Annotated in this window: 53 protein-coding genes and 1 pseudogene (1 of these 54 running past the window's edge); 15 read left to right on the top strand and 39 right to left on the bottom strand. The window is 30.7% G+C overall.

Annotated features, from left to right (window positions below; all coding sequences use genetic code 11):
- The 3 genes and pseudogenes from ITB9_RS01860 to ITB9_RS01850 form a co-directional block, all read left to right on the top strand.
- Positions 1-1,564, top strand: a pseudogene (locus tag ITB9_RS01860) (DNA polymerase III subunit gamma/tau); it begins 163 nt to the left of the window's first position.
- A 3-nt stretch (positions 1,565-1,567) separates the two neighbouring features.
- A complete protein-coding gene (locus ITB9_RS01855; RefSeq protein WP_054850902.1) occupies positions 1,568-2,101 on the top strand; it encodes a hypothetical protein in 534 nt (177 codons plus the stop codon).
- A gap of 19 nt (positions 2,102-2,120) precedes the next feature.
- Positions 2,121-2,702 carry a tRNA-(ms[2]io[6]A)-hydroxylase gene (locus tag ITB9_RS01850; protein ID WP_054850901.1) on the top strand — a complete coding sequence of 194 codons (582 nt, stop codon included), beginning with the start codon at positions 2,121-2,123 and terminating at the stop codon, positions 2,700-2,702.
- A 67-nt stretch (positions 2,703-2,769) separates the two neighbouring features.
- Here the strand turns inward: ITB9_RS01850 and ITB9_RS01845 are convergent, their stop codons facing one another.
- The 4 genes from ITB9_RS01845 to ITB9_RS01830 all read right to left on the bottom strand — a co-directional run bounded on the left by ITB9_RS01845 (position 2,770) and on the right by ITB9_RS01830 (position 6,896).
- Positions 2,770-3,306: a porin family protein gene (locus ITB9_RS01845; protein WP_054850900.1), complete on the bottom strand. Its 537-nt coding sequence runs from the start codon at positions 3,304-3,306 to the stop codon at positions 2,770-2,772.
- Between the two features lie 95 nt (positions 3,307-3,401).
- Positions 3,402-4,313, bottom strand: coding sequence for a Ppx/GppA phosphatase family protein (locus tag ITB9_RS01840; RefSeq protein WP_028607489.1), 912 nt, complete (start codon positions 4,311-4,313; stop codon positions 3,402-3,404).
- A complete protein-coding gene (ppk1, locus tag ITB9_RS01835; RefSeq protein ID WP_054850899.1) occupies positions 4,306-6,366 on the bottom strand; it encodes a polyphosphate kinase 1 in 2,061 nt (686 codons plus the stop codon). The genes ITB9_RS01840 and ppk1 overlap by 8 nt, the downstream gene beginning before the upstream one ends.
- A gap of 41 nt (positions 6,367-6,407) precedes the next feature.
- Positions 6,408-6,896: a histidine phosphatase family protein gene (locus tag ITB9_RS01830; RefSeq protein ID WP_054850898.1), complete on the bottom strand. Its 489-nt coding sequence runs from the start codon at positions 6,894-6,896 to the stop codon at positions 6,408-6,410.
- Positions 6,897-7,242: 346 nt separating this feature from the next.
- On the opposite strand from ITB9_RS01830, the gene ITB9_RS01825 reads away from it, so the two are divergent.
- Genes ITB9_RS01825 through ITB9_RS01815 form a run of 3 tightly spaced genes read left to right on the top strand, consistent with a single transcriptional unit; the run spans position 7,243 to position 16,403 of the window.
- Positions 7,243-13,497, top strand: a complete 6,255-nt coding sequence (locus tag ITB9_RS01825) for a gliding motility-associated C-terminal domain-containing protein (protein WP_187294242.1) — start codon at positions 7,243-7,245, stop codon at positions 13,495-13,497.
- Positions 13,498-13,505: 8 nt separating this feature from the next.
- The gene (locus tag ITB9_RS01820; protein ID WP_054850896.1) at positions 13,506-14,453 is read left to right on the top strand and encodes a type IX secretion system membrane protein PorP/SprF; all 948 of its coding nucleotides are present in this window, start codon (positions 13,506-13,508) and stop codon (positions 14,451-14,453) included.
- 3 nt (positions 14,454-14,456) lie between these two features.
- A complete protein-coding gene (locus ITB9_RS01815; RefSeq protein WP_054850895.1) occupies positions 14,457-16,403 on the top strand; it encodes an OmpA family protein in 1,947 nt (648 codons plus the stop codon).
- An 87-nt stretch (positions 16,404-16,490) separates the two neighbouring features.
- Here the strand turns inward: ITB9_RS01815 and ITB9_RS01810 are convergent, their stop codons facing one another.
- A complete protein-coding gene (locus tag ITB9_RS01810) occupies positions 16,491-16,982 on the bottom strand; it encodes a CAP domain-containing protein (RefSeq protein ID WP_054850894.1) in 492 nt (163 codons plus the stop codon).
- Between the two features lie 158 nt (positions 16,983-17,140).
- Entirely contained in the window at positions 17,141-17,788 is a 648-nt protein-coding gene (gene pdxH, locus ITB9_RS01805) for a pyridoxamine 5'-phosphate oxidase (RefSeq protein ID WP_054850893.1), read from the bottom strand.
- 44 nt (positions 17,789-17,832) lie between these two features.
- Here pdxH and ITB9_RS01800 point away from each other — a divergent pair, with 44 nt between their 5' ends.
- Positions 17,833-18,141 (top strand): DUF3784 domain-containing protein, encoded by a 309-nt coding sequence (locus ITB9_RS01800; RefSeq protein ID WP_054850892.1) that lies wholly within the window; start codon positions 17,833-17,835, stop codon positions 18,139-18,141.
- Here the strand turns inward: ITB9_RS01800 and ITB9_RS01795 are convergent.
- The 6 genes from ITB9_RS01795 to rpsA all read right to left on the bottom strand — a co-directional run bounded on the left by ITB9_RS01795 (position 18,138) and on the right by rpsA (position 23,497).
- Entirely contained in the window at positions 18,138-19,043 is a 906-nt protein-coding gene (locus tag ITB9_RS01795; protein ID WP_054850891.1) for a ribonuclease Z, read from the bottom strand. The two genes, ITB9_RS01800 and ITB9_RS01795, sit on opposite strands and share 4 nt — an antisense overlap.
- Positions 19,044-19,046: 3 nt before the next feature.
- Complete coding sequence (locus tag ITB9_RS01790) at positions 19,047-19,379, bottom strand: hypothetical protein (protein WP_028290772.1); 333 nt, start codon at positions 19,377-19,379, stop codon at positions 19,047-19,049.
- Between the two features lie 2 nt (positions 19,380-19,381).
- Positions 19,382-20,311 (bottom strand): aspartate carbamoyltransferase catalytic subunit, encoded by a 930-nt coding sequence (locus tag ITB9_RS01785; RefSeq protein ID WP_054850890.1) that lies wholly within the window; start codon positions 20,309-20,311, stop codon positions 19,382-19,384.
- Between the two features lie 60 nt (positions 20,312-20,371).
- Positions 20,372-20,911 (bottom strand): bifunctional pyr operon transcriptional regulator/uracil phosphoribosyltransferase PyrR, encoded by a 540-nt coding sequence (pyrR, locus tag ITB9_RS01780; RefSeq protein WP_028290774.1) that lies wholly within the window; start codon positions 20,909-20,911, stop codon positions 20,372-20,374.
- 150 nt (positions 20,912-21,061) lie between these two features.
- Complete coding sequence (locus tag ITB9_RS01775; RefSeq protein ID WP_054850889.1) at positions 21,062-21,364, bottom strand: T9SS type A sorting domain-containing protein; 303 nt, start codon at positions 21,362-21,364, stop codon at positions 21,062-21,064.
- Positions 21,365-21,658: 294 nt separating this feature from the next.
- Complete coding sequence (rpsA, locus tag ITB9_RS01770; RefSeq protein WP_028290776.1) at positions 21,659-23,497, bottom strand: 30S ribosomal protein S1; 1,839 nt, start codon at positions 23,495-23,497, stop codon at positions 21,659-21,661.
- A gap of 342 nt (positions 23,498-23,839) precedes the next feature.
- On the opposite strand from rpsA, the gene ITB9_RS01765 reads away from it, so the two are divergent.
- The gene (locus ITB9_RS01765) at positions 23,840-24,220 is read left to right on the top strand and encodes a LysM peptidoglycan-binding domain-containing protein (RefSeq protein ID WP_028290777.1); all 381 of its coding nucleotides are present in this window, start codon (positions 23,840-23,842) and stop codon (positions 24,218-24,220) included.
- Between the two features lie 70 nt (positions 24,221-24,290).
- Here ITB9_RS01765 and cmk read toward each other — a convergent pair whose 3' ends face one another.
- From cmk to dnaK, 4 genes are all read right to left on the bottom strand, one after another.
- Complete coding sequence (cmk, locus tag ITB9_RS01760) at positions 24,291-24,986, bottom strand: (d)CMP kinase (protein WP_054850888.1); 696 nt, start codon at positions 24,984-24,986, stop codon at positions 24,291-24,293.
- Between the two features lie 69 nt (positions 24,987-25,055).
- Positions 25,056-25,496 (bottom strand): hypothetical protein, encoded by a 441-nt coding sequence (locus tag ITB9_RS01755; RefSeq protein WP_054850887.1) that lies wholly within the window; start codon positions 25,494-25,496, stop codon positions 25,056-25,058.
- A gap of 9 nt (positions 25,497-25,505) precedes the next feature.
- Positions 25,506-26,453 carry a nitronate monooxygenase family protein gene (locus tag ITB9_RS01750; RefSeq protein ID WP_054850886.1) on the bottom strand — a complete coding sequence of 316 codons (948 nt, stop codon included), beginning with the start codon at positions 26,451-26,453 and terminating at the stop codon, positions 25,506-25,508.
- Between the two features lie 147 nt (positions 26,454-26,600).
- The gene (dnaK, locus tag ITB9_RS01745; protein WP_028290782.1) at positions 26,601-28,505 is read right to left on the bottom strand and encodes a molecular chaperone DnaK; all 1,905 of its coding nucleotides are present in this window, start codon (positions 28,503-28,505) and stop codon (positions 26,601-26,603) included.
- A 180-nt stretch (positions 28,506-28,685) separates the two neighbouring features.
- On the opposite strand from dnaK, the gene ITB9_RS01740 reads away from it, so the two are divergent.
- A complete protein-coding gene (locus ITB9_RS01740; RefSeq protein WP_054850885.1) occupies positions 28,686-30,107 on the top strand; it encodes an L-serine ammonia-lyase in 1,422 nt (473 codons plus the stop codon).
- Here ITB9_RS01740 and ITB9_RS01735 read toward each other — a convergent pair.
- Positions 30,104-30,391, bottom strand: coding sequence for a hypothetical protein (locus ITB9_RS01735; RefSeq protein ID WP_371440195.1), 288 nt, complete (start codon positions 30,389-30,391; stop codon positions 30,104-30,106). The two genes, ITB9_RS01740 and ITB9_RS01735, sit on opposite strands and share 4 nt — an antisense overlap.
- Before the next feature lie 280 nt (positions 30,392-30,671).
- On the opposite strand from ITB9_RS01735, the gene panB reads away from it, so the two are divergent.
- The 3 genes from panB (at position 30,672) to ITB9_RS01720 (ending at position 33,721) form a co-directional block, all read left to right on the top strand.
- Positions 30,672-31,490, top strand: a complete 819-nt coding sequence (panB, locus tag ITB9_RS01730; RefSeq protein ID WP_028290785.1) for a 3-methyl-2-oxobutanoate hydroxymethyltransferase — start codon at positions 30,672-30,674, stop codon at positions 31,488-31,490.
- 22 nt (positions 31,491-31,512) lie between these two features.
- Positions 31,513-32,208: an RluA family pseudouridine synthase gene (locus tag ITB9_RS01725; protein WP_028606149.1), complete on the top strand. Its 696-nt coding sequence runs from the start codon at positions 31,513-31,515 to the stop codon at positions 32,206-32,208.
- A gap of 142 nt (positions 32,209-32,350) precedes the next feature.
- A complete protein-coding gene (locus ITB9_RS01720) occupies positions 32,351-33,721 on the top strand; it encodes an aldehyde dehydrogenase (RefSeq protein WP_054850883.1) in 1,371 nt (456 codons plus the stop codon).
- Positions 33,722-33,734: 13 nt separating this feature from the next.
- On the opposite strand, the gene ITB9_RS01715 is transcribed toward ITB9_RS01720, so the two are convergent.
- The 8 genes from ITB9_RS01715 to ITB9_RS15755 all read right to left on the bottom strand — a co-directional run bounded on the left by ITB9_RS01715 (position 33,735) and on the right by ITB9_RS15755 (position 40,869).
- Positions 33,735-34,556, bottom strand: a complete 822-nt coding sequence (locus ITB9_RS01715) for a sensor histidine kinase (protein WP_054850882.1) — start codon at positions 34,554-34,556, stop codon at positions 33,735-33,737.
- Positions 34,557-34,726: 170 nt separating this feature from the next.
- Complete coding sequence (locus tag ITB9_RS01710; RefSeq protein ID WP_028606152.1) at positions 34,727-35,434, bottom strand: hypothetical protein; 708 nt, start codon at positions 35,432-35,434, stop codon at positions 34,727-34,729.
- A gap of 9 nt (positions 35,435-35,443) precedes the next feature.
- Positions 35,444-35,806 carry a hypothetical protein gene (locus ITB9_RS01705; protein ID WP_028290790.1) on the bottom strand — a complete coding sequence of 121 codons (363 nt, stop codon included), beginning with the start codon at positions 35,804-35,806 and terminating at the stop codon, positions 35,444-35,446.
- Positions 35,807-36,053: 247 nt separating this feature from the next.
- Positions 36,054-36,770 carry a hypothetical protein gene (locus ITB9_RS01700; RefSeq protein ID WP_054850881.1) on the bottom strand — a complete coding sequence of 239 codons (717 nt, stop codon included), beginning with the start codon at positions 36,768-36,770 and terminating at the stop codon, positions 36,054-36,056.
- Positions 36,771-36,775: 5 nt separating this feature from the next.
- The gene (locus tag ITB9_RS01695; protein WP_054850880.1) at positions 36,776-37,135 is read right to left on the bottom strand and encodes a hypothetical protein; all 360 of its coding nucleotides are present in this window, start codon (positions 37,133-37,135) and stop codon (positions 36,776-36,778) included.
- Between the two features lie 75 nt (positions 37,136-37,210).
- Positions 37,211-38,746, bottom strand: coding sequence for a YifB family Mg chelatase-like AAA ATPase (locus ITB9_RS01690; protein WP_054850879.1), 1,536 nt, complete (start codon positions 38,744-38,746; stop codon positions 37,211-37,213).
- Between the two features lie 47 nt (positions 38,747-38,793).
- Positions 38,794-40,671, bottom strand: a complete 1,878-nt coding sequence (locus tag ITB9_RS01685; RefSeq protein ID WP_054850878.1) for a CocE/NonD family hydrolase — start codon at positions 40,669-40,671, stop codon at positions 38,794-38,796.
- Between the two features lie 63 nt (positions 40,672-40,734).
- The gene (locus ITB9_RS15755; protein ID WP_371440194.1) at positions 40,735-40,869 is read right to left on the bottom strand and encodes a hypothetical protein; all 135 of its coding nucleotides are present in this window, start codon (positions 40,867-40,869) and stop codon (positions 40,735-40,737) included.
- Between the two features lie 119 nt (positions 40,870-40,988).
- Between ITB9_RS15755 and ITB9_RS01680 the strand changes: the two genes are divergently transcribed.
- Positions 40,989-41,474: a hypothetical protein gene (locus tag ITB9_RS01680; protein ID WP_054850877.1), complete on the top strand. Its 486-nt coding sequence runs from the start codon at positions 40,989-40,991 to the stop codon at positions 41,472-41,474.
- Here the strand turns inward: ITB9_RS01680 and ITB9_RS15525 are convergent.
- The 6 genes from ITB9_RS15525 to ITB9_RS01655 all read right to left on the bottom strand — a co-directional run bounded on the left by ITB9_RS15525 (position 41,464) and on the right by ITB9_RS01655 (position 49,426).
- Positions 41,464-41,628 carry a hypothetical protein gene (locus tag ITB9_RS15525; protein ID WP_187294240.1) on the bottom strand — a complete coding sequence of 55 codons (165 nt, stop codon included), beginning with the start codon at positions 41,626-41,628 and terminating at the stop codon, positions 41,464-41,466. The genes ITB9_RS01680 and ITB9_RS15525 overlap by 11 nt on opposite strands.
- Before the next feature lie 101 nt (positions 41,629-41,729).
- On the bottom strand, positions 41,730-42,689 hold the full coding sequence (locus tag ITB9_RS01675) for a YheT family hydrolase (protein ID WP_054850876.1): 960 nt from the start codon (positions 42,687-42,689) through the stop codon (positions 41,730-41,732).
- A gap of 27 nt (positions 42,690-42,716) precedes the next feature.
- Positions 42,717-44,342, bottom strand: a complete 1,626-nt coding sequence (gene ade / locus ITB9_RS01670; protein WP_054850875.1) for an adenine deaminase — start codon at positions 44,340-44,342, stop codon at positions 42,717-42,719.
- 50 nt (positions 44,343-44,392) lie between these two features.
- Complete coding sequence (locus ITB9_RS01665; protein ID WP_082395998.1) at positions 44,393-46,774, bottom strand: thioredoxin family protein; 2,382 nt, start codon at positions 46,772-46,774, stop codon at positions 44,393-44,395.
- Entirely contained in the window at positions 46,775-48,100 is a 1,326-nt protein-coding gene (gene tilS, locus ITB9_RS01660; protein WP_054850874.1) for a tRNA lysidine(34) synthetase TilS, read from the bottom strand.
- 18 nt (positions 48,101-48,118) lie between these two features.
- Positions 48,119-49,426: an anthranilate synthase component I family protein gene (locus ITB9_RS01655; protein ID WP_054850873.1), complete on the bottom strand. Its 1,308-nt coding sequence runs from the start codon at positions 49,424-49,426 to the stop codon at positions 48,119-48,121.
- Between the two features lie 79 nt (positions 49,427-49,505).
- Between ITB9_RS01655 and ITB9_RS01650 the strand changes: the two genes are divergently transcribed.
- Positions 49,506-50,396, top strand: a complete 891-nt coding sequence (locus ITB9_RS01650) for an aldose 1-epimerase family protein (protein ID WP_054850872.1) — start codon at positions 49,506-49,508, stop codon at positions 50,394-50,396.
- Positions 50,397-50,438: 42 nt separating this feature from the next.
- Positions 50,439-51,791 (top strand): DEAD/DEAH box helicase, encoded by a 1,353-nt coding sequence (locus tag ITB9_RS01645; protein ID WP_054850871.1) that lies wholly within the window; start codon positions 50,439-50,441, stop codon positions 51,789-51,791.
- A gap of 53 nt (positions 51,792-51,844) precedes the next feature.
- Here the strand turns inward: ITB9_RS01645 and ITB9_RS01640 are convergent, their stop codons facing one another.
- The 8 genes from ITB9_RS01640 to tssD all read right to left on the bottom strand — a co-directional run bounded on the left by ITB9_RS01640 (position 51,845) and on the right by tssD (position 57,564).
- Positions 51,845-52,420: a hypothetical protein gene (locus ITB9_RS01640; RefSeq protein ID WP_028290805.1), complete on the bottom strand. Its 576-nt coding sequence runs from the start codon at positions 52,418-52,420 to the stop codon at positions 51,845-51,847.
- 140 nt (positions 52,421-52,560) lie between these two features.
- Complete coding sequence (locus tag ITB9_RS01635) at positions 52,561-52,884, bottom strand: hypothetical protein (protein ID WP_054850870.1); 324 nt, start codon at positions 52,882-52,884, stop codon at positions 52,561-52,563.
- A 256-nt stretch (positions 52,885-53,140) separates the two neighbouring features.
- A complete protein-coding gene (locus ITB9_RS01630) occupies positions 53,141-53,938 on the bottom strand; it encodes a hypothetical protein (RefSeq protein ID WP_054850869.1) in 798 nt (265 codons plus the stop codon).
- On the bottom strand, positions 53,922-54,104 hold the full coding sequence (locus ITB9_RS15410; protein WP_148638323.1) for a hypothetical protein: 183 nt from the start codon (positions 54,102-54,104) through the stop codon (positions 53,922-53,924). The genes ITB9_RS01630 and ITB9_RS15410 overlap by 17 nt, the downstream gene beginning before the upstream one ends.
- 339 nt (positions 54,105-54,443) lie before the next feature.
- On the bottom strand, positions 54,444-54,719 hold the full coding sequence (locus ITB9_RS01620; RefSeq protein WP_148638321.1) for a hypothetical protein: 276 nt from the start codon (positions 54,717-54,719) through the stop codon (positions 54,444-54,446).
- Between the two features lie 249 nt (positions 54,720-54,968).
- Positions 54,969-55,358 (bottom strand): hypothetical protein, encoded by a 390-nt coding sequence (locus ITB9_RS01615; RefSeq protein WP_148638319.1) that lies wholly within the window; start codon positions 55,356-55,358, stop codon positions 54,969-54,971.
- A gap of 169 nt (positions 55,359-55,527) precedes the next feature.
- On the bottom strand, positions 55,528-56,874 hold the full coding sequence (locus ITB9_RS01610; protein ID WP_028606167.1) for a hypothetical protein: 1,347 nt from the start codon (positions 56,872-56,874) through the stop codon (positions 55,528-55,530).
- Between the two features lie 3 nt (positions 56,875-56,877).
- The gene (tssD, locus tag ITB9_RS01605) at positions 56,878-57,564 is read right to left on the bottom strand and encodes a type VI secretion system tube protein TssD (protein ID WP_054850865.1); all 687 of its coding nucleotides are present in this window, start codon (positions 57,562-57,564) and stop codon (positions 56,878-56,880) included.
- Positions 57,565-57,671: the final 107 nt, after the last annotated feature.

Genomic DNA, 57,671 nt, shown 5'->3' with positions numbered 1-57,671 from the left:
GTGCACGCATTTTAGCTAAGATGATAAACAGTGATGGTACTGAGTCTGAAGACGAGGATTTTGCATTTAATATTTTTGAACTGGATGCTGCCTCAAACAACTCGGTTGATGATATCAGAAATCTAACAGACCAAGTTCGTATTCCGCCTCAAGTTGGTAAATACAAAGTCTATATTATTGACGAGGTACACATGTTATCTCAATCCGCTTTTAATGCTTTTTTAAAGACTTTAGAAGAACCACCAAAACACTGTATTTTTATTTTAGCAACCACAGAAAAACACAAGATAATACCAACTATATTATCACGTTGCCAAATTTTTGATTTTAAACGAATAACTGTTAAAGACGCTAAAAATTATTTAAAATATATTGCTACAGAACAAGGTATAAATGCAGAAGACGATGCTTTACATATTATTGCTCAGAAAGCAGATGGAGCAATGCGTGATGCATTATCCATATTTGATCGTGTCGTTAGTTTTTCTGGTAAAGAACTAACAAGACAGTCTGTTACTGAAAATTTAAATGTTTTAGACTACGAAACTTACTTTGAAAGCACTGACAATATCCTAGAAAATAAAATACCTGAATTATTAATTCAGTTTAATAAAACCTTATCAAAGGGATTTGATGGTCATCATTATATTGCAGGTTTAGCGTCTCATTTTAGAGACTTATTAGTTTGTAAAAACCCAGTAACTATAGAGTTACTTGAAGTTGGTGAAGACACTAAAGCTAAATATTTAGAACAATCTCAAAAAGCAAGTCAAGACTTTTTAATTAAAGGAATTAACTTGGCTAATGAGTGTGATTTGAAATATAAAAGCAGTAAAAATCAGCGACTCCTAGTTGAACTTACCTTAATGCAATTAGCCTCTATCACTTTTGATGGAGAAAAAAAAATAGCAGTCGGTTCATAATTCCGCCTTCATATTTCAAAAAAATAGGAATAACTCCTGTTAAGGTTACTAAACCAAAAGTTGAAGCCACAGTAAGTAACACAAATACAACTGCAAAAGTTTCTGCGGAAGCAGTAAAACCTACTACTCCATCTAAACCAAAAATTGTTTTAGAAAATGGTATTGCAACTAATAAAAAAAGAACATCTGGCTTATCACTAAAAAGTATAAGAGCAAAAAAAGAACACCAAATTAAACAATTAGAAGTTGTTGTTGATGAAGAAAACTTACCAAGAGAACCTTTTCATCAAGATGACTTAACTGAAGTTTGGAATACTTTTGTGTCAAAAATTGAAAAAGAAGGGAAATTTAATTTAGCATCTATATTATCTATTGACAAACCAACACTGGCAGCAGATGGTATATCAATTCAGTTGACTTTTCCTAATTCCACTAACAAGGTAGAGGTTGAACGACAATCTTTTGACCTAATGACTTATTTACGTAAACATCTTAAAAACTATGATATAGTTTTAGATATTACTGTTGATGAACAGTTAGAGACAAAATATGCTTACACACCTGTTGAAAAATATGAAAAGCTTAAAGAAAAAAACCCTAACTTAGAATTACTAAGAAAAACTTTTGATTTAGACGTTTAGATTATGATTAAGTACTCCATTTTAATTATTACAATAATAATTACACTATTTAGTTGTGATGGTCGGTATCATACAAAAAAACAACCTTTAGATAGAGTTGCTGCTAAAGAATTAATACTGTCTTTTACAGAAAATGTAAAGTACTTTCCTGAAGAATATACTGAGTTTACTAATGACACCATTTTAAGCAATGGTTATACTGTCAAAATAAAAAACTATTCTGACATGGAAAACAATGTGTTACAAACATTTAAAACGTCAACTACTACTAATAAACATTATTTTAGGGAAGTAATAACAGAAGTTGAAGTTTATAAAAATAATAAGCAAATTTTTAAACATGTATTAGATGATGCTTTTTTATCGCTATCTAATACTGATTATGTACTTAACCAAGTCTATATTGACGAAATAAAATCCTTAAACACTAATACGTTACATCTTGTAGCATCAGCATGTATACCAAGAACAGTCAATTGTCCTGTTTATAATATTGCTATTGATCCTGAAGGTGAGTATTTAATTACAAAAATATAAATATCTAAAAACAATAACTATGCTTGGACTTAAACTACCAACAGATCCACGTTGGGTGAATATAGTAGAAAAAAATATTGAAGATATTTTGACAGACCATGCTTACTGTGAGCAAAAAGCAACAAGTACAGCAATATCATTAATTGTAAGTTTTCCTGAATATACAGATCTGGTTCAAGAAATGGTTGCTTTGGTTAAAGAAGAAATTAGCCACTTTAAAATGGTACATGATTTAATCTTAAAAAACGGTTGGGTTTTAGGTCGTGATCGTAAGGATGATTATGTGATACAACTCTTAAAGTTTTTTCCTAAAGGAGGAAGCAGAACGACTCAATTAGTACACAGACTATTGTATGCTGCTTTAATTGAAGCAAGGAGCTGTGAACGCTTTAGATTGTTATCTGAACAGTTAGAAGATAAATCTTTAGCTGAATTTTACAGAAAACTAATGGTTAGTGAAGCTAACCATTATACTATGTTTTTAGGGTTTGCAAGACAATATGGTGACCGAAAAGAAGTGGATCAAAAATGGAATGATTTACTTGACTACGAAGCTGACATAATGAAAAACCTAAGTAAAAACGAAACGATACATGGTTAATTAAACCTGACAAACAAAAGAAGCCAACTATAAGTTATAGTTGGCTTTTTTTGTTTGATTATTAAGATTAAAACTTTAACCCAATACCAATTTGCATGTTAGTATTTTTAGCTTCTAAATCAACATCATTGTCATCAAAAACGTTGGTTAAACCGTAAGAATATCTAAAGTCAATAAAAATTTCGTCAGTAATTAAATATTCTAAACCACCTAAAGCAGAAAATCCAAAGTTTTTAAATCCATCTTCGTAAGAATGTCCTTTTAAACTAGCTTGTGGTCCTACACCTATAGATAAACTCTGATCTATTTTAAATTTAAAAAATAAAGGCATTTGAATGTAGTTAATTCTCAAATTTTGCTCTTTAGCACCTTCTGCAGAAAACTGAATTTCTGGAGCAAAAGAAAAGGTTTTAGATATACTATATTCACCAAAAAAACCAATAAAAAAACCATTTCTGTGTGCATTTTCAATACCAGCTGGTACTTCTGGATCAAAGTCTAAATTAGAGATTGTATATCCAGCTCTAACACCATATAAAGCATCTTGTGAAAAGCCATAAAAAGAGGCTAGCATGAATGTAAAAAGTAGAATAGTTTTTTTCATATGAAATAAGTTAAATTGGTTAGTTTTTTGAAATAGTTATAAGTGTAAATATAATTTTTTTTGACAAAAACTAGCTATTAAATAGATAAAGTGTATTATTTTAACTTTGTATGACTTGAAACTGTGTCATTATACATACTTTTAATTATTCCGTCTGATAAACCAATTTTTGGGACAAAAATATCTTTTGCTCCACACCATTTCATTGCTGATAAGTATATACGTGTTGCAGGAATAATAACATCTGCTCTATCTTGATTTAAATCCAATGTAGAGATACGCTCTTCGTATGAGTACGTTTGAAGCATGTTATAGTATGAAGTCAAGTAAAAATATGATAACGGTTTACCCATTGCTTTACCTGAAACTTTAAATATTTTATTAATGTTTCCTCCAGAACCAATAACTTGAATTTTGTCGTGTTTAGAGGTTTTTGCTTTTATCCATTGCTCTAATTCTAACCAAGCATCCTTTTTAACCATGTCGTTTAATAGACGAACGGTACCTATTTTAAAAGATTTGGACGCTGTTTTTATCCCTTTATCTATTACAGAAAATTCTGTACTTCCTCCACCAACATCAACATATAAATATATTTTATTAGGATCTATATAAGATTGTAAATCTGTAGCTGCTATAATTGCTGCTTCTTCCTCTCCTTCAATAATATCTATTTGTAGTCCTGTTTTTTTCTTAATTAACTTAGCTAAATCTTTACCATTATTAGCCTCACGCATTGCAGATGTCGCACAAGCTTTATATTTTACAACACCATGTGTTTGCATTAATAATTTAAAAGCTTGCATAGTATCCAACATACGCATGATGTTGTTTTCTGATATTTCTTCTTTTACAAAAACATCTGCACCAAGTCTAACAGGAACCCTAACTAACGAGCTTTTTTTAAATCGTGTAGGTTTATCTTTTTCTTCTACAATATTTGATATTAACAAGCGTACTGCATTTGAACCTATATCTATTGCTGCAAATTTTTGAATTTTAAGCATCTAATTTATTTTTTAAGTAATTATAAGCTTCAAATTGAGACCTAAGTTTAGGTGCTTCATTTTTTTTGTAAATGTTATTTTGTGCTTTATTTAAAATTCTAGCTTTAACATTATCATTCCAACAAATATGAAACGTATGAATTAATTCTTCTTTAATTTCTTGATCATATATTGGACAGCTTACTTCTACCCTATTTTCTATATTTCTTGTCATCCAATCTGCAGATGAGATATACACTTTTGGATCGTCGTTATTACAAAATACATATAATCTTGTGTGTTCTAAAAACTTATCGACTATACTGATAACTTCAATATTTTCGCTGATACCTTTAACTCCTGGAACTAAACAACAAATACCTCTAACAATCATTTGTATTTTTACTCCTGCTTGACTTGCTTCATATAGTTTATCTACCATTTGATAGCTAGATATACTATTCATTTTAAGTTTTATGTATGCAGGTTTTCCATCTTTTACATTACTAATTTCTTTATCTATTAATTGAAAAAGCTTGTTTTTAGTATAATGAGGTGATGTTATAATGTGTTTAAAACGGTGTACTTTATAATTTACTTCAAAAAAGTTAAAGACTTTATTAACGTCTTTTAGTATTTTTTGATTTGCTGTAAATAAAGTATAATCTGTGTAAATTTTTGCGGTAGATTCGTTGAAGTTTCCTGTGCTAATAAAACCATAACGTTTCATTTTTTTACCTTCTTCTCTTTCAATCATACACATTTTACTGTGTACTTTTAATCCTTGCACTCCAAAAATTAGCTGTATGCCTTCACGCTGCATTTGTTCCGCGTAAGCGATATTTGCTTCTTCATCAAAACGCGCTTGTATCTCCATAGAAACAATAACTTTTTTTCCGTTTTTGGCTGCATTTATTAATGAACTAGCAACATGAGATATTTGTGCTAACCTATATATTGTAATTTTTATGGTTTTAACTTTAGGATCTAAAGCTGCCTCACGTAAAAATTTTACAATGTAAGTAAACGTGTGATAAGGTGCGTATTGCAAATAGTCTTTTTGTGCTATAGCTTCAAAAATACTACCTTCTAGACTTAATCCTTTTATAGGCAGTGGAACAATCTTATCGTACAACAAATCTGTACGTCCCAAACTAGGGAAACCCATATAATCTCTACGGTTATGATACCTTCCTCCAGGAATTATACTATCTGTATTATCAATTCCCATTTTGTCCATTAAAAAGGCAAGCGTTGATTTATCTATAGTCTTATCATAGACAAATCGTACTGGTTCTCCTTCTTGTCTATCTTTTACACTATCACTAATTTTTTCCATGAAACTTTTAGTCAAATCACTGTCTAAATCTAACTCGGCATCACGAGTGATTTTTATCATATGAGCAGTAATTTTAGTGTAATCAAAAATATTAAAGATATCGTCTAAAAATAGCCTTAACAAATCGTCTAACATGATAATATTATCTGTGTCACCATCTTTTGGTAAGACAATAAAACGATCCATATTTTTTGATATTTCTATCAAAGCATATTGGTTATCTTGGCCTTCCATGTGCATATTTACCGCAAGATAAGCTGCACTATCTTTAAGATTAGGAAGTTTGATTTCAGAATTTAATACTATGGTTACAAGTGCAGGACTAACTTTATCAAGAAAATATTTTCTAAGGTATTCTTTTTGTTTTTTTGTTACTTTATTTTCTCTTAGAATGAAAATATTTTCGGCTTCTAATTTTTTTTGAATGTCATTTAAAATCTTTAGACTTTCGGTTTGATGCTTGATAACAATGTTGGTAATAATCTCTAATAATTCTGAAGCTTTTATACCTCCTAATTGACTTTTACCTGCTTTACCTGCATAATCTATACGTTTAACAGTAGCATATCTAACTTTGAAAAATTCGTCTAAATTATTAGAAAATATCCCTAAAAAACGAAGTCTCTCTATTAACGGAACAGTCTCATCTGCAGCTTCTTGCAAAACACGATGATTAAACTGTAACCAACTTAACTCTCTATTTATGTACTTTTTGTCTAAAATATGATCAGTCATTTATTTGCAAATTTTACTACAAATATATCTAAATAGATTGGCTATTTTAAATGTTTTGGGAATACAATTTTAGTTGTTTTTCCGTTTTTTATGTCTTTCCATGAAGATTGTTTAAATTCTATCTCTACAAATCCTGATGTTGTTACATTATCAATGCTTATATCTCCTAAAGAATTACATAAATTGGTTAGTGCATAATTATGACCAAATAGCATTAATGTATTAATTGAATTGTCACAAGATTTTAAAACACTTAAAACAGACTCTCCTGAAAAGTCATAAAGTTCGTTTTTGTACTCAATTTTTATAGAATTGAGCTTTAAGTTATCGACGAACAACATTGCGGTTAATTTTGTCCGATTAGCTGGACTAGAAAAAATAGCCTCTGGCTTTAAAATTTTAGTTTTTAAATGTTTACACATTAATACAACATCATTTACACCTCTTTTTTTTAAAGGTCGTTCCTTATCTGAAACATCATATTTCCATGAGGATTTAGCATGCCTAATAAATTGTATCTTTTTATTCATAATAGTCGTTTAAAATCATATTTCATCGATAATGTTTTTTAAAAATACATTTTAACGTATTTTTGGGTGCTATAACATATTTATTTGATTCAGAGCAATTTTCATACTTCTTTTGCTGTGCTATTAATTGATTTCATCCCTAAAATCTAAAAAATAACAATAAACTACAATTAACACCTGTGATGGTTCTCCCTTATGTTGTAAAATTTTTTAGCAATTAAATTTAAAATATATTTTAACGCAGTAATATTTATATTATGAGGGTAATTAACAAGTCTCTTGCTGGTATATACAAAATAAATGAATTTTGTTTTTAATGCTTAAAATTTATAATAAAATAAAAGTTTTGGAAAAAATTAAAATAAATTTTATTGAGCAATTACTATTTATAGTAATCCTTTTGGTTGGCTTATCTGTTAAAGCTCAAGTCAAAAAACAATTTACACCACGTTATAACTCTACTTTAACAGGTGACGTAACAATTATTGCTAATAATATGCTGTCTAGGACAGCTACTGGAAATTACAATGGTAATGGAGATAACCATACTTTTACCAATAACGTTTATGTTGATATAGACAACGATAATACAACCTTTAATTCCAGTAGTGCAAACCTATCTAATCCAAGACCAAATGATCCATGTCTTCAAATTGAAAAAGTACTATTGTATTGGGCTGCTGCAGACAGAGGTACTGATACACCTAATGGAACCCAAACTGACAACCAACCAAACTGGAATTACAATGATGTAAAATTAATGTTACCTGGCCAAACTAGTTATACAACTATAACAGCTGATGATGTCATTTATAGAGGTCGAGATGAAAATCCACTTATTAACAATGACCCATACGTTTGCGTTAAAGATATTACAAACAGTGTAAACAATTTAAGCAATCCATTTGGTAAATTTCAAGTAGCTAATGTTGAGGCTAAAACCGGCTTTTTAATTTCTCATGAAAACACAAACACTGGTACCTCTGGAGGTTGGCAAATTATAATGGTTTATAAAAGTGAAAATCTAAAAACTAGAAACATTACACTTTTTGATGGTTATGCAAACGTAACAAGTTCTCAAAACAACTTTAATATTGATGTCTCTGGTTTTCAAACAGTACCAAACGGAAGCGTTAAAGCAGATATTGTAATTGGTGCTTTAGAAGGAGACAGATCTTTATCTGGTGACAGATTACAAATACGAAATACATTTAATAACTTTGTAGACATTGATGCTCCACAAAGAAACACTTTCAATTTCTTTAATAGTAGAATAACTGTAGGTAATAATAACTTTACAGATAGAAATCCAGCAAGTTTAAATACATTAGGGTTTGATGCTTCTGTATTTTCTTTGAGTAATAATGGAAATAATATACTTGACAATAATCAAACTTCCGCAACTTTTAGATTAACCTCTAATCAAGAAACTTATGGTCTTTTTGCTTTAGGTTTTTCAGTTGAAGTTTATGAGCCTATCATACAAACCATTTTTACTGCATCGCCAATTAATATTACTCCTGGTAACACTCCTCAAACAGTTAATTATTCAGCAAATATATCTAATATAGGAAATGATAACGCTAATAATGTTTCTTTATCAACAGTTATTCCACTAGGTTCAGAATTAACATTACCCATTACTGGTTTAACTTCTGGCATAACTTATAATTATGACAATAACTCAAGAGTCTTAACCTTTATTATAGATAATGGTTTACTAGACACAAGTGAAAGTTTAGATTTACAGTATCAAACAACAATTAACGATCAATGTTATTATTTAACAAATAACTGTTCTGATATTCTTGAATCCAATCTAGTCGCTTATTACAGTGGAGAATTAAATATTAAAGATTTTGTCAGTAATAGTTCCAATGATGTAGATGAATGCAATATTGGAAACAACTTAAATACAATTGTTACTGTAAATGCGCCTGCAGAAGCCACATGGATTACAAATACAAATGATCTTGACAGAACAATTGAATGTAATGATACAAATGCATTAAATTTAGCTCAGGCTTTATTTCCTCAAGCATCATGTTCAGGCCTTACTGTAATTAAAACTTCTGGTCCATTCGTATCAAGTTCAAATTGTCCAACCATTGGTACTTATACAAATACATGGAATTTTACAGATTCTTGTGGTCGTACAATTTCAAATTATGTACAAACAATTACCATTGAAGACACTACTCCTCCTAATTTTGATAGTACGCTACCAAATGACATAACTGTAACTAGTGAAAATATACCAAACGTTCCTACTGTAACAGCTACAGATAACTGTGGAGAGGCAGTTGTATCGTTTTCTGAAATTGAAACTGGTAATATTTGTGATGGTAGTTATACTATAACTAGAACATGGATAGCAACAGATGAGTGTAACTTAACTGTAAGTCATACACAAACAATAACAGTGACCCAACCTATATTATCAGCTAGTATAGTATCTATCACTGATGTATTATGTAATAGTGAAGCTACTGGTAGTATTGATATCTCTGTAACTGGTGGTACTGCGCCTTATTCTTATATCTGGAATGATACTAATAATACAACTACTCAAGACTTAAATAATGTTATTGCTGGTGCTTATAATGTAACCATTACTGATGCTAATGGATGTACAACAACTATAAGTGATACCATTTCTGAACCTGCTACTCCACTTAGTTTAAATATTACTAAAATTGATGCTACATCTGCTCAAGGTTGTAATGATGGACAAGCTACTGCTATTGTATCTGGTGGAACTGCTGGATATACTTACCTATGGAGTGCTTCTGCTAATAACCAAACAACTGCTACTGCTAATAACTTATCAGAAGGAACTCACTCTGTTACCATTACTGATGCTAATGGATGCCAAATCACGCAAAGTATTGTTATACTATGTGTTAATACTTGTGATGCTGAAATTAATATTGATACGATAACCAATGTACTTTGTACTAATGAAAGTACTGGTGCTGCTACTGTATCGGCTAGCTCTGATGCTAATCCTAATGCGACATTTACTTTTACTTGGTCAAATGGTCAAGTGAATGCTGGTGTAACCTCTAGTACTTTAGATAATCAATCGGCTGGTGTATATTCTGTTAGTGTGACCATTGATGGAACGGTTTGTCAAGCGGTTGAAGAAACTATATCTATTACAGAACCTAGTAATGTGCTTGATGTAACTGCTGTTACAACTGATGAATCTGGTCCTGCTACTGGTGACGGTACTGCAACTGCTACTGCTACAGGTGGTGTACAACCTTACCAATACACTTGGTCGCCTAATGGTCAAAATACTAATCAAATTACTGGACTTAGTGCTGGAAACTATACTGTAACGGTTACTGACGCTAATGGATGTACTGATACCGTTACTGTAACCGTTAATCCTGGGTCTTGTAATAACCTATCTGTGACTGGTACTTCTACTCCTGCGGTATGTTTTGGTCAAAGTAATGGAACTATTAATGCTACTGTAACTGGTGGCTCTGGTGACTTTACTTATGCTTGGGATACTATTACTAATACAACAACTTCGGTTAGTAACTTACCTGCTGGTGATTACACAATTACTGTTACCGATAAAATAACACTGTGTACTGCCAATACAACTATTACTATTAATGAACCTAATCAACTAAGTTCGGCTATTGCGGTTTCAAACATACTTTGTAAAGGTGAGCAAACTGGTGCTTTAGATTTAGCGGTTAATGGTGGAAATGGAAACTATACTTTCCTGTGGGATGATGCTAATGCTTCTACTACAGAAGACTTAATTAATGTACCTGCTGGTACCTATACCGTTATTATTACTGATGATAAAGGCTGTACCACTACTGACTCTGCTACTATATTAGAACCTGATACTAACGTTAACGCAACTATTGAGTCGCAAACTAATGTAGATTGTTTTAATGGTGATAATGGACAAGTAACTATTGTTGGTAATGGTGGAATTAGTCCTTACTCTTACTCTATTGATGCTGGAAGTACATACCAAAACAATGGAACGTTTAGTAATCTAACGCAAGGTAATTATACTATTACCGTCTTAGATGCTAATGGATGTACTTTTGATCAAAACGTTATTATCACTCAACCGGATGCGGTGTTATCAGCTAGTATTAACTCACAAACAAACACAATATGTGGCTCTTCTAACGGATCTGCAACTATATTTGTAGAAGGAGGTACTGAACCATATGAGTATTTATGGAATGATAATTTAGCGCAAAATACAGCTACAGCAACTAACCTAGAAGCAAATACTTATAACGTAACAATAACAGATGCTAACAATTGTAGCATTACTTTACCTGTTACGATAACTAATTCATGTATTAACATCGTTAAAACAGGTGTATATAATGATGAAAATCAAGACAATTGTTCTAATACAAATGAAACTATAACCTATACATTTACTGTCACTAACACCGGTAATACTCCTTTAGAGAACATTATTATTTCTGATCCATTATTCGAAAATTCTAATCCGAATACAACTATTACTTTAGTTTCAGGTGATATAAATTCAAATAATATTTTAGAACAAGATGAAACTTGGGTCTATTCTGCAAATTATCCAATAAATCAAACTCAAATCGATTCAGGTCAAGTAGAAAACCAAGCAACAGTTTCAGCAACAAATACTGATAACATTACTGTATCTGACATATCAGGAACTACAGTAGATACTGATAATACAACAGTAATTACACTTTGTACTTCTTCAGGAATCAATGTTGTTAAAACTGCTGCTATTGCTAATGGTGATACATGTTTAGCAGTTGATAGTCAAGTTACTTATACTTTTACCGTTACCAATACTGGTTCTGTATCTATTGATACTATTACTATCAACGATACATTACTTGGTGGTGATATTACTGCAGATGTTACTCTTACTGGTGATACTAATAATGATAACATCTTACAGCCTACTGAAACTTGGACTTATACTGCTCCTGATTATACAGTTACTCAAGCAGATGTTGATGCTGGGACTATTACTAATACAGTAACTGTTAATGGTAATGACGTTTTAGATAATACTAATATAACGGATAACGATACTTACATCATAGATCACGATAATACAGAAGTAAGCTTCTGTGACCCTACAATTGGTATTAATATAGTCAAGACAGGTGTATTTAATAATGATAATGCAAACGAATGTAGTGAAATAGATGAAACCATATCTTACACTTTTACAATAACTAACACTGGTTCTATTTCATTACAAAATGTAATCATTTCTGATCCACTATTAGAAAATGCGACTCCAAATGTCACTATAACTTATGTCTCTGGAGATCTTGATAATAATGGTCATCTTGCTCCTACCGAGACATGGGTATATACAGCAACTTATTTAATTACACAATTAGATATTGATGCAACTGAAGTTATCAATACTGCAACCGTTTCAGCTGAAGATTTATTGAATGGAAATAATGTTAGTGATACAGACCAAATTACAACTGAACTAATTGAAGATATCACAGCTCCTAATGCAATTGATTGTGAAGTTTTAGATGAAACTATTGAATGTGAAGGAAGTAATAACGAAACATTAGCGGAAACTTGGAACAATTCAAATCTTTCTGCTCTTGAAAATTGTGTTACAGATTCATGTGATGCTAACGTATTAATTACTTCTGATTTTAATTTTGATAATTTAGTAACAAATTGTGGATCAAATGGAACAATTGAAGTTATGTATACTTTAACTGATACTTCTGGAAACTTTAGTACGCTGACAGCTACATTAACAATAATTGATACTACAGGTCCTTCATTAGTATCTACTATCGATTTACCAAATAGTGTCACTTGTTCAACTATTCCTGAAATACCAGAATTAGTATTTGAAGATGGTTGTTCTACTACAGATATGACAGTTGTATTTAATGAAACAACAGAGTTTACAGGAGATGAAGAAATCTATGATTTAGTTTGGACATGGACAGCAACAGATAATTGTGGTAATGATACTACTATTACTCATGTTACTAATGTGTTAACAGAAAACTTCACGACTCCATTAAATGAAGAAAGATGTACTTTAGATGGGTTAATAGATTTATATGAATATTTACCTCTAGATGCTGATACCTCAATAGAATGGGACGTAGTAACGGATGATACAGAAATAACTGATGGAATATTTGATCCACTTGAAGTAGAATTAGGCGATTACGTATTTAATTACACAACTTCAAATGGCACTTGTTTAACATCATACGAGTTAACATTGACAATTAATGATGATTGTATAGTATTACCTTGTGGTGAAGATGATTTAAAAATATCTAAGGCTGTAACACCAAATGGAGATAATTACAACGAGACTTTTGTAGTTGGTGGACTTGAACAGTGTGGTTATATTATAGACATTAAAATTTTCAACAGATTTGGAGATATTGTTTTTAAATCTGCAGATTACCAAAACGATTGGAGTGGACAAAGTCCAAGTGGATCTATTGGATCTGCTGGACGTTTACCAAACGGAACATATTATTACGTAGTTAACATATTAGATAGTGGAATTGATACCCTAGCAGGACCTCTTTATTTAGGAACTAAATAAAACGATAAATGAAAAAAGTAAATATATATACTGTTGGTATATTGATTATGTTTAGTTGTACACAACTATTAGCACAGCAATTACCGCAATTTTCGCAATATATGTTTAATACAATCTCTATAAATCCTGCATATGCAGGAAGTAGAGAAACTATTAGTATTGTTGGATTACATAGAAGTCAATGGGTTGGCCTTGCTGGCGCACCAACAACTTCTACTATTTCTGCTCACGCACCTCTTAAAAATGAAAAAGTCGGACTTGGTTTATCTGTAATTAATGATGAGTTAGGTTATGAAAATTTTGTTTATGCTTATGGAGATTTTTCATATACAATACAAGTATCAGAAAAAACAAAATTAGCCTTAGGTTTAAAAGCAGGATTTACACATTATAATCTTGATCAAGAAGGTTTTCTTGATGACCTAACAGTATCAACAGATCCATTTTTTAGTAATTTTACAAATAGATGGAATCCTAATATTGGAGTTGGTGCTTACTTACACCAAAATAAATGGTATGTGGGACTTTCTGCACCTAGAATTTTAAATACTGATTATAACGAAAGTGATTTAGATCCAGAGATAGACTATATAGCTATTGAACGTGTTGGATATTATTTTACAGCTGGATATGTGTTAGATTTAAATGATAATCTTAAATTAAAGCCTTCTACACTAGTAAAAGTTACAAATGGAGCTCCTATTTCGTTTGATTTGAGTGCACATTTATTATTTGACGAAACATTTTGGTTAGGTGGAAGTTATAGATATAATTCAGATACTTCTACTTTAGGTGCTCTTGCAGATTTTCAGGTATCACCACAATTAAGAATTGGATATGCCTACGAACATTATATATCAGATTTAAGACCTTACACTGGTGGAACTCATGAAATACTAATAATGTTTGAGGTATTTAAACCAACAAAACGTGTAAAATCACCTAGATATTTTTAAAAAATGAAACTAAAAATAACTTTATATTTTTTTATATTCTTTTTTGTACAATTTACTATTGCACAAACAAAAGTTGCTGATAATTTTTTTAGAGATTATGCCTACGAAAAAGCTGCAGAACTTTACAAAGAAGCTTTAAAAAAAGAAGATAGTACTGAGCATATATTAACTAGAATTGGTGATAGCTACTTTAACACAAGTAAAGTTGAAAAGGCTGAATTTTGGTATAAAAAAGCTATTGATAAGTATCCAAAAATAAACTCAGAGTACATATATAAATATGTACAAACCTTAAGAAATCAAAAAAAATATGATTTAGCAAATGATTATTTAAGAACATTTAATGAATCTAATAAGAGAGATAAACGTATTAAAGATATTGACAATTTTAATATCGAAAATTATAATCAGTTGACGAATACTGAAAAAGTTTATGTCGACATTCAAAACCTTCCGTTAAATACTGCCTATTCCGATTTTGGAGGTTATGAACACAATAATACATTGTACTTATACTCTACTTGGGTAAAAGATTCTATCACAAATAAAAAAGAACTTTATGAATGGAATAACGAACCTTTTTTAAATATTTTTCAATCTGAAATTAAAGTTAAAAATAAAGAAAAAAGTTTTGGAGAACCTGTAAAATTGAATTCTTCAATAAATACAAAAGATGATCATGAAGGATTAGTAACAATTACTAATGATGGTCAAACTATATATTTTACAAGAAATAACGTTAATAAAAAAGAAAAACGTCGATACTCAAAAGAAGGTACATCCAATTTAAAGATTTACAAAGCAAGTAAATCTGATGATATTTGGGATAATATAGTCGAACTTCCATTTAATAATGATGCTTACTCATGTGGTGCACCTGCTTTAAGTCCTGATAATAAAACATTATATTTTGTATCAGACATGGAAGGTGGTTTTGGACAAACCGATTTATATAAAGTTAATATTAAGTCAGATGGTACATACGGAACACCTGTAAATTTAGGAGCTGATATCAACACAGAAGGAAATGAAAAATTTCCGTTCGTAGCTAAAGATTCAACATTATATTTTTCTAGTGATGGAAACTTAAATTTAGGGTTACTAGATATTTTTGAATCTAATATTTTAAAAATTAAAGAAAACGATTCAACACAAGTGTATATTAAAAATCTTGGTGCACCTTATAACAGTCCGTTTGATGATTTTTGTTATTATACTGATTCAGAGACCCAAACAGGTTATTTCTCTTCAAATCGAGAAGGTGGAAAAGGAGGAGATGATATATATAGTTTTGGTAAATACGATTGTAAGCAATTAGTGTCTGGTGTTATGTATGATGAACTTACTAAAGAGCCATTAAATAAAGTAATGGTATCATTATTAGATGTTAATGGTAAAGTAATTGAAACTTTTTTTACTAAAGAAGATGGTAAGTATGAATTTAAAGAAATTGGTTGTGATAAAACCTACACCATCTTAGGAGAAAGAGTAGTTTATAAATCTGATATGAAAGATTTTGTAACCTCACCTAAAAATGAAGATAAACCTACAATTGATTTATACTTAAAGCCATTAATTATTGATAACGAAATAGTTATTAATCCAATTTATTTTGATTACGACAAGTCTAATATTAGACCTGATGCTGCTTATGAATTAGAAAATATTGTTGCGGTTATGAGAGAACATCCAAAGATGATTATTAAAGTTGAATCTCATACAGATAGTCGCGGTAGAGATAAATACAATTTAAAATTATCTGATAGACGTGCAAAATCAACCAGAGATTATCTATTTTCTAGAGGTATTGCAACAGAGAGAATACAGAGTGCTATAGGTTATGGCGAATCCCAAATACTTAATGAGTGTAAAAACGGAGTGAAATGTACCGATAAAAAACATGAAGAAAATAGACGCTCTAAATTTATTATTACCAATCAGTATCAATAATCTCTGTTTAAATAATTACAAATCAATATCTTAACAAAAAAGCCTTTCCAAATTTGGAAAGGCTTTTAAATATATACTGAATAAATTTTATCTTTTCATAAATATATTGGTAAAATACCACTTATTATTTTTACCTAATTCCGCAGAAATTTCAAAATCTGTGTAGTCTCCTTCAATATTACCTTTGTGTCCTTCACTATTTAACCATGCATTAACTACTGACTCAGCACTTGTAAAACCATAAGCAACATTTTCTGATACTTTAATAGCGTTAGCATTGTCTACTAAAAATGACTTTCTGCTAAAAAAATTATCATGATTTACTTCACTAACATCAACCATGTAGTCTGTATGAGAATACGCCTGACCTTTAATTAATAGGTGACTCTCTAAACTATTTAAACCAATACTAATTCTGTGTTGATTAATTAACTCCAAAATTTCAATTTCAATTGGTTTAGACTCAGGAATAACTAATGCATTAACATCCTGGTTAGGTTGATCTTCACTATCAGATGAGCAAGAAGACAATGTAATTGTAAAACAAATAACAGCAAGTAGGTAAGTAAAACGTCTCATTTTGTTGTGTTCTATTGGTTTGATATCACTAAAGTAGAACACTACTATCTATAAAACTGTTAATAAAATGTTAAAATCGATTAAAAACATGTATTTTAACGTTAATCAGTGCATTTCGTCGATGTTTTAGTGTTTTTACTTACATATTATCGGAAAAATTATGGCGATAATCGATTTTTAACCCAATTGAATTGAGCGTCTAAATCATATAAGATTCTGTCATGTAACCTGTTAGGTCTTCCTTGCCAAAACTCGATAGAAATAGGCTTAACAATAAAACCTCCCCAAAAATCAGGTCTTTCTATAGTCTTACCCTCATAATCTACTTCTAATTGCTTTAGTTTTTGCTCTAAAACTATTCTGTTTTCAACAATACTGCTTTGGTTGGATGCAATTGCACCTAGTTGGCTACCTCGTGGTCTGGATTCAAAATATCCATCACTTAAATTATCTGCTATTTTAGTAGCTTTACCTTTAATAATAATTTGTCTTTCGGCTCCATGCCAAAAAAATGATAAACATACGTTAGGATTATGTTGTATAGCTTTTCCTTTTTCACTTTCGTAATTTGTATAAAAGATAAAACCTTCATAAGTAAACTTTTTAAGCAGCACTACTCTACTTTTAGGATATCCATCTACTCCTATTGTAGATAATGTCATTGCGTTAGTTTCATCTTCTGGAAAATGCTTGTCTACATCATTAAACCATGTTCTAAACAATTCAAAAGGATTTTCTGGAGTGTCCTTAAGGAGTAGTTCTCCTTTTTCGTAAGATTTTCTATAGTTACTCAAGTCTTTTTCCATGACTGTAATTTATATATTTAAAAGAATTTTTACTATTTTAGTATATGGTTTATTCACAAATACTACTTAGTTTAATTTTAATTATTACTGGTTATTTAGTTAAAAAATATCCTGAATTAATTGCTGGTTATAACACATTACCAAAAGACAAAAAAGCTAAGATTGATATTGTTAGTTTATCCAACTTTTTAAAACGTTTGCTTATAGGTTTAGGTGTCTTTTGTATTATTAATTATGCAATATTAACAATGTGTTTAATTAGCGATAGTACAATTATGTATTGTAATACAATAATTATTGTTTTGGTTATTATTGTTGGTTTGATAATGGTTAATAAGCGTTTTAAACTTTAAAACTCAAATATTTTACCATCATCACCTAACTTAACGTTATCAAATATTGTTTGAGCTTCTTCTTTAAAAACATTTAAATCCGAATATCTTGTAGAATAATGTCCTAATATTAATTGCCCAACATTAGCTTGTTTAGCTATACTTGCAGCTTGTTTAGCTGTACTATGTTTTGTTGGTGCTGCTAACTTAGCGTGTTGTTCTAAAAATGTGGATTCATGATATAATACATCTACTTCATCAATAATTGGTACTATAGCTTCGTTGTAAGCTGTATCACTACAAAAAGCATAGCTTTTAGACTTATTTGGAGGAAAAGTAACTGTATCATTTTTAATTAACGTACCAGCTTCATTTGTTACGTCAAAGCCTTGTTTTAATTTACGATAATAAGATACATCAATGTTACTATTTAATACAGCGTTCATGTTTAACTTACGCTCTCCTTCTTTTTCTTTAAATAAAAATCCATTAGTATATACGCGATGATCCAATGGTATGGTTTGGACAGTAACTTTTTGATCTTCAAAAATAATTTCAGAAGATTTACTTGTTAATTCATGAAAATACAGATTATAATTGGTCCATGAATTAGACAATTTCATCTGAAGTGTTATTACTTCTTTTAATCCTTTAGGAGCATAAATATGTAAATCTGTATCACGTCCCAATAATCTAAAAGTTGAAATTAGACCAACTAAACCAAAAAAATGATCACCATGTAAATGCGAAATAAAAATGTGTTTAATACGGTTAAACTTAACTTTATTTTTTCGTAATTGTACTTGAGTACCTTCTCCACAATCAATTAAAAAAATATGATTGTTTATTTCTAAAACTTGAGCAGTTGGATTAGTAAATGTACGTGGTGTTGCACTGTAACAGCCTAGAATATTTAATTTCATTATTTAAAATCCTAAATCACGTTCCATATCTTCCATTTCAATAATATCATAGGCTTCTTGTAAAGTTGGTACTATGATAATTTCATCAGGAGTTTTATCTACATCAATACCTTCGTTTACAATTACAAATGAATGTTTTGCTGAACGATGTTGATTTGACAATCTTAAAAATTCTATTATTTTTTCTAAGGAAATTGGTGTACCTGTGTTTAAATTAACAATAATATTATTGTTTTTATATTTTGGGTACAACGTTTCAATTTTTTTAACCAATTCTATAACCGAAGCATTTTCTTGGGTAATTATGGTCGTATTTTCGTTTTGATCTATAATCATAATTATTGTTTTATTTTAGAGGCTAACAAGTAGATTACTGCCATCCTTACTGCTACTCCATTTTGTACTTGATCTAATATAATAGCTTGTTTTGAGTCTGCAACATCACTAGTAATTTCCACACCTCTGTTAATTGGTCCTGGATGCATAATAGTAATCTCTTTGTCAAGACTGTCCAAAAGCGCTTTATTAACTCCAAATTGTTGAGTATATTCTCTGGTTGATGGAAAGTAACTAATATCCATACGTTCGTTTTGAACACGTAACATATTTGCAACATCACACCAATTTAATGCTTTTCTTAAATTGGTTTCAACCGTCACTCCCAATTTTTCAATATGTTTAGGTAATAATGTCTTTGGTCCACAAACCATAACATTAGCACCTTGTAATTTTAATGCGTATATATTAGATAATGCTACACGACTGTGCAAAATATCTCCAACTATAACTACATTTTTTCCTTTAACTTCCCCTAATCGTTCTCTTATTGAATAACTATCTAATAAAGCTTGGGTTGGATGCTCATGTGCACCATCTCCTGCATTAATTATACTTGCGTTAACATGCTTAGATAAAAACACACCTGCTCCTGGATTTGGATGACGCATGACTACCATATCCACTTTCATGGATAATATATTATTTACTGTATCTATTAAAGTTTCTCCTTTTTTAACCGAAGATTGAGATGCTGAAAAGTTAATCACGTCAGCAGATAAACGTTTTTCTGCTAATTCAAAAGACAATTTGGTACGAGTCGAGTTTTCAAAAAATAAATTGGCAATTGTAATATCACGTAATGAAGGTACTTTTTTAATCGGACGATTAATCACCTCTTTAAAATGATCGGCTGTTTTAAAAATAAGCTCAATATCTTGTTTGTTTAGATATTTAATTCCTAATAAGTGATTGACACTTAACTCGCTCATAGTATTTAGTATTCTAGTGGTAAAATTAATTACCTGTTAGTCAATTAATTTAATGTAACCCTAATTTTGTATTAAGTAAACTGCATCTTCACCCTCATTTTCTAACCAATTTACTTTTACTTTCTCGTTATTTATAGCATCTACCTGACGTCCTCTATAATTTGGTTGTATAGGCAAGTGTCTACTAAAACGTCTGTCTATTAGTGTAAGTAGTTCAATCTCGGTTGGTCTTCCAAAAGACTGTATTGCTGTTAATGCTGCGCGTATGCTGCGTCCTGTGTATAAAACATCATCTATAAAAACAACTTTTTTATCCTCGACGTGTACATTTATTTCTGTACTATTAGCCTCTAGAGGTTTTTCACCTCTTCTAAAATCATCACGATAAAATGTAATGTCTAAATGACCTAATTGTAAATTCTTGATTTTATACTCATCTTTAAGCATTCCAGCCAAACGATTTGCCAAATATTTTCCTCTTGGTTGCAAACCAATTAATACGGTATTTGAAAAATCATTATGATTTTCGATAAGCTGACAAGCCAATCTGTGTAGTATAATATTGACTTCTGTAGCATTAAGTAGCACTTTTTGACTCATAGTGTTCCAAACGGGTTTGGTTAACAAAGTTAAGCTAAAAAATCAGTGTTTGCAATTACTGAAGTAATACTTGAAAAATTTTCTATAAAAAAACAGAAAGCTATTTACTTTCTGTTTTTTTTATTGATTATAATAATTAAAATATAGTGTTTATTGTTTTATAACTTTTAAAGTTTTAAAAGTATTGTTATTTGACATTTTAAGAATATATACTCCTTTTGCTAAATCAGAAATATTAATAGTTTCTATATATTTATGATCCTTTTTTTGGAGCACTTTTTTTCCTAAGATATTATATACTTCATATTCTTTAAAACTTGTATTATTAGTAATCTTAATAAGATCTTGTTTTACAAAGTAATTGAGTTTAGGGTCTTGGATACTTAAGTTATTATCCAATGAGGTATTAATAATACTAGAATTGACAAAAGCAGTAGTATTATTTTCTGTCATAAAATAGCTAGTTCTACCTATCGTTGAAAAGGATATTATTAAGAGCAATAAAAAAATTAAAGTAGTTTTTTGCATATAATCACTGTGTTATCATTCTAAAAGTAAGGTAATTACAAATAAAAAACTATTAAACATATAAAACTTTAACATTTAATCTTGTTATTGTGGACTTAATCGTTATTATTCATTATTTCAATTTAAAAATTGAAATAGGATAATTTACAAATGTTATATAAAATAAAAAAACCTCTCATTGCTGAGAGGCTTTTTTAATATAAGATATAAACTTAAAGCTTATGCTTTACCGTCCATTTTATCTTTTAACGCTTGTAAAGCTTCGTTAGCATCACCTAAAGTAGGTTTAGACTCTTCAGCTTGAGCAGCAGCTTTCTTAGCAGCAGCTTTTACATTTGCCATTTCTTCTGCTTTAAATATAGCAGTGTGAGAAGCAACAACACGTTTGAATTCTTTGTTAAATTCGATAATCTTGAATTCTGCAGAATCACCTTTCTTTAACATCTTACCGTCTTCTTTTTCAAGGTGACGAGAAGGTACAAAAGCAACGATATCTTCGTTAAATTCAATAGTAGCTCCTTTATCTACAACATCAGCGATTTCAGCTGTGTGAGTTGTATCTAAAGCAAACTCAGTTTCGTATTTATCCCAAGGGTTTTCAGTTGTTTGTTTGTGACCTAAAGATAATTTACGTCCTTCAACATCTAACTCTAATACAACAACATCTAATTTGTCTCCTACGTTACAGAACTCAGATGGGTGTTTGATTTTCTTAGTCCAAGATAAGTCAGAGATGTAAATTAATCCATCAATACCTTCTTCTAATTCAACAAATACTCCAAAGTTTGTAAAGTTACGTACAATACCTGTGTGCTTAGAACCTACTGGGTATTTAGTTGTAATATCTGTCCAAGGATCTGCAGATAATTGCTTGATACCTAATGACATTTTACGATCTTCTCTGTCTAATGTTAAGATAACTGCATCAATTTCGTCTCCAACTTTTACAAAGTCGTTAGCCGAACGTAAGTGAGTAGACCATGACATTTCTGACACGTGTACTAAACCTTCAACACCTTCTGCAACTTCGATAAATGCACCATAATCAGCGATTACAACAACTTTACCTTTTACTTTATCTCCAACAGCAACAGTTTCACCTAATGCATCCCATGGATGTTTAGATAATTGTTTAAGACCTAATTGGATTCTAGACTTATCTTCATCAAAGTCTAAGATTACAACATTTAATTTTTGATCTAACTCAACAATCTCATTTGGATGGTTGATACGAGACCAAGATAAATCTGTAATATGAACTAATCCATCAACTCCTCCAAGATCAATAAATACACCATAAGAAGTAATGTTTTTAACAACACCTTCTAGTACTTGACCTTTTTCTAATTGACCGATAATTTCTTTCTTTTGCTCTTCAATATCAGCTTCAATTAAAGCTTTATGAGATACTACTACGTTTTTGAATTCGTGGTTGATTTTAACAACTTTAAATTCCATAGTTTTGTTTACGTACTGATCGTAATCTCTAATAGGCTTAACATCGATTTGAGATCCTGGTAAGAAAGCTTCAATACCAAATACATCTACAATCATACCACCTTTAGTACGACACTTTACAAAACCGTTTACGATTTCTCCAGTTTCGTTAGCTTTGATTACTCTGTCCCAAGCCTTAATTACACGAGCTTTTCTGTGAGATAATACTAATTGTCCTGTTGCATCTTCACGTACATCAATTAATACCTCAACTTTGTCTCCTACTTTTAAGTCAGGATTGTATCTAAATTCGTTTAATGAAATTACACCTTCAGATTTTGCATTGATGTCAATGATTGCATCACGATCTGTAATATGAATTACTTCTCCTTCTACAACTTCATCATCTAAAGTGTCTACGAAATTTTCTGATACTAATTTTTCAAATTCTTTTAATTGAGAATCTTCAACCTCATCAATACCTTCTTGGTAGTTGTGCCAGTTAAACTCAGCTAAGAATTTTTCAGGGTTTGCTTGTGCTTCAGATATTACTGGAGCGTCTTGTTTTGCTGTTGCTGCTGCTTGAGCTTCAACTTCTGCTTGTTTTGCTTTTTCAGCCATTGCAGATAATAATTTGTATTCTGTTGTGTTTAAGAAGATTAGATGCGCTAACACACAGAAGTGTTATAAATAAAATTGTTTTAGTCCCTTCCTATCTTTCTTATATGCGCTAAAAAGGTGTGCAAAAATACTACTTTTTAATCATACTGCCTAATGGTTATTAAAAAATATTAAAATACTGATTTTTAATACTTTAAAATATTCTAAGAAAACACATTTAAAACACTTTAACCGACAAAACAAACACTTTATCTAACTTTTAACAAAAGTAATATTTTGTTAATATTTCTGCTATATTAATTACTATCTTTAAACTGATTAATAAATTAAAACAAATATTTTATGGCTGTAAGAGCAAAATATCAAGGTGTACTTGATTTAGGAGAAAAATTAAATATCGCTAACGGAAACGTTACTGAAGAGAATGGTGTATTAAAAGTAAAAGGAACTGCTGCTACACAATATGAGAAAAACCTTATTTGGGATGCTATCAAAGAAGCTGGTGGAGATAGCCCTTCTGACATATTAGCTAATATTGAAGTTGCAGATGACTCTGTTTATGCTAGACATACTGTTGTTGGTGGAGATACTTTAGGTAAAATTGCTAAACATTACTATGGTAATGCTGCTAAATACACTGCTATTTTTGAAGCTAATAAAGATATCTTAGATAATCCTGACATGATTAAAGTAGATCAAGAATTAAAAATACCTAACTTATAGGCTTATTATAAGTAACTAAAAAAGCGAATTGATAGTTAATTATCAATTCGCTTTTTTTATGTTTTAATATTTAGTCTTTAACTACTAATTGTTTTTTTACTAAATCTAAAACTTTATCAAACTGATCTTTTAAAGTGAGATCAGAATTATCAATCTCTATAGCATCGTCTGCCTTTACTAAAGGAGAATCCTCTCTGTGACTATCAATATAATCACGCTCTTGGACATTACGTAAAACATCTTCATAATCAACCTCATCACCACGACTTACCAACTCATCAAAACGTCTTTTAGCACGTTTATCTGCTGAAGCTGTCATAAATATTTTTAGTTCTGCATAAGGAAAAACGACTGTACCAATATCACGACCATCCATAACAACACCTTTATCTTTGCCCATTTGTTGTTGTTGTTTTACTAACTGATAACGGACTTCAGGAATTGCTGCAACTTTACTAACAAAACTAGAGACTTCAAGTGTTCTTATTTGATGCTCTACATTGTTTCCGTTTAAATACACTTCTGCAAAACCTAATTCTGGATTAAATTGAAAATTAATTGTAATAGCATCTAAATGCGACACTAAAGCAACCACATCAAACCGATTATTATCAATCCATCCATTTTGCATAGTAAATAATGTAACAGCCCTATACATAGCTCCTGTATCTACATATACATATCCTAAATGTTTTGCTAATTGTTTGGCTACAGTACTTTTTCCTGTAGATGAAAAACCGTCTATTGCTATGGTTATTTTTTGCACTTATATTATTTTAGATTGCAAAAGTAGGAATTATAATTCGGAAAAATAAGCTTGACCTTAGGGGCTTTACTAATTGATTGAAAAAGGAGAAAGTCCACTTGAATAATGATATTCAAATTCAATAACTTCTCCTGTATCTATAGTATCACGACCTATAAGATAATAGGTTGTGCCTGTATGAAGGTGAGAAAACTTTTTTGCTTTATGAAAAGTAATAGTTTCGCCTGGCTTATAAACTTTGACAGATTTTATGTCTTCCCTGTCGTAATCTGAAGCTTCGTTTAGATTTAAACTATAATGCGAAAACCTTATTTTAGTATCAGACCATTGTATGGTTGCATAATCATCTAATTTGAAAGGAATATTCAAATATTCTGAATAAGGTTTAATATCTGAAACATCTTCTTTTTTCTCATATATTAATGTAAAAAAAATAACACCTACTCCTAAAATAAAACAAGCTAAGGCTACCTGTAAAAACTTTATTATAAATTTTGAATCGATAGCCATAGTCAATATCTATTTTGTCAAGTTAGAGACAATGTCTTTTATTGGTAAAATTTCTTTTGTATGCTCGATACTAGGACCTGCAACCCAAACCGTTTTATAAGTCGCCTTTTTAGCTGCTTTTTCTGTAGCTTTCATTCCTATTGAAAAACGAATCATTTTAACCCATTTTTTCAATTTTTTATTTTTATTTAATACACGTTCTAACCACGTTTGTTTAGTCCCTATTTTCTGTACGTAAGGTGTATTAATAACTGTACACGGTGTCCCAGAGATACGTTCTGTCATTATAATGTCTTCTGCTCCATAATCAACACATGCTTGCTTATACTCATCTGTAACACCTGCTTCTACTGATGCTATAAAAGGACTACCTACAGATACACCTTCTGCTCCATAACTAAGCATTGTATCAATATCTGCTTTACATCCTACTCCACCTGCTGAAATCACTGGTATACTTAAAGCTTTACTTAATTGACTAGTTAATTCTTGTGGAGAGATGTTTCCTCTGTGTCCACCTGCTTGATTGTTAACTGCTATCGCAGCATCTGCACCTAATTGTTCTACCTTTTTAGCAAAACGTAAATCCGTAACATCACAAAACACTTTTATTCCTGCTTTATGTGCTTGATTAATGGTTTCTTCTGGACTACCTAAAGATGTTATAATAAAATCACATCCTTCCTCACACAACACTCTAAGTTGGTCTTTATATTTAATATTAGATTTATTAACTATTAAATTAAATCCAAAAGATCCTCCTTCAACTTTATTAGCTTTTAATTGCTTAATTGCAGCTTTTAGCTCTTCTAAAGTACGATAATTTAACGCAGGAATACAACCTGCAACACCTGCTTTCATTCCCTCTGTTACCATAGCAACATTAGACACTAAAAACATTGGTGCTTGTATTATAGGATATTTTATATTTAATAGTTGAGTTAATTTAGTTTCCATTGTTCAGTTTATTATATATACAAATATAGGAATAAATTTATTATGCATGCATAGTTTTTTTTGCATGATTGAAAACAAAAAAACGCAACCAAATTAATGATTGCGTTTTAAATATTATGTGATTCTGATATTTAATCAGATCTATAATTATTTTACTTCTTCAAAGTCTACATCTTCAACATCGTTTCCTTCTGCTGAGTTGTCTGCTCCTGCTCCTGCATCTGGACCTGGCTGACCACCTTGTGCTTCTGCTTGAGCTTTATACATTTCCTCACTTGCTACTTTCCAAGCTTCGTTAATTTTTTCTAACGCTGGCTCAATAACAGCAAGATCTTTACTTTCGTAAGCTGTTTTTAATTCTGCTAAAGCTGCTTCAATTGGTGCTTTTTTATCATCAGATAATTTGTCACCAAATTCTTTTAATTGATTTTCTGTTTGGAAAATCATAGAGTCAGCCTCATTTAATTTTTTAGCTGTTTCTGCTGCTTTTTCATCTGCTTCAGCATTTGCTTCAGCATCAGCTTTCATTTTTTGAATTTCTTCTTCAGTTAAACCAGAAGACGCTTCAATACGAATATCTTGAGATTTTCCTGTAGCTTTATCTGTAGCAGATACTTTAATAATTCCGTTAGCATCAATATCAAAAGTTACTTCAATTTGAGGTGTTCCTCTTTGTGCTGGTGGAAGACCGTCTAAATGGAAACGTCCAATTGTTTTATTATCTGCTGCCATAGCACGTTCACCTTGTAATACGTGAATCTCTACTGATGGTTGGTTATCTGCTGCTGTTGAGAAAACCTGAGACTTTTTAGTTGGTATTGTTGTATTTGCTTCAATTAACTTAGTAAATACATTACCCATAGTCTCGATACCTAATGATAAAGGTGTAACGTCTAATAGTAATACATCTTTTACATCTCCAGTTAAAACTCCTCCTTGGATTCCTGCTCCTAAAGATACTACCTCATCTGGGTTTACTCCTTTACTTGGTGCTTTTCCAAAAAATGCTTCTACTGCTTTTTGTACTGCTGGTATACGTGTAGATCCACCTACTAAAATAACTTCATCAATATCAGATTTTGATAAACCTGCAGATTTTAATGCAGTTTGACATGGCTCAATAGTACGTTTTACTAAATCGTCAATTAATTGTTCAAATTTACTACGTGTTAAAGTACGTACTAAGTGTTTTGGTCCACTAGCTGTAGCTGTAATGTATGGTAAATTGATTTCTGTTTGCTCAGAAGATGATAATTCAATCTTAGCTTTTTCTGCAGCTTCCTTAACACGTTGTAAAGACATTGGATCTTCTCTTAAATCCATTCCTTCTTCGTTCTTAAACTCGTCTGCTAACCAGTCTATAATTTTTTGATCAACGTCATCTCCTCCTAAGTGCGTATCTCCATCTGTAGATAATACTTCAAATACACCATCTCCTAATTCTAGGATAGATACATCATGCGTACCACCACCAAAGTCAAATACAACTATTTTTTGGTCTGTACCTTTTTTGTCCATACCATAAGCTAATGCTGCTGCAGTAGGCTCGTTAATAATACGACGTACTTTAAGTCCTGCAATTTCACCAGCTTCTTTAGTAGCTTGTCTTTGCGAGTCATTAAAATATGCTGGTACTGTAATTACTGCTTCAGATACATCTTGACCTAAGTAGTCTTCAGCAGTTTTTTTCATTTTTTGTAATACCATTGCAGATAATTCTTGTGGTGTGTATAAACGACCATCAATATCAACACGTGGTGTGTCATTATCTCCTTTTACTACTTTGTAAGGTACACGTTCTGCTTCTTTTTTAGATTCAGAATATTTGTTACCCATAAAACGTTTAATAGAATAAACTGTTTTTGTTGGGTTTGTTACTGCTTGTCTTTTAGCTGGATCTCCAACTTTAATTTCGCCTCCTTCTACAAAAGCGATAACTGAAGGTGTCGTACGTTTACCTTCTGCGTTTGGGATAACAACAGCTTCATTACCTTCCATTACAGAAACGCATGAATTTGTTGTTCCTAAATCGATTCCAATAATCTTACTCATAATTTTATATATTTTTATTTTTGTGTTGTAACTATTACGGTTTCAATAAGTCAATGATTATGCCAAGACAATAGGACTGACACGATGTCATAATCACTTTTAAAATCTATTTCTTTTTAATATTAATATGTGATACAAAAAACTATATTTGTCGCTCAATACTAAAACGATTTCGAAGTTATGGAGTGTATTTCTGTTTTTGACATGCTTAAAATTGGCGTAGGTCCTTCTAGTTCTCATACTTTAGGTCCTTGGCGAGCTGCTGAGCGTTGGATATACGAGCTAAAAGAAGCCAATCTTTTTGATAGTATCCAAAACGTAACTATAGATCTTTACGGATCGTTGTCATTGACAGGTAAAGGGCATGCTACTGACTTAGCAGTCATGCTTGGTTTAAGTGGTGCAGATCCGGAACGCATCCCAACAGATACCATAGACATTATTATAGCATCTATTAATAATACTGAAAAATTAGTTTTAAATAACGAGCGTGTTATCCCTTTTGACATCAAAAAGGATATTGTTTTTAATCGTGCCTTCTTGCCTTTTCATGCTAATGGAATAAAGTTTACCGCTTTCGCGGAAAACCAAATACACACCTCTACCTTCTACTCTATTGGTGGTGGATTTGTAGTTAAAGAAGAACGAACGGTTGATGCCGAAAATAAAGAACTAAAAAAAGAATTTCCTTTTCCTATTGATAAAGCTTCAGAACTATTAGCTTTTTGTAATAATGAAAATAAATCTATTTCTGAAATTGTTTTAGAAAACGAACGCTCACTTAGATCTGACGAGGATATTGATTTTGAGCTAAAACGTATTTGGGACACCATGTTAGAATGTATGTTTGTTGGTTGTCACACCGAAGGTAATTTACCAGGAGGCTTAAATGTTAGACGTCGTGCTTTTGACACACACCAAAGATTGAATATAGAAGTCCCATACAACACACCTCAAGAATGGTTAGAAAGTATTAGACATAGTGAAGTTAAGTTTAGACAAATACTAAAGTGGGTTAGTTGTTTTGCATTAGCTGTTAACGAGGTAAATGCCTCACTTGGACGTGTAGTAACTGCACCAACTAACGGAAGCGCTGGAGTAATACCTGCTGTATTAATGTATTATATGGTTATTGAAAATCATGATGCTAACTTTGACGATATAAAAACCTTTTTATTAGTCGCTAGTGAAATTGGTAGTATCTTTAAAAAAGGAGCTACAATTAGTGCTGCAATGGGTGGATGTCAAGCCGAAATTGGAGTGTCGTCTGCAATGGCTGCTGCTGGATTATGTCAACTTTCTGGTGGAACACCAGAACAAGTTATGATTGCTGCAGAAATAGCTATGGAACATCACCTTGGACTAACCTGTGACCCAATTGGTGGTTTAGTACAAATACCTTGTATAGAGCGCAACAGCATGGGAGCAATTAAAGCTATTAACGCAGCAGAACTTGCTCTTGACACAGATCCAAAAAATGTAAAAGTACCATTAGATAAAGTTGTAGATACTATGTGGGAAACTGCAAAAGACATGAATACCAAATATAAAGAAACCAGCGAAGGTGGTTTAGCAGTTCGTGTAAGTTTGGCAGATTGCTAATTACAAGAGCGTCTGGTATCTACTATATAAAATATTTTCCACTGTCTGTTCTCTTTTATTAATTGAAACGAGTTAACACCACAATGCCTTTTTTTGTCATTATACCAAAACTCATAAGGTGTCCAAACATTAGCCATATTACCATCAATCTTCACTTCAAAACTTAATAAAACTTCTTTAAAAGAATCGGTTTCTGGAATTGATTTAATTTGACCTACAAAAGCTTTAAAGTTCGTCAAAGACAATGTTACATCTTGAGACGTTGTTTTACTAATAGATTGCATTAGTACAGTTTTATAAACGGCATTATACATTTTAGTGCTATCCTGAGCATGAAAGCCCTCAAAAAAGTTAGTGATTGTTTTTATAACCATCTCTTCTTCTGTATTATTTTGTGCATGGAGAAAAGTAACGTTCAACACAAAAAAAAGACTAAAAACAAATCTCATATACTATTTTAATTTATTATTACAACGTAAATATAAGATTTTCAGTAGTAAAGAAAAATTTAGTCTTAATCCTTAATTTTGTACATTTACAATCCATACAAAAACGAAACTAAATATGTCCGTAGCAAAAAAAGAATATAAAAGAGTAACTGTTAAGTCATTGGTAGAAATGAAAAAAAATGGAGAAAAAATCTCTATGCTAACTGCTTATGACTACACTATGGCTAAAATAGTGGATAGTGCAGGTACTGACGTTATTTTAGTAGGTGATTCTGCTAGTAATGTTATGGCTGGACATGAAACTACTTTACCAATTACACTAGACCAAATGATTTATCATGCATCTTCTGTAGTTAGAGCAATAGACAGATCATTAGTTGTGGTTGACTTACCTTTTGGTAGTTACCAAAGTGACCCAAAAGAAGCTTTACGTAGTGCTATTAGAATCATGAAAGAATCTGGTGGACATGCAGTTAAAATGGAAGGCGGTAAAGAAGTAAAAGACTCTATTAAACGTATTTTACATGCAGGAATACCTGTTATGGGACATTTAGGGTTAACTCCTCAATCTATATATAAATTTGGTACTTATACTGTTCGTGCTAAAGAAGAGCAAGAAGCTAAACAATTAAAAGATGATGCCTTGATGCTTGAAAAAGCAGGTTGTTTTGCATTAGTTTTAGAAAAAATACCTGCTAAATTAGCTCAAGAAGTAGCAGAAAGTGTGTCTATTCCTGTAATTGGTATTGGAGCCGGAAATGGTGTTGATGGTCAAGTACTAGTTACTCATGACATGATTGGAATGACACATGAGTTTAATCCAAGATTTTTACGTCGTTACATGAATCTTTATGAAGACATGACAAATGCTTTTATACAATATGGTAAGGATGTTAAAAGCGGAAATTTCCCAAGCGATAAAGAACAGTATTAACTTACAATAGTTAACAAATAAAATGTCAAAGACATTATCCAATAAAGACAATTTAAAGGTTGTTTATGAAGATAATCACATTATTGTAGTAAATAAACGTGCTGGAGATATTGTACAAGGAGACAAAACAGGAGACACACCCTTAAGCGATGTTGTTAAAAACTATATAGCAGTTAAATACAACAAACCAGGAAATGTTTATTTAGGGACTGTCCATAGGTTAGATAGACCAACCACAGGATTAGTCATTTTTTCTAAAACAAGTAAAGCATTACCACGTTTAAACAAGTTATTTGTATCTAAAGACATCTCTAAAACCTATTGGGCATTAGTAAAAAACCCTCCAGAAAAACCATCTGGAACCTTAATACATTGGCTTAAAAAAAATCCCAAAAACAATAAATCTAGAGCCTACAAAAAAGAAGTTCCTGATAGTAAAAAAGCTATATTACATTACAAAATTTTAAAAAAACTAGACAATTATTATCTATTAGAAGTTAATCTAGAAACAGGACGTCATCACCAAATACGTGTACAATTATCCACAATAGGAAGCCCAATAAAAGGAGATTTAAAGTACGGATTTAACCGTAGTAATAAAGATGCAAGTATTAGCCTACATGCCAGAAATATCACCTTTATTCATCCAGTATCTAAAACCGATTTAAATATTACAGCTCCTTTACCTAAAGACCCTATTTGGGATGCTTGTCTTTAGTTTATGGCGTTACCACAAGGGGCGTGTCATCCATTATATCTTTTTTTGCCATATATGGCAGTAAAAAAAGGATGCCATTTCTACCACTAACGCAATAATAACAACCTTATAAAATAGTTATCTTTAAAATAAAAAAACACCTATGATACCAGATCTATTAAATGCTCAAAAAAAGTTTTTTAAAACAGGGCAAACCCAAGAGGTAGCCTACCGTAAAAAAGTCTTAAAATCACTTTTAAACCATTTAATAACTAGAGAACAAGACATCACTGAGGCGTTATATAAAGACTTTAAAAAACCAGAATTTGAAAGTGTTTTAACCGAAACCGCTATTGTAATACAAGATTTAAAACATACCATAAAAAAATTAAGTAAATGGGCTAAACCAAAACGTGTTTTTCCTGCTTTATTAAATTTCCCGTCATCAGATTATTTGTATTCTGAACCTTATGGAAATGTTTTAGTCATCGCACCTTGGAACTACCCTTACCAACTAGCAATAGCACCTTTAGTTGGTGCTATTGCAGCAGGTAATACAGTTGTACTTAAACCAAGCGAACTTACTCCAAACACATCTGCTTTATTGAGTGATATTATTAAAAAGGTATTTAAACCAGAACACGTTACTGTAGTACAAGGTGGTGTTGGTACATCTACACAATTATTACATCAACGTTGGGATTATATTTTCTTTACAGGAAGTGTTAATGTTGGCAAAATAGTAGCTAAAGCAGCAGCACCAAATTTAACACCAATAACGTTAGAGTTAGGCGGAAAAAACCCTTGTGTTATAGACGAAACTGCTAATATTAAACTTACTGCAAAACGAGTAGTTTGGGGTAAATTTGTTAACGCTGGACAAACCTGTATTGCTCCTGATTATGTTCTGATACATCATACAAAAAAGGAAGCCTTTTACAAAGCTATACAACATGAAATAGAATTAGCTTATGGACAAAACCCTGAAGACTCAAAAGATTTAGCTAGAATCATAAATATCAAAAATTTTGAACGTCTGTCTGAGTTATTGGTTAATCAAAAGTGTAAAATTGGTGGTCAAACCAATGCTAAAGACCTTTATATAGCTCCAACTATTATTGACGAACCAAAATTGGATAGCGAAGTCATGAAAGATGAAATATTTGGACCAATTCTACCTGTAATTTCTTATCAAGATGTTTCGGATTTAGATCGTATTATACTGTCTTATAACAAGCCTTTAAGCTTGTATGTATTTAGCACAAATTCCGCAAAAGCGAAACAATTAATAAAAAAATATTCGTTTGGAGGTGGTTGCATAAACGACACTATAGTGCATTTTGCAAATCACAGATTACCGTTTGGAGGTGTTGGTAACAGCGGAATTGGAGCTTATCATGGTCAATATACTTTTGACACGTTTAGCCATAAAAAGGGCATTGTAAAAAAGGCCAATTGGCTAGATATTCCTGTACGTTATGCTCCTTATAAAGGTAAATTAAACACTGTTAGAAAAGTACTTAAATGGTTGTAGCTTCCTGCAATGTTTATACGGGTTGATTTAAAGGATATTCTAGTTGTAACTTAACACCTTCTCCTGGATTTGATTGTAGACTAAAATTAGTATTTATAAGCTCTGCACGACTTTTCATATTTAATAATCCAGAGCCTTTTTCTACAGTTTCTGAGTTAAAACCCTTACCATCATCTGTAGCTTTTATAACTAATTTATCTTGCTCATAATTAAGAATAACTGCAAGGTTTTTAGCATCAGAATACTTAACTGTATTGGAAAAAAATTCTTGTAATATTCTAAATATTATAATTTCATGCTTTTTATTAGTAAAAGGTATGACTTCCCCTTTAACATGTAGCTCTGCAGAAGCAAACCTCATCTTTTTAAGTCTATTTAACTCATTGGTTATGGATTGCTCAAAACCAATATTTAAAACAACTTCATTGTTTAAAGATCTGGATAACATCCTTACTTCTTTTAAACTTTGTTTAACAAAATCTGAAGCTTCGGAAAAATTGTCTTGTGCTTCAGTATTCAGTTTGGTTTTTAAGATGTTAAGCTGCATACTAGCAGCTGCTAACAATTGTCCCACATTATCATGTAGCTCCCAACCAATATTTTTTAAGGTTTGTTCTTGTATTTCGGTTTGTGCATTTGACAATTCTGCTTCAAAAGCTTGTTGTTGCATAATTTGATCTAACAACAATTGGTTTTTTCTTTTTTGAAAAACTATAAAAAACAAAATAACAAGTGTTGTTACAACTATTAAAACACCAATCATGTAAATTAGTAAGTAACGCTCTGCTGCAGTGGATACTTGTGGTGATTGTAAAAGCAATAAAAGGTTAATCATGTTTGGTTGTGGTTTTTGAAACTATAGGTACAATGTAAAAACAAGTATACATAAATATAACAGTAAACAAAAATAGCTAACGTTTTTAATTTTAACATACAGTATTGAAGACAAACACTCAAACTTTATATATTTATTGATTAAAAATAAATAAAAGCTTTGATATCATATTATTTCAATAGTTCAGATCTTGAAACTAAAAGTCCAATAGCAAATGTAGTATACATAAACAAGTTTGAAAACACATAAATACTACGTTTTAAGTTAATAAAGCTTTTATCTTCTAAAATGTAATATTTATCATAAAACACCAGTGGTGTAACAATTAACCACCATAAAAATAAAGATATACTTATATAAAAATAAGGAGATGTTGAAAATTTTAATAGATTTTCGTTTTGTAGTAATTGGATAAAATATATTGAAGTACACCCGATAATTAATATTGCTCCAAATATGTATATTACAGGGTCTGAAGTGTAAAATAAACTATCAAAATCAAAAATAACCTTTGCAAAACAATAAATCCAGAATGATAGTAAAGTTATTTTAATAACTTTTTTTAACAATATATCTTTAAAAAGTTTGATATAAAAAAAAGTCAAAAAAGAAACTGCAAATACATCAAAAAACAAAGTAAACCACCAAGTATTATAGGCAAACTTAGTTCCTTTTATAGGTTTAAAAAACTCAAAATTATCTAAATAAAGAGTATATGAACCAAAAAAATCTACAAAAAACAAAAACACTAAAATTTTAATAAAAAAAACAACAGCTGTGTCTTTAAATTTTTTCAAACACAAAAGACCTATTACAGCTGTTGTTGCTTCTAAAATATGTGTAATTAGAAAATAATTTTTAAATAAAAAATCTAGCATTAGATTGTTTTATTGTGGACAACCTGATTGTGGTGGATTACCATTACCTGCTCTATCCATTCCGTTAGCTCCAATTATATCATGGTTACCACCATTTATTTCTTCAGTTGGCACCATAAAAATCGTCGTGTATCCTTTTTGATCTAATTTTGACACTTTATCTACTCCCAGATAAAACCTAATACCGTTCACAGATTTATTTTCTTCTTTAATCATTTTGATAAATGTTTCCATCTCTTCTAACGAGTACCATGAAGATCTGTTATCTGGTTTGCCGGCTGCTCTATCATTAGCATCTTTTCTTAATTTAGTCCATTGATCACTAAGCTCTATCGCTTCTTTTGCTGTAATCACTCCTTGTGGTTTTGACATCTTTTTTAATTATTGTTAATAGTTATTAATAGCTAGAGCACGAAAGTACTTAAATTATATTAATAGTTAAAGTTTTCTTTTAAACTAGAAACCTTATCAAAGACTAAGAAAAACCAATATTTTGATCAAATCATATATTGATGTTATTTAAAAAAACAAATCATACTATTATAAAACATACAGAATCAATGTTTTGAATCAATAGAATATTCAATCATACCTATTTATTTAAAGTATTCAATTCTAATTATTTTTTTTTGGGCAAATTTTGAGGTTTTGAGACAAAAAAACCAATTGCAAATAACATATACATTACGAAGTTTAATGTTAAGTAAATTTGCCATTTTAAAAATATATACTCCCAATCGCTATTAACCATATACACATCGTAAAAAGTTAAAGGTGTAATAACTAGCCACCAAATAAATATGGCAATTGCTATATAGAAATAAATGAATTTATAAAATTCAAGAATTTTATTAGTTAGCAGTAATTCCATAAAATACAATATACTACAGCTTAAAATTACAAAAGCTCCAGCAATTTGAATCATTGGAAAAAACTGAATAAAAAACAAGTCTCTGTTATAGAAGATATGAATAGATGAAAATAATATAAAACAATATGTAGTAAACTTTAATATCTTTTTGAATTTTTTATTTGCTATTACTTTCTGAAATAGTACAGAGAATAATACAATCACTATCACATCAAATGCTAGAGTATACCACCAAAAATTTTTTTTAAATACCGAACTAAATATGGGATCAAAAAAATTATGTAACCCTTTAAGTTTATAATATGACCCAATGACTTCAATTGAAAATAAGAATAATACAATCTTTATAAAAAAAATAGCAGGTGTCCCTTTGTATTTCCTGTAAGAAACAATTCCAGAAACAACTGCTATCAGAATAAAAAATTTAGTTAAAAAACTATAGTTTTGATGTAAAAAATGCTCCATATAAATTAGTTTGGATATCCTTGATCTGGTGGCATTCCACCATCACCTCTATCCATTCCATTGGCACCAATTATATCTTGATTTGTATTACCATTTCTTTCAGTAGGCACCATAAATATGGTAGTATACCCTTTTGGATCTTGATTAGTTGTTTTTACACCTAAGTAGCATCGGACTCCATTTACTGCTGAATTTTCATCTTTTATCATTTTGATAAAAGCTTCCATATCTTCAAGAGAATACCATGTTGATCTGTTATCAGGTTTACCTGCAGCTTTATCATTGGCATTTTTACGCAAATTAGTCCATGCTTCATTTAATTCTTCAGCTTCAGTCGCTGTGATTTTTCCGGTTGGTACTGACATTTTTTTATAATTGTTTAAAGTTATTAATAGCTAAAGCACTAATGTAATAAAAAAAATGTTAATTTTTTAAGAAAATCAACCCAACCATCCTTCTCTATCTAAACTTCTGTATTGTATTGCTTCACTTATATGATTTCCTAATACAGCGTCACTACCTTCCAAATCTGCAATAGTCCTAGAAACTTTTAAAATTCTGTCATACGCTCTAGCAGAAAGATTTAAACGTTCCATTGCTGTTTTAAGTAATTGTTTTGAAGCTTCTTCAAGTTTACAATACACTCTAATTTGCTTAGTAGACATTTGTGCGTTATAGTGTACATTCTCAAAATCTTTAAACCTTAGGGTTTGTATTTGACGTGCTTTAGTAACACGTTTTCTTATATCAACTGAAGATTCGCCTTTACGTTCTTCTGATAATTTTTCAAAAGGAACAGGAGTCACTTCAATATGAATATCTATTCTATCTAAAAGTGGTCCAGAAATTTTACTTAAATACCGTTGCATTTCTGCTGGACTGCTAGTTACAGGTGCATCAGGATCGTTAAAATAACCACTTGGACTAGGATTCATACTAGCAACTAACATAAACGATGATGGATAGGTTACTGTAAACCTAGCTCTAGAAATGGTTACTTCTCTATCTTCTAAGGGTTGACGCATGACTTCTAAAACACCTCGTTTAAACTCTGGTAATTCGTCTAAAAATAAAACTCCATTGTGTGATAATGATATTTCTCCTGGCTGTGGATATGCTCCTCCTCCAACTAAAGCAACATCACTAATAGTGTGGTGCGGACTTCTAAATGGTCTTTGAGCCATTAATCCTGAATCTTTGACACGTCCAACCACACTATGTATTTTTGTTGTTTCTAAAGCTTCATGTAACGTCATTGGTGGTAAAATACTAGGTAAGCGTTTTGCTAACATCGTTTTTCCAGCACCTGGAGGACCAATCAAAATAATATTATGTCCACCTGCTGCTGCAATTTCCATACAACGTTTTATACTTTCTTGGCCTTTAACATCACTAAAATCAAACTCCGGAAAATCAAGACTTTTTTCAAATTCTTTTCTTGTATCAATTATCGTTTGCTCTAAAGCTTCGCCTTTATCAAAATAATTAATGACTTGTTTAATATTTTCGACGCCATACACTTCAAGACCATCAACAATAGCAGCTTCTTTAACATTTTGAATAGGAAGTATAAATCCTTTATAACCTTCTTCCCTAGCCTTAATAGCAATTGGCAAAGCACCTTTAATAGGTTGTAATGTTCCATCTAAGGATAATTCACCCATGATTAAAAACTCTTCCAAATTTTCAGCAACTATTTGTTTTGAAGCTGCTAAAATACCCATTGCCAATGTCAGGTCATAAGCAGAACCTTCTTTACGAAGGTCTGCTGGTGACATATTAATAATTATTTTTTTTCCAGGAATTTTATAACCATTATTTTGAAGTGCAGCTGCAATTCTAAAATTACTTTCTTTAATTGCATTATCCGGAAGTCCAACAAGATGATAGCCAATACCACTATCTACGTTAACTTCAACGGTTACTGTTGTAGCTTCAACACCAAAAACAGCGCTTCCAAAAACTTTTTTAAGCATAAAATGGTTAGTTTAGTTACTAAATGTAGGAAAAAGTTTTCTAAAATTTACTTCAAAACTGTAAACTCTATTTCTGAATCATTATAAACTTTATGTGTTTGCGCTTTAAAATCTGAAGCTTTAGCTTCAAAAATATTATCTACATAAGTTTGTGGATTAATATCTATATAAGGAAAAAATGTACTTTGCACTTGTACTTGTATCTTGTGTCCTTTTTTAAAGGTATGTAAGACGTCTTGTAACTTAATATTAACAGTTGTTTTTTGATTTGGTACAAAAGGTTCTGGAGTACTCATACTATTTCTAAAACGTCCTCGCATGGTTTCACTTCTAACCATCATATGGTAATTACTAAGTTTTAAATGATCTTGAACATCGTCTGTATTTTTGGTTTCTGCAGGAAACACATCAATAACTTTTACAATCCAATCTGCAGAAGTACCAGTTGTTGACACTTGTAGTTTGGCTAGAATATCTCCTGCTAAAGTCACATCGTTTTCTAAAACTTCAGTTTCAAATGTTAACACGTCTGGACGTCTTGAAGCAAAACGTTGGTCGTCCGTCATAAATTTACGTGGTGTAAACACGACTTTAACATCTTCTGTGTAAGGCACAGGTTTTTTAGGATCGCTAATAAAATCACTTGTTGCTACCATACGATTAGCTTGTTGTGTTAAACGTTGTTCTGGTTGCATATAATAACTTTCCTTAATACTATTTTGTGGTGGCCAAGCTGTAAAATCTGTCCATTGTTTTGTACCTGTATTAAAAAAGTGAGCTTCAGGTAAATCTAACGTTCCGTCTGCTTTTCCTTTTAAGAAATGATTAAAGAATTTTGTTTCGATATTTTTTTGAAAATCATCAGAAATTTGATCACCAAAATGAATATTACCAACAACTTGACGGTCTTTATTTCTTGCCCAATCACCATGACTCCAAGGTCCAAAAACAACAGCATTGTAATTATCACTATTTTTTTCAATACTTTTATAAGTATTAAAAGGACCATATAAATCCTCTGCATCAAATAAACCTCCAACAATTAAAGTCGCAGGTTTAACATCTTTTAAATGCTGAATAATACCTCTACTCTGCCAAAACTCGTCATAATTTGGATGACTTTTAATTTGGTTCCAAAACTCGTTGTCCTCACCATAGTATGTATTTAAATTACTAAGTGGTCCAGCGTCTAAAAAAAACTGGTATTGGTCCTCTGTACCTATTTCTGGAAATTTATACCAAGCCTCTTTTGTAGGTTGATCCTTCATGTAACCAAACACAGAGGTTGCTCTCCAATAACTTAATAAAAAAGCACCATTGTGGAAAAAATCATCAAAAAAGAAGTCTCCAATACAAGCTTGTGGTGACGCTGCTTTTAAAGCTGGATGACCAGATAATGTAGAATATGTGGTGTAAAAACCAGGATATGAAATTCCCCAAGTACCAACGTTTCCATTATTATTTTCAACATTTTTAACCAACCAATCTATTGTGTCATACGTGTCACTAGCTTCATCAAATTGCTCACCTGTTTTGTTTGGTATAAATGCACGCATATTATCATAAACCCCTTCACTATTCCATCGTCCACGTACATCTTGATAGACTATAATATTACCTTCTTTCATTAAATATTGATTAGGTCCTATTTTAGATTTAAACTCGTTATCACCATAAGGTTTACAACTGTAAGGTGTACGTTGCATTAATATAGGATACTGTTTTGACGTATCTTTAGGCGAGTAAATTGTAGTATGCAGCTTTATACCATCACGCATAGTAATGGATACTTCTTTTTTAGTGTAATGCTCTGCAACAACATAGTCATCTGTTACTTTTGCAGTGGTTTGGGTGTCAAGTTTTACTTGGTCTTTACAAGACGAAAATACTAGCGTTAAAACTAGTAGAATTAGGATACGTTTCATTAGTTTTTATTTTGAAAAACTAAAGATAAGTATTTTATATATAAATTGAATAAGAGTACTAATCTACAATTCTGTTAAAAACTGAAGCATTCTTTGTTCTGAATAATAGGTCGCTTTGGTTTGATAAAAACCAACATGACCACCATATTTTGGCATTTCTAGATATAAATTTGGATTTTGATCTACTATAAGCAACAAAATTCATGAAAAATTTAAAAATCATAAGAAATAATGTTTTTTTATAAGCTGACAAATTCTTTTCATCAGTAAATACTATTTGTTATATATTTATAAACTATTTAAAAAAAGCTTCTAAAATGAAATCAAAAAATCAAACTAAATATGATGAATGGAAAGAGCATCTAAATAGCACAAAAGAAAAATCAGATTACTCTTTAAAAAGAATGGATTTACTAGTGATTTCCATTAGTAGTGGTGGACTATATGTGATTTTTGGAATCATTAAAGAATTTAAAACAGGTAAAATACTAGTTGAAAACTCATACTTACTGAGTATTGCAGGAATATTATTACTAAGTTCAATAATCGTAAATTTCTTTTCTCAATTAAGTGGTTATTATGCAAATCATTATGAAGAAAAATATATTTTGAATGAATTAGAAATACTGTCTAATGAATCTTTGAAAGAGATTGATAAAGAAAAAATTAATACAAGTCAAAAAACTGATGATTCATTTGTAAAAACATATAATAAATTCACTGATATTTTTAATTTCATTTCAATTATAACTATGATAATAGGAATATCATTTTTAACTGGGTTTTTACTATCTATTTTTTAGGCCTATTTCCTGTTTTTAAACCCTTAGTACTGCCCGCACCTTCTCTAGTAGTTTTACCAAGATTAACCTTATTGCCTTGCTTTTTAGAATTCCCGTTTGACTGATTGGATTTATTACTTCCTGTTTTCGCTTTATTGTTATTTTGTTTTCCCATCGTTATAAAAATATAAAACACTCTTTAATTTAACATTTTTTGTCTTGTAAATTTATAAGTTTTAATTAACAATTACATAATTAAAAATAAATTGTTACCAATTATAAATTATTTATAAACTGAAGCATTCGTTTTTCGGAATAATACACGTTTTGTTCATCATAAAAACCAACATGACCACCATATTTTGGCATTTCTAGATATAAATTTGGATTTTGCTGTGCAGCTTCAATGGGATAACATTCTTTGGATAAAAATGAATCGTTTTGAGCGTTTATTAATAAGGTCGGAATTGAAATATGTTTTAAATACTGAAGACTACTTGATTTTTGATAATAATCATAAGCATCCTTAAAACCATGTGCTTTTGAAGTATACACATCGTCAAAATCTTTTAAAGTTTTAACCGAATTGAAATCTGAACTATTGATTTTTTCAGGAAATTGTTGTTGCTTCTGTTTTAGTTTTTCTTTTAAATCTTTTAAAAATTTAGTAGAATACATAACATTTCCTGATGCCATTAAACGTTGTAAGGATCCTTTTAAATACACAGGAACAGAAACGGTTACAGCTGCTTTAATTTCTTTAGGAAGCTTAGCAGTTTCACCTAAATACTTTAAAATAAGATTTCCTCCTAAACTAAAACCATTTAAGTAAATAGTATCATAACTATACTTAGATGTTATGTAGTTTAAAACTGAAGCTAAATCGTCTGTTTTACCAGAATGATACGATTGAAAACTTGTATTAACCTCTCCACTACAACCTCTTAAATTTATACAAACTGCATCAATACCATTTTGGTTAGCTATTTTTGCCGATCCTAACATATAATGGCGTTGTGCATTACCTTCTAGACCATGAATGATAATTAATAATTGATTAGTTGGTGCTTTTGCATGGCTCCAATCTAAATCTATAAAGTCTGAATCAGGTAAAGTAATGCGTTCTCGTTTTTGAGTTACGCCTTCTACTTTACGAAATAAACCAGAATATATGGTAGATATATGTCCATTTCTGAAGATGAATTTAGGCTTGTAATGTGATTCAATTATTGGCATAGATTATTTTATTAATGGTCCAAAATATTAATTAACCTCTAAACTTGTAAACTCAAATTTTCCGCCATCAAACAACCCTTTATCACTTAATTTTAAAGCTGGTATTACCAATAATGCCATAAAAGATAAGGTCATGAAAGGTGCATTTAATGTTGTACCCAATTGTTTAGCAAACGCATCCAATTCCGCGTAAGCGTGACCAATAGTTTCTGCATTTTTATCACTCATAATTCCAGCCACAGGAAGCGATACTATTTTTTGATCTGTATCTGACACAGCACAAATACCACCTTTGTTTTCAATTATTAAATTTACTGCTTTACAAATAGCTTCATCGCTTACACCAACTGCAATAATATTATGAGAATCATGTCCAACAGAACTTGCAATAGCACCTTCCTTTAATCCAAAGTTTTTAATAAATGCTAGTGCTGGCACATCATTTTTATAACGGTTGACCACTGTCATTTTTAAAACATCCGTTTCTGTATTGGATACTAAATTTCCGTTATGTAATGTCGCTTCTTCTATAAGTTGATTAGTAACCAATTGACCCTCTAAAGCTTCAACAACTCTAATTTGTTTAGCTGTACTTTCGACTTTAAAATCTTCTATTGTTTTAATTTCTGTATCAAAATTATTAAGATTTTCAAACGCTACGTCTTTTACTAAGGACGTTCCGTTATCAAACACTAATGCTCCATCAATATAGGTTTGAAGCGTTTTAAATGCTTTTAAATCTTCAACTATAATAAAATCTGCAACATCATTTTTTTGCAATAAGCCTACATCCAAATTATAATGCTTTACAGGATTAATACAAGCCACTTGTAATACTTTAAAAACATCAATTCCTTTGGCAACAGCTCTAGCACAAAGCGCGTTGATGTGGTTTAATAATAAATCATCTGGATGCTTGTCGTCACTACAAAACATCATGTTTTGATAATGATCAGGTAGCAAATCAATTAACGCTTCAAAGTTTTTGGCAGCACTACCCTCTCGGATTAAAATCTTCATTCCTTTTTGAAGCTTTTCCAATGCTTCATCATAAGTAAAACACTCGTGATCTGTACTAATGCCTGAATTAATGTATTTAGTAACATCATCACCTCTTAAACCTGGTGCATGACCATCTACTGGTTTGTTGTAGTGTTTCGCCCAAGCTATTTTTTTTAGCACTTCAGGATCATCAAACAACACACCAGGATAATTCATCATTTCGGCTAGATATTTAATATCCGGATTAGCCATCAAGGTTTTAATGTCGTCAGAATCTATAATTGCTCCAGCAGACTCAAAAGTGGTCGCTGGCACGCAACTTGGTGCTCCAAAATTGAATTTAAAAGGAGTTTGTTTTCCGTTTTCAATCATAAACTCAACGCCTTTTACTCCTAATACATTTGCTATTTCATGAGGATCACTAACCGTAGCAATAGTACCATGTTTAACTGCTATTTTAGCAAACTCTGATGGAACTAACATCGAGCTTTCAATATGTATGTGTGCATCAACAAAACCAGGTAATATGTAATGTTTTACATCGTGTTCTTTTTCTGTAATAGATTGTATTTTCCCTGAAGCAATGGTGATTTCGCCACTAAAAATGCGTTGGTTTTGTATATCTACTATTTGTCCTTGTATTGTTTTCATGTTGTACTATATAACAGTAAAAAAAATCCTGCGATTGCAGGACTTTTAATTTAATTTTTAAAATTTTCTAATCCAATTTCTAGCCATTTTAAATACTCGTCTGCATTTGGTGTGTAGGCTGTAGTATGATTTAGCAACTCCATTTTTTCATTTACTAAGACGTAAAATGGTTGCGAATTATTCTGGAAATTAAGGGTTTGTAATGTTGCCCATTTGTCTCCTATGGTTTTAATGTTTTTAAGCTTTCCGTTAGCTTTTACAAATTTAAATTGCTGGTCTTCAGGTAACTCTTTACGATCATCAACATATAAAGACACGATAATGTATTTGTCTTTTAATAGCTCGTATATTTTATCTTGACTCCACACCTGCTCTTCCATTTTTCTACAGTTTACACAAGCCCAACCTGTAAAATCTAACATGATTGGTTTGTTTTCTGCCTTAGCAGCAGTAATACCTTCGTCAATATCTTTATAACAATTTAATCCTAAAGGACAGTCACTATCTTTCTCATAAATACTGTATGGTAAAGGTGGCGGAAAACCACTTAACAACTTTAAATTAGCATATTTAGTATTAGTTAAACCAGGAATTAAATACACTACAAATGCACCAACTAATACTGCAAAAGATATACGACTAAAACTTAACTTTTTTAAAGGGCTATCATGCGGAAACTTAATTTTACCCAATAAATACAATAATAATCCAATCCCTATAATAATCCAGATTCCTATAAATACTTCACGTTTTAAAAGTCCCCAATGTTTTACTAAATCTGCATTGGACAAAAATTTAAATGCCATACCTAATTCTAAAAACCCTAAAACAACTTTAACCGAATTTAACCAACCTCCAGATTTTGGTAACGAGTTTAACCATTTTGGAAACATTGCAAATAAGGTAAATGGTAATGCTAATGCCAAACCAAATCCAGACATTCCTGCTGTTAATTGCATTGCTCCTCCATCACTGGTTAAAGAGCCTGCTAACAATGAGCCTAAAATTGGTCCTGTACAAGAAAAAGATACAATAGCTAAAGTTAAAGCCATAAAAAAGATACCTATAATACCTCCTACTCTAGATGATGTTTCGTCCATTTTATTCCCCCAAGATGCTGGCAGAGTGATTTCATAAAAACCAAAAAATGAAAAAGCAAAAAACGCTAAAATCAAAAAGAAAATTATATTTAATATAACGTTAGTTGATATTGTGTTTAAAATTTCTGGATTTAATGAATCTAAAAAGTGAAATGGTAACGAAAGTAACACATAAATAACCAATATAAACAAACCATATATTATAGCATTGGCTAACCCTTTTTGTGTGTTTTCTGCGCCTTTTGTAAAAAAGGACACTGTTAAAGGAATCATTGGAAAGACGCAAGGTGTTAATAAAGCAATTAATCCACCAATGAAGCCAAGTATAAATATCCCGAAATTAGTTTTTTCTTTAACTTCTTCTTTTTCATATTTATCCCAACCTGTAACGCCTAAATTTAAAGCTCTAGATTTATCTAAATCTGTTGCATCAATATTTAATGTTTTAATAACTGCTTGTGTACCATCTAAATTGTTTACAAACTCAAAAGTCGTTGGCGCCAAACATTTCTCGTCATCACAAGCTTGATAAAAGGCTTCGGCTTCAATTTTTTTAAGCGCAGGATTTAAAACTTTAATTTTTTGTGTAAACACTGCTTTATCATCAAAATATGTAACATTCATTGCAAATGCATTTTCATATTTTGTAACTGTTTTAGACTCCTCTAATTCACCTATTAATTGATAGTCTTTATTGTCATTATCCTTAAAAGTAATTTCTGTTGGAATGGGACCCATTGGCTCAGTATTATTCTGAGAATAAATGTGCCATTTATCTTCTAAAGTAGCTGTATAAACTAATTGATAATCTGTGTCATTTAGTTTTTTAACAGATGATGTCCATTGTACTGGATCAAAAATTTTATTTTTTTTTTCTTGTTTAAGTTGAAACGTAACAATCTCGCTTTCAAAAATACATTTAGTATCATCACAGGCTTGAAAACTAATTTCAGCTTCAATTTGAGAAACATTTGGGTTTTTAAGCTTTATTTTTTGAGTAAAAGTTGCCGAATTATCAAAATAGGACAACTCCATTTGAAACACTTTATCAAACTTGGTAATACTTTCGCTTTCCGAAGCTTTACCGATTAACTCAAAATCATTGATCAATGCTTCATCTTGATAGAAAAACTCAGTTGGTATTGCACCTCCTTCCGGTAAAGTCTGAGAGTATAAATGCCAATGATCGTCTATTGTTGCTTTATAGACTAAATTGTACTCTGTATCAGATATTTTATCAACTGTACCACTCCACTTTACTGGCTTTATTATTTGGGCATTAACGCTTAAAAAAGCGAAGAAAAATAATAGAATAGCTGCTATATGCTTCATTTATGATAGTTTAATTTTTAGTATTGATTTGGTTTGGCTTGTAACTTTAAACCTATCGTCCGCACGATGGTTGACAACCCAAACAATTTTATCTTGGCTACACAATAATAAAACTTTTTGTTTTGCTAAAACAGATAATTTTTGGTCTTTAAAAAACTTGCTAAGTTTTTTCTTACCACGCATCCCTAGAGGGTAAAAATAGTCTCCTTCTTGCCAATGTCTTACAGTTAAAGGTAATTTTAACTTTTCTTTATCAATATAGATTGTGGAAGGCTCAGATTTTTCAATGGTTGATACTGTTTCAAAAGATAAAACACCTGACAGAACATTTACTTCATTTTCAAAATTGTTTATTATAACTGAAGCTTCATTTTGATGTAGACCATCATTCGTTTTTAATTCACTTAAAATTAAAGTCTCTCTATCTTTTAATAATTGGTGTGTTGCACTTTGCACTTGCTTTCCGCTTTGTGCTGTCAATAAATGGACTATGTCTGTCCATTGCGTAAATCCGTAATCTTTAAAAATTTCATATAAATAAGCTTTAGGATTGTGGACTTTAATAAATTCTGAAATTTTATAACTAATCTGAGTATCATCAATATCAATAATTGCTCGTTTTAGTACAGCTTGCACACTTTCTTCAACAATATCTGAAGTGTCATTGATGTTACTTATCGTATTTTTAAAATTAGTCAATACATTACTATTGATATCTTTTAAAATAGGGATTACATCGTGTCTTAATTTATTACGAAGGTATTTAGTTGATGCATTACTGCTATCTTCCCTCCATTGTAATTGGTTTAGATTAGCATAATCTTCAATGGTTTCTCTAGAAAATTGTAGTAAAGGACGTACAATGTTTTGGTTTATTTCTGGTATTCCTTTTAAGCCCTCTAAGCCTGTCCCTCTTGTTAGGTTAATTAAAAAGGTTTCTAAATTGTCGTCTGCATGATGCGCAGTTAAAATATAGTCAAAATCTAACTGAGATGCTATATCCTGAAACCAATCATAACGCAAGGATCTTGCTGCCATTTGTATGGATTGCTTAGCGTTTTCAGCGTAAGTTTCGGTATTAAAACTTTCGGTAAAAATCTCTAAATCTAGACTGCCTGCTAAATCTAGAACAAATTTTTCGTCAGCATCACTTTCTATTCCTCTTAAATTAAAATTACAATGTGCTAAAGTTATATTTAAACTTGATTGTTTACATAAATGCGTTAAAATAACACTATCTAATCCTCCTGAAATAGCAATTAAAAGTTTGCTTTTTTTAAGAAAAGGAAGTGCATTGTTTATGTGATTTTGGAAGTGTACTAGCATCTCTAAATTTAACAATTTCTAATTAACACCTTCTAAAACAGTTCTCATGGCTTTAGCTTTAATCAAACATTCTTCATATTCGTTTAAAGGATCTGACTTTGCAGTAATGGCACCTCCAACAGAATAAGACACATATTTATTGGTTGCGTTGTATAAAATACTACGTATTACAACATTAAAGTCAAAGTCGCCTGATGGCGAAATATAGCCAACTGCTCCAGAATATAGACCACGTTTGGTTTCTTCTAAAGATTCTATAATTTTCATTGCCGAAATTTTAGGAGCTCCTGTCATACTTCCCATCGGAAACGTACTTTTTATAACATCTATTGGATGCGTGTTTTGATCTACCTCTGACGTTACTGTAGATATCATTTGATGCACTTGATTAAACGTGTAAATCTTACATAATTCTTCTACTTTTACGCTACCCTTTGTTGCTGTTTGTGACAAGTCGTTACGCACTAAATCTACGATCATAACGTTTTCACTACGTTCTTTTTCATCAGACACTAAATTATTTTTTAAAATAGAATCCAACATAAAATCGTCCTCGCGTTTTGCGGTACCTTTAATAGGTTGAGATATAATCTTAGTGGCTTCTTTTTTAATATAACGTTCTGGTGATGCAGATAACAAATACTTATCATTTAACTTTAAAAACGCTGCAAATGGTGGTTTTGAAATCGTGTTTAACTTATTATAAGTCTCTAAAGGATTTATTGTTGTGTCTTTAGCATAAAACTCTTGACAAAAATTAGCTTCATAAATATCACCTCTATTAATGTGACTTAACATGGTTTCAATTTTATTAAAATACTCGTCTTTATGTATTCTAAGCTGGATTTTTATTGGGTTGTTTTCATTGTGTAGATTAATATTTGCTTCGTCCTTGTAATGACGTATTTCATTTAAATCTGTTTCCACTTCATCATCAACCATTTTCAAATACTGTATTTCAAGATTTTCACCTTTAATTAAAAAGATTTTTTTAGGTTGAAAAAAATATAATTCAGGAAACGCTAAATCGTCATTATTTAAAGACTGAAGCTGCTCCACATCATTTTTTAAATCGTATGATAAATAACCAAAAACCCAATCGTTAGTAAGCGACTGATACTCTTTAAATTGCTCAAAAGCGTTATGATAATCGGTTTGAATTCCTGTAAAAGCATCCACAGCCAATACTGCGTCATAACTTGAATATTGTTGTTGGTAGTTATTAGAGTCTAGCCAAACAACATCATCAAACTGCTGGCTCCAAGTCAATAAATTTTGCTTGAATACCTCAGGATTAGTTAGTTTATGTTTTGTAATTGTTCTCACTGAAAAAAATGTTGGGTAAAGTTAAACAGAAATGTTAAAAAAAACGAGTATTTTAGTCATGAGATTAAATATAAGATAGATGTTTCAATTAAGTAATGAGGTATTAAAAATTTCGGTTAAACCGAAAGGCGCAGAACTATGTGAAATAGCGTCAGTCAAAAACGACAAGCAATTTATGTGGCATGCAGATCCTGATATTTGGGGAAGCTTTGCACCAAACTTATTTCCTGTAATAGGTAGTTTAAAGGATGACCAATACACATTTGAAGGTCAAACTTACAACATGCCAAAACATGGTTTTGTTAGACATAACAAAACCATTACACTAAGCAATCAAACCAAAAATAGCTTAACCTTTAGTTTAAAACATAATGAGGGTTTATTAAGACTGTTTCCTTTTAAATTTGAGTTTTTAATAACGTATACCTTAAACCATAATACCTTAGACATTACGCATACTGTAAAAAATCTTGACGATAAAGCCATTTATTTTAGTATTGGTGGTCATCCTGCTTTTAAATGCCCTGTTTATAATGACGAAAACTACACTGATTACAGTTTAGTATTTAATAAACAAGAAACCGCTAAAACCTATTTACTTAACAAGACCAATGGACTGGTTACTAACCAAACCAAACCGGTTTTTGATACTGAAAATAGTATTAATTTAAGACCAGATTTATTTAATGAAGATGCGCTTATTTTTAAAGACTTAAAATCAAGACAAGTCGCTTTGGTTAGTAAAACTCATGGCGAAATATTAAACGTGAGTTTTAAAGATTTTAACTATTTAGGGATTTGGGCAAAACCAAATGCACCTTATGTTTGTATAGAACCTTGGTTAGGTATTGCTGATGCTGAAAACACTACTCAAGATATAAAAACCAAAGAGGGTATTATTAAATTACCTATAAATGAAACATTTAATGCAACCTACAGTATACAAATACATGAGCAGCATTTAGGGTAAACAAAATATAAGTAGTAGTTTTGTAGGCTAAAATAATACGTTTTGAACTTTAGAGATTTAAATTTAAATACACCTTTATATAACGCTATTGACGATTTAGGGTTTACACAACCTACGCCAATTCAAGCAGAAGCATTTAATGTTGTTGCTAGCGGAAAAGACATGGTTGGTATAGCGCAAACTGGTACAGGTAAAACCTTTGCTTACATGTTACCAATACTTAAAAACCTTAAATTTTCTAAACAAGACAACCCTCGTGTTTTAATATTAGTACCAACTAGAGAACTGGTTGTGCAAGTGGTTGATGAAATAGCAAAATTAGCCAAATACATTAATACACGTGTCCTTGGTGTGTATGGTGGCACAAATATAAACACTCAAAAACAAGCTGTTGCACAAGGTCAAGACATTATTGTAGCAACTCCTGGTAGATTGTATGATTTAGCGGTTAGTCGTGTATTGCAACTAAAATCTTTAGAGCGTTTGGTTATTGACGAAGTAGATGTCATGCTAGATTTAGGATTTAGACACCAATTAATTAATATTTTTGATATTCTTCCAGAACGCAGACAAAACATCATGTTTTCTGCAACAATGACTGAGGATGTTGACGATTTAATTACTGACTTTTTTACTGCGCCACAAAAAGTATCTATTGCTATTTCTGGAACACCACTTGAAAATATAGCACAAACCAAATACAGCGTTCCTAATTATTACACTAAACTAAATTTATTAGTCCATATATTACAAGATGCTGAAACCTATAACAAAGTTTTAGTTTTTGTGTCTAATAAACGAATGGCTGACAGATTATTTGAAGCGTTAGACGAGTTTTTTAAAGAAGAATTATGTGTTATACACTCTAATAAAACACAAAACTACAGACTACGTAGTATTGAGCAATTTAGAGAAGGTGTAAATCGTATTTTAGTCGCTACAGACGTTATGGCTCGTGGTTTAGATATAGATAACGTAACGCACGTATTTAATTTTGACACACCTAATTTTCCTGAAAACTATATGCACAGAATTGGACGAACTGGTCGTGCTGAACGTGAAGGTCAAGCAGTTGTTTTTAGTACAGAAAAAGAACAAGACAGTCTTAAAAAGATTGAAGACTTGATGCAAATGGAAATTCCTGAATTGGAGATTCCTGAAAGTGTTACCATTTCAACTGAATTGATAGAAGAAGAACGTACTGTAATTAAAGAACGTAACAATCCAACAAAACGAAGAAAAGATGAAGATGCGCCTGGAGCTGCTTTTCATGAAAAATCTGCTAAAAACTCTAAAGAAAATTTAGGAGGAAGCTATAAGTTTAAAATCGCTGCCAAATATAAAAAACCTAAAACTAGAGGAGATAAAAATTACAATAAGCGTAACAAGAAGTAATAAAAAAAGCGAACCAAATGGTTCGCTTTTTTATGGTTTTAAGTTAGTATTACTTATAATTTAGCGACATCAACTTCTGAGATATATTCTAATAAAATACTTTTCATTTTTTTAGCATCTTCAAGCGTTAAACTAAAATCCTGACGCTTAAGCCCATGAGTAGAACGTAACCAGTTTTTAAAAGAGATATAAGAACTTTTACGCTTGTTTTGATAATAATCGTAACTCTTATGTTTATCACTAATTATCTTAATTATTTTACCATTATTAGATAGCACAAAAGTCTTTTTGCACTTATAGGGTAATTTACCCAGTAATCTATCTAAATCAGAGTAATACGTCGAGTTTACGACTACTTTATTTCCTTTTACGCTTACAATTTCAATCTCTTCATTTTCTTGCATCTCCTTAGCCCAAGAGTAATATTTAGAATAATCTTTTTTGTCTTCATTAACCACAAGCTTCTGCCAATACTCGGCAAAATTTTTGTGTAAAACTTCAAATACAGCAGTAGAATCTTTTTTATTAAAGTTTTCGATAAAATTTTCTACAATAGCTTTTTTTTGGTCTTGAGAAAAACCAGAAACTAAAAAAAAGCAAAACAAAAGTGATAAATAGGTCGTTTTCATGATAGGATATATTTATAATTTGAGGTTACAAACATATAAATAAAAACGATTAAATACAATATTTATCGATAAAACGCATTTAAAATAAATAAAACAAGGTTGTAATACATAAATAGACGACTAAAAGACTTAAGTGGTAATCATTGTTTTACTGTACTTTTTTTCAATCTAACGGTATCAAATACTTTATTCAAAAAGGTATATTTAACTTTTTCACCATGTTGTGTCCAAACAGAAGGTACTGTTTCAGACCTGAAATTCTCCTTTATAAATATTAAAGAAACTAAAAAGTTAGGTTCTTTTTGTAATTCAAAATAACCGGATGAATCTGTTAAAGTTGAATCTTTACTATCTTTAGCATATTCTTTTATTACGCTTACATTAACTAGTGGCTTGTTTTCATGATAAACATATCCTTTATAAATTGTAGGACTAGATTTACAGCCATTTAGTATTAAAAACATTAAGAAAAATATAATCCTCATTTTAGTTCTATTGTAGTTGAGCTTAATATAACTCAAAGTCACTAAAGAATGATTGACTTTGTGCTCTTTAATTACAATCTGTAATTTTTACAGAATGTTGTTTCACCTCCCCAAATCTCTATTATAAACAGAATATGCTTCTTCATTTCAAATCCAATTAAGTAAACAACATCAAGCTTAGAATGTCTTTTAGAAGCTATTAATCTATAATGTAATAGTTACACATAAACCAACATTAATAATAACACTCATAATGACTTATATATTTTTTGTCAGCATCTTTTATATTAATAATTAATTTATCTTTTTTATCATAGTTATAATGATAATACATTATGTCGTTTGAACGTTTGTTTTTATACATAATCTCACAAAGACGTTCATTATTATACGTAAATGAATAATGTCTATTAATTTGAAGATATCCTCTACTTAATTGGGTATGGAAAACTTCTTCTATTCTATTATTTTTATATAAAAACTTAATCTCTTGTTTTCTGCCATTACTTAAAAAATCAATTGTAATTTTTTCAATTTTATTATCTTCATTCCATGAATAGCGATACACTTTACGGTCTTTCTTTATCGTTTTGATTTGGTTTTTAAGATTGTATTCATAATCAACAAACAGAAAATCATTATAATTGATTTGTTTTAAGTTTCCATTATCATAATAGGTTAATATGGCATCGTGTATACTGTAGTCATCAGCAACCTTTATCTTATTAGGTTGCTCCATTTCAGGATAAACATAATAAGAATCATTTATACCATAACATGTAGTTTCTATACTTTCTTCAAAAAAATTAGCGCTAATTAATCTTCCTATAGAATCATATTTATAAATAAATGCAGGTTCTTCTTTATCTAAAACTTTAACCTCAGAAAATTTTGATGTGTCTACTCCTTTTATTTTGTTTAAAACAAAATCATAATCTCCATAATCACAAATTCTTTGACTGTGAAGACTCGATGATAAAACAAATAGTGTAAAGCAAAAAAAGTATTTTAAGCGGCTAATAGTAGCATTCATAATGATATTCGTATTCGTCTTTATTGGTATAATACGTTATAATAACTTTATCATCACTAGCATAGTCATATAACCTATAAGAAGTATCTCCTGATTTCGTGTTTTTAAATTCCACTCTGTCAATTTTACTATCTTTATACGTATAGGTATAGATAGAAGAATACAATATTTTTTTTTGATTCTGACAACTTCGACTTATACTTTTAATTAATTTTAATTGATCATTTAAGTAAATAAATTCATACTCTGAGATCAAATAAAAACCATCTGGTATTATTATTTTTTTTATGCGAGAATGTTCATCCCATTCATAATAATAGTTATAATCTTTATCTATTAATTTAAGTTGATTATTATCATCATATTCAAAATTAAAATTTGAAAGAATGTCACCTTTTTCATCTAAATAATCTATTGATTTCGTCTTATTAAATTCATTATAGTCAAACTTTATCACATAATTATTTTGAACATCAGATTTTTTTTCAAACCTTGTAAGCTTTATCTATTTTGGAGAAATTGAATCTGAATAAGTATAATATACTCTATCAATCTCTTGACATCCTTCACGTATATTTGGTACACCGTAACCATTACCATCAGTTTCTAAGTTTATAAGACGTCCGAAACGGTCATATGTTTTGATAAAAATAATTTGCTCTTTCAATGAAGCATTTTTCTTTATAAACTTAATTTTTGAATAATTAATATTATCTACACCGTTTATAGTATTAGTTTCAGAATTAAACATTCCATAATCACATAAATACTGACTTTTCACACTTAATGAAGAAATAACTATTAAAAATAGTATTAAATTTTTCATAACTCTAAATAAATTTTAACTGATTAATCAAATTTCAACCCATAAGATTCTATTTCAATTGGTGTGCTTTTTTCACGACTTGGATACAATTTATTATAAATATCTTCTGGCATGATTTCATTATTCTTATTTTGATCTTTAAATAAAATATATTAAATATCAATATTTATGTGTGTATGTTAATGATTAAAACAATTAAGCAGCTTACCATTCAACAGGAACAGTAATGCGCTCGCCTAATTTTTTACCATCTAAAAACTGTATAGAAATACTATCGTTTTTTGTTAATTTTTCAAAAAATTCTTTATGATTTTTCTTAAAGTCTGAAACTGTACCAACATGTAATGTATCTTTATTTTCTTTCAACATTTTTTCAATGTAGGGTTTAAATTGTTGTTGGATTAACTTCGTTGAGTCTGTTAGATGTCTTGTATAAATAGAAAACTCAATTTCATTAGAAGGAGAAACGGTTTTTCTTGAATTATTTGAAATTCTTTTATCATTATAAAATAATTCAATTCCAGCTCCATTTTGGTCATCATAATAATAATCAATACTTAAAAAATCTTTATCAAAATTATTATTATTACTCATTTTAATATTTAATGGAAGTTTTATTCCAGTAATTTTTTTTAAATTATTATTAATTTTCAATATTACACTCTGCTGATTATATATTTTACTTATTGAGACTTTTTGATCGGAACTTTTACAAGCACTCACCAAAATTAATAGCAACAAAAATAATGTCTTTTGATAAAATTTATTCATCTGTAAATATTGTTTCAATTATGTAAACGTATTGGTCACTGTTAGTATTTAATATTTTTCTGTACAAGATATTAATTTTATTGGAAAAGTCATTATCATCGAATTTGGAATTTTCAAGCTCATCAAAAGTTTTAAATTGACTTTTCAATAGTTTATTAGCGGTTATTGTAGGCACAGACATTAAACGCCATTCATACGCTTTATTATGTTTCAAAGAGTTTATTTTCTTGCGTACAGCATCCAATCCGATTAATTTTGCTTTTCTAATTTCATTTGCTTCATCTTCTCGCATAAAGGCATCATCTTCTGCCTTCATTTGAGAAACAACTAATCCTGCTACGCTCCAAACAAGAGCAAACGAGCCTAATACACCACCAAATGCTCCAAGACCAAAGTCTGGTATAGGTTGGTCAAAAGGGTCGGTCTCATCTGTGGCATAGCTAAAGAGATCGATAACGTCAAAAAAGTTTACCTTATCGTTAAAAGCAGCCTCTTTTAAAAAACCTAAAACCTTTACACGTTTACCTGTTTTAGTAAAAAAATCGTATTGACTTATTCCTTTTGTGGTCTCCGTAGCATTGCCCCAATTTTTTCTTTTCTTAAGATTTTCGAGTAGTTTTCCATCGTTTGTATAGATGTCTTTATCATAAATATGAGCGTTGGCGTTTTTTTGTATACGTCCTGTATTAGTTACAAGACTACCTTTTTCTAACTTACCCAAAGCTATTTTATTGATTGCTTTTTCAATTTTACTATTAGCTAAATTGAGTGCTTTGCCTTTTAACTTTCCTTTTACCATTCCTCCCATAAATTTAAGGTACACAAGAGGACTACCATCATTACTGCGCATATCTGGCAGATTGTAGTTGTCTAACGGTAAGTTAAAGTACAGTGTACGTTTAGAAAAATATACAGAAAGTTGTTCTTCTCTTGAAGAATGGTCTTTTTCATTATAAGACCAATTCCAATATAATTCTAAATTACTAAAAGTATCATCTGAAACTTCTTGCTCCCAACTTGCGGGTAATTTTAGCTCAATAATAATTACTTTGTTTTTGACAGTTACTTTTTGTGAGATTTTTTTGCCATCAAATTTTTCATCATCAAAGAAAAAATCTGCTTCCTTTAGATTAAAATTAATAGACGTATTTTCTTTAACACCTTTAGTTTTCATATGGAAGTAAACAGTGTCTTCCAGTCGGGCTCTCTCTACTATATTATGTCCTGCTTTATCGGTAGACCAATATCCATCATAAAACTCTACATCAGCAACATTAATGCTGTGCGTTTTTTTTTGACCTGTGGATTGCATCGTTACTGTAATTGTGTTTTTTCCCATTGTCTATTCTTGTTGCTCTATAACCTCAAGTTCAACTTGCTCTAGGTCACTATTAATTATATAATCTTTTAAAGTATCATTTTCTAACACTGCTCCATTATATTTAAAATCTTGAGTTTTATCTTCTATAGATAAAGTTATCTTTTCTCCTATTGCATTTTTAGTTTCTATGTTTAATAAAATTTTATCTCCTGTATGATATTCCTCTATTTCATTGTTTTCTATATCTGTAATGTAGTAATTTACAAATTCTAACTCATTATTGACAACCGTCTCCTCTACTTCCGCATCCAAATCCGTTACCTTCCAATAACATTCAAACATTTTCTCTCCATTTTGCAACAGTATTGCTGGAGATAATTTTATTAACGTTTGCATAGGTTGGTTATTAACACCATTAAAGGTATCTTGATGCAACAAACAATAGACGTCTATAAGCTCTATTTGTCTTGTTTTGCCAAAAGTAAAAGATTGAGAAATTTCTATTTTGACCTTATTCATTAAACTGTTGGAGGTCATCCACTCATAAAAAATAGGATCTTTGGTGGCTTCTAGTACGATATCAAACTGTCCTCCTGTTGGTTTTGCAGAAGGAAGTCCAGACATACTAGATTGCTGATTGAAGGAGAAGTTAAAATTTAAAATATTAAAAACTCTATCTTCAACATATAGTTTTGCTGTAATACTCATAATATTGATTAATAGGACTAAATTAATTCATTAAATCGATTTAACAAGAATATTCACATAAAAAAAAAGAAACCATTCGTCTTTTCATGGCATTTTCGTTGCATTTT

The organism is Olleya sp. ITB9, from assembly GCF_001315805.1.
GTDB classification, from domain to species: Bacteria; Bacteroidota; Bacteroidia; order Flavobacteriales; family Flavobacteriaceae; genus Olleya; species Olleya sediminilitoris.
The sequence above is the reverse complement of the archived record's forward strand: the minus strand, read 5'-3'. Positions and strand labels throughout refer to the sequence as shown.

Excerpts from the sequence above, each read along its gene's own strand:
- ITB9_RS01680 (WP_054850877.1), top strand. The coding sequence starts at position 40,989 with ATGAAATCAAAAAATCAAACTAAATATGATGAATGGAAAGAGCATCTA.
- ITB9_RS01790 (WP_028290772.1), bottom strand. The coding sequence starts at position 19,379 with ATGATTATAGATCAAAACGAAAATACGACCATAATTACCCAAGAAAAT.
- ITB9_RS01675 (WP_054850876.1), bottom strand. The coding sequence starts at position 42,689 with ATGCCAATAATTGAATCACATTACAAGCCTAAATTCATCTTCAGAAAT.
- ITB9_RS01715 (WP_054850882.1), bottom strand. The coding sequence starts at position 34,556 with ATGATTAACCTTTTATTGCTTTTACAATCACCACAAGTATCCACTGCA.
- ITB9_RS01785 (WP_054850890.1), bottom strand. The coding sequence starts at position 20,311 with ATGAGCGAGTTAAGTGTCAATCACTTATTAGGAATTAAATATCTAAAC.
- ITB9_RS01650 (WP_054850872.1), top strand. The coding sequence starts at position 49,506 with ATGTTTCAATTAAGTAATGAGGTATTAAAAATTTCGGTTAAACCGAAA.
- ITB9_RS01755 (WP_054850887.1), bottom strand. The coding sequence starts at position 25,496 with ATGGCTATCGATTCAAAATTTATAATAAAGTTTTTACAGGTAGCCTTA.
- ITB9_RS01665 (WP_082395998.1), bottom strand. The coding sequence starts at position 46,774 with ATGAAGCATATAGCAGCTATTCTATTATTTTTCTTCGCTTTTTTAAGC.
- ITB9_RS01855 (WP_054850902.1), top strand. The coding sequence starts at position 1,568 with ATGATTAAGTACTCCATTTTAATTATTACAATAATAATTACACTATTT.
- pdxH (WP_054850893.1), bottom strand. The coding sequence starts at position 17,788 with ATGGAAAAAGACTTGAGTAACTATAGAAAATCTTACGAAAAAGGAGAA.
- ITB9_RS01740 (WP_054850885.1), top strand. The coding sequence starts at position 28,686 with ATGGAGTGTATTTCTGTTTTTGACATGCTTAAAATTGGCGTAGGTCCT.
- ITB9_RS01635 (WP_054850870.1), bottom strand. The coding sequence starts at position 52,884 with ATGTTTTTAATACTAAATGGCTGTAAATCTAGTCCTACAATTTATAAA.
- tilS (WP_054850874.1), bottom strand. The coding sequence starts at position 48,100 with ATGCTAGTACACTTCCAAAATCACATAAACAATGCACTTCCTTTTCTT.
- pyrR (WP_028290774.1), bottom strand. The coding sequence starts at position 20,911 with ATGAGTCAAAAAGTGCTACTTAATGCTACAGAAGTCAATATTATACTA.
- ITB9_RS01735 (WP_371440195.1), bottom strand. The coding sequence starts at position 30,391 with ATGCAATCTATTAGTAAAACAACGTCTCAAGATGTAACATTGTCTTTG.
- ITB9_RS01725 (WP_028606149.1), top strand. The coding sequence starts at position 31,513 with ATGTCAAAGACATTATCCAATAAAGACAATTTAAAGGTTGTTTATGAA.
- ITB9_RS01690 (WP_054850879.1), bottom strand. The coding sequence starts at position 38,746 with ATGCTTAAAAAAGTTTTTGGAAGCGCTGTTTTTGGTGTTGAAGCTACA.
- panB (WP_028290785.1), top strand. The coding sequence starts at position 30,672 with ATGTCCGTAGCAAAAAAAGAATATAAAAGAGTAACTGTTAAGTCATTG.
- ITB9_RS01820 (WP_054850896.1), top strand. The coding sequence starts at position 13,506 with ATGAAAAAAGTAAATATATATACTGTTGGTATATTGATTATGTTTAGT.
- ITB9_RS01705 (WP_028290790.1), bottom strand. The coding sequence starts at position 35,806 with ATGTCAAAACCACAAGGAGTGATTACAGCAAAAGAAGCGATAGAGCTT.
- ITB9_RS01685 (WP_054850878.1), bottom strand. The coding sequence starts at position 40,671 with ATGAAACGTATCCTAATTCTACTAGTTTTAACGCTAGTATTTTCGTCT.
- ITB9_RS01845 (WP_054850900.1), bottom strand. The coding sequence starts at position 3,306 with ATGAAAAAAACTATTCTACTTTTTACATTCATGCTAGCCTCTTTTTAT.
- ITB9_RS01775 (WP_054850889.1), bottom strand. The coding sequence starts at position 21,364 with ATGACAGAAAATAATACTACTGCTTTTGTCAATTCTAGTATTATTAAT.
- ITB9_RS01610 (WP_028606167.1), bottom strand. The coding sequence starts at position 56,874 with ATGGGAAAAAACACAATTACAGTAACGATGCAATCCACAGGTCAAAAA.
- ITB9_RS01695 (WP_054850880.1), bottom strand. The coding sequence starts at position 37,135 with ATGTCAGTACCAACCGGAAAAATCACAGCGACTGAAGCTGAAGAATTA.
- rpsA (WP_028290776.1), bottom strand. The coding sequence starts at position 23,497 with ATGGCTGAAAAAGCAAAACAAGCAGAAGTTGAAGCTCAAGCAGCAGCA.
- ITB9_RS01850 (WP_054850901.1), top strand. The coding sequence starts at position 2,121 with ATGCTTGGACTTAAACTACCAACAGATCCACGTTGGGTGAATATAGTA.
- ITB9_RS01810 (WP_054850894.1), bottom strand. The coding sequence starts at position 16,982 with ATGAGACGTTTTACTTACCTACTTGCTGTTATTTGTTTTACAATTACA.
- ITB9_RS01630 (WP_054850869.1), bottom strand. The coding sequence starts at position 53,938 with ATGAATGCTACTATTAGCCGCTTAAAATACTTTTTTTGCTTTACACTA.
- ITB9_RS01720 (WP_054850883.1), top strand. The coding sequence starts at position 32,351 with ATGATACCAGATCTATTAAATGCTCAAAAAAAGTTTTTTAAAACAGGG.
- ITB9_RS01710 (WP_028606152.1), bottom strand. The coding sequence starts at position 35,434 with ATGCTAGATTTTTTATTTAAAAATTATTTTCTAATTACACATATTTTA.
- ppk1 (WP_054850899.1), bottom strand. The coding sequence starts at position 6,366 with ATGACTGATCATATTTTAGACAAAAAGTACATAAATAGAGAGTTAAGT.
- ITB9_RS01765 (WP_028290777.1), top strand. The coding sequence starts at position 23,840 with ATGGCTGTAAGAGCAAAATATCAAGGTGTACTTGATTTAGGAGAAAAA.
- ITB9_RS01840 (WP_028607489.1), bottom strand. The coding sequence starts at position 4,313 with ATGCTTAAAATTCAAAAATTTGCAGCAATAGATATAGGTTCAAATGCA.
- ITB9_RS01830 (WP_054850898.1), bottom strand. The coding sequence starts at position 6,896 with ATGAATAAAAAGATACAATTTATTAGGCATGCTAAATCCTCATGGAAA.
- ITB9_RS01815 (WP_054850895.1), top strand. The coding sequence starts at position 14,457 with ATGAAACTAAAAATAACTTTATATTTTTTTATATTCTTTTTTGTACAA.
- dnaK (WP_028290782.1), bottom strand. The coding sequence starts at position 28,505 with ATGAGTAAGATTATTGGAATCGATTTAGGAACAACAAATTCATGCGTT.
- ITB9_RS01700 (WP_054850881.1), bottom strand. The coding sequence starts at position 36,770 with ATGGAGCATTTTTTACATCAAAACTATAGTTTTTTAACTAAATTTTTT.
- ITB9_RS15525 (WP_187294240.1), bottom strand. The coding sequence starts at position 41,628 with ATGGGAAAACAAAATAACAATAAAGCGAAAACAGGAAGTAATAAATCC.
- tssD (WP_054850865.1), bottom strand. The coding sequence starts at position 57,564 with ATGAGTATTACAGCAAAACTATATGTTGAAGATAGAGTTTTTAATATT.
- ade (WP_054850875.1), bottom strand. The coding sequence starts at position 44,342 with ATGAAAACAATACAAGGACAAATAGTAGATATACAAAACCAACGCATT.
- ITB9_RS01640 (WP_028290805.1), bottom strand. The coding sequence starts at position 52,420 with ATGAAAACGACCTATTTATCACTTTTGTTTTGCTTTTTTTTAGTTTCT.
- ITB9_RS01795 (WP_054850891.1), bottom strand. The coding sequence starts at position 19,043 with ATGAAATTAAATATTCTAGGCTGTTACAGTGCAACACCACGTACATTT.
- ITB9_RS01615 (WP_148638319.1), bottom strand. The coding sequence starts at position 55,358 with ATGAGTAATAATAATAATTTTGATAAAGATTTTTTAAGTATTGATTAT.
- ITB9_RS01750 (WP_054850886.1), bottom strand. The coding sequence starts at position 26,453 with ATGGAAACTAAATTAACTCAACTATTAAATATAAAATATCCTATAATA.
- ITB9_RS01800 (WP_054850892.1), top strand. The coding sequence starts at position 17,833 with ATGGTTTATTCACAAATACTACTTAGTTTAATTTTAATTATTACTGGT.